The sequence below is a fragment of the Paracoccus litorisediminis genome (genome assembly GCF_009711205.1).
Lineage (GTDB): Bacteria > Pseudomonadota > Alphaproteobacteria > Rhodobacterales > Rhodobacteraceae > Paracoccus > Paracoccus litorisediminis.
On record NZ_WMIG01000003.1, the window covers coordinates 230,687 to 288,357 of the forward strand.

Below are 57,671 nucleotides of genomic sequence, written 5' to 3' on the forward strand. Positions count from 1 at the left end.
GGATGAAGTTCCGCGTCATGCAGTCGGATGTCTTTGTCGACATGATGGCCGCCTTTGGCGCGAATGCGACGCCGATGCCTTACGGCGAGGTCTATTCCGCCATCCAGACCGGCGTCATCGACGGGGCGGAAAACAACCCGGCCAGCTACGACACCTCGGGCCATTTCGAGGTGGCGAAATACTACACGCTGGACGAACACCTGATCATGCCGGAAGTGCTGGCGATCTCGAAGGTGACATGGGAAAAGCTGGCCCCCGAGGATCAGGCCCTGCTGAAGACGGCGGGCAAGGAATCCGTCGGCGTGATGCGTGACCTGTGGGCCAAGAAGATCGCGGAATCCGAACAGGCCGTCGAAAAGGCCGGGTCCGAGATCATCCGCGGCATCGACAAGACCCCCTTCATCGCCGCGATGGAGCCGGTCTATGCGAAATACGTGACGACACCCGAGGCAAAGACCATGGTCGACACCATCCGCTCGACCGAGTGACGCTACGTCGGCGGCGTCCGCAGGGGCGCCGCCACATCTCTGTCACGCAAGATTTCACAAACCATCACAGACCCGTTACATCCGTGACGTAGCTGCCCCAGTCATAGTTTGAGACTTGGGGAAAATCATTGAAACTTAAGACTTTGCTGGGCGTGACCGTTGCGGTCTGCGCCTTGTTTACCGCTGCCGGTTCGCAGGCGCAGAACGTCACCGAAATCGGCGCGACCAATCTTTTGCAGGATTTCAGCCTGCTGATGAACACGCCCGAAGGGCGGCAGGTGCTGGCCCAGAACCTTGCCACCGCCATCGCCACCAACAACAACGCCACCGGGGCCGAGCGCGCGCAGGCGCTTTATGACAACACCATTGCGGCACTGATCGGCTCGACCCAGAACGGCATGCTGGTGACGGATGCGCTGGGATCGAAGCTGAAGACGGCCTTCGAGGCGACGAATACGCTGTCGCCCGATTACCGCTCGACCACGTTTTCGCCCGCCTTCCAGTCGATGATGTCGCAGGCGACCGGGCTGTCGATGGCGGCCGCCGACGTGTCCAAGGATTTCTACGCCCGTGGCGCGGCGCATGGCCATCCGGTCAGCGGGATCGCCCTGCCCTCGGGCGGGCAATACAGCATCTATGATCTGGCCTATCAGCCCGATCCGGCCCATGCGAATGCTTCGGGCAATTCGCGCCCGGTGCAGGTCGCGCCCGACCAGATGCAGAACTTTGCCGGGCAGGATTATTTCGGCAACCAGACCGACGCGGCGTCGGCTGCCTGGTCGACGATCAGCACCAGCCCGGCATTCCCCAGCGGCCACAGCGCCTTTGGCTTTTCCTCCACGCTGCTGCTGGCGACCATGCTGCCCGAACGCTATCAGCAACTGATGGCGCGCGGCTCGGAATATGGCAACAGCCGGGTGGTGCTGGGCGTGCATTACCCTCTGGACGTGATCGGCGCGCGCATCCAGTCGACCTATACGCTGGCGCAGATGTTGAACAACAACCCCGATTATACCGGGCTTGCCACCACCAGCCTGTTCGGCCAGCCGATGACCACCGCGGATGATTTCCAGACGCTGTGGGCGACGGCCCGCGACGATCTGCGCACGATGCTGGAACAGGAATGCGGCGCCTCCATCGCCACCTGCATCGCGGAAAGTGAGACAGACCGCTTCAGCGACAGCGATGCCAATGACGCGGCCTATCAGTATCGGCTGACCTACGGCATGGACACGGTCGGCGACACCACCTTGGCCGCGGTCGTGCCCGAAGGGGCCGAGGTGCTGATCGCCAGCCGCTTCCCCTATATGACCACCGCCCAGCTGCGCGAGGTTCTGGCCTCGACCGAGCTGCAATCGGGCCATGTTCTGGATGACGGCTCGGGCTGGGCGCGGCTGGACCTGTACACCGCCGCCGGGGGTTTCGGCGCGTTCGATCAGGACGTGGACGTGACGCTGACCCGGATGGATGGCGGCTTTTCGGCCTCGGACGAATGGAGCAATGACATCACCGGCAGCGGCGGGCTGACCCTGCGCGGCAATGGCACCTTGGAACTGTCGGGCGACAACAGCTATTCCGGCGCGACCCATGTGGCGGGCGGGACGCTGAATGTTTCGGGCAGCGTGACCAGCGCGACCACGGTGCAGGACGGCGCGCGCATCGGCGGCACGGGCCAGACGGGCGATCTGACCGTGGCCTCGGGCGGCACGCTGGCACCGGGCAACAGCATCGGCACCTTGAGTGTCGATGGCGACCTGACGCTTGCGGAAGGCGCGATCTATCAGGTCGAGGCTGATGCTGCGGGCAACAGCGACCGCGTCGATGTCACCGGCACGGCCAGCCTGAATGGCGGCGTTTTCGCGCTGGCCTCGGACGGTGATTACGCCATCGCGACCGATTACCGCATCCTGACGGCGGCGGGCGGGATCAGCGGGGCATTCGCCAGTTCCGACGTGGATTCGGCCTTCCTCGATACCAGCCTGACCTATGGCGCCCATGACGTGACACTGCGGTTTGACCGCAATGACACCGCCTTCCGGCAGGCCGCGACAAGCCGCAACGGTCGCGCCACCGCCGACGCCATCGAGGCGCTTGGCGCGGGGCATGAGGTCTTTGACGCGCTGGTCTTTTCGGATGCGCGGACGGCGGGCGAATCCTTCGACCAGCTTTCGGGCGAGATCCACGCCTCGGTCGCCGGTGCGATGACCGAAATGGCCGCGAATATCGACAGCGCGGTTCGCGACCGCATCGGTGAGGCGACCGGCGATCAGCAGGCCGCCGCGACCCATGCCGCCCAGATGGGCGCGGGGCAGATCTGGTGGCAGGCCTATGGCAACTGGGCCGAAACCGATGGTGGCGAGGTCTCGGACCGGTCGCGTTCGAGCGGCGGCACGCTGGTCGGCTATGATGCCGAGGCCGAAAACGGCTGGCGCGGCGGCTTCTTTGCCGGGTTCGGCAGCGGCTCGGTGTCGCTGGACGATCAGCATGCGCGGGCCGAGATCGACAGCTATCACCTTGGCGTCTATGGCGGCACCCGTCAGGGCGCGCTGGGGCTGCGCTTCGGGGCCAGCCATACGCTGAACAAGCTGGAAACCCAGCGCCGCGCGACATGGGCCGACCGGACCGAGACGCTGACCGCCGATTACGACGCGCAGACCACGCGCCTGTTCGGCGAGGCCAATTGGCAGATGCAGACCTCGCAGGGGCAATTCACCCCCTTCGCCGCGTTTGAGCATGTCAGCCTGAATTCGGACAGCTTCACCGAGAAGGGCGGCGACGCCGCGCTGCATAGCGACGGGCTGGACATGAACACCACCTTCACCACCTTGGGCCTGCGGGCTGAACGCGCGGTGAAACCGGGCAGCATTCTGCGCGGCGAACTGGGCTGGCAGCATGCCTTTGGCGATATCGACCCGATGGCGGCGGTGGCCTTCGGCGGAGGCGAGGCCTTTGACGTAGCAGGTGCGCCGATTGCCAAGGATGCGGCGATCCTGCGCGGGGCGCTGGACATGGCGCTGACCGATGACGCCCGCGTCTCGGTCGGTTATGCGGGCCAGTTCGGGGACGGGGCCAGCGACCAGTCGCTGACCGCCGATCTGCGGGTGCGCTTCTGAACGGATGGGCAGGGCGATGACCGCCCTGCCCGTTCCTGCCCCCAGTTCTGGCCCGTGCGGCGAAATCCTCGCGGGCCATTCAATATTGTGGCAGCCCCGGCGGGTTGACCTGCGAGGTCTCCAGCGCTTCTTCGGCGACATGCCAGCGCGTCAGGGTGCGGCCATAGCTGCCATCCGCGACCAGCCCGTTGATCGCCTCGGTCAGCGCCTGCGCCAGACCGGAATCCTTGCGCGTGGTCACCGCCACGTCGGAGCGGTCGGGCCAACCCGCGCTCAGCGTCCCCGCCTGCCGGATGTCGCCATCCCGCGCCGCGATGAACACCAACTGCGCGTTCGGCTGGACGATCACATCGGCGCGGCCGGCGCGCAAAGCCAGCAGCTTGGTCGCCTCATCGTCGTAATAGACCAGCGTGCTTTCCGGCAAACCGGCCTGAACGTTCAGGCGGCCCCATTCGTTCAGGATGCGTTCCTGATTGGTGCCGATGCCGACGATGATGGTCAGCCCGGCAATGTCCTTGGGCTGGGTGATCGTGTCGACCTTGCTGTCTTTGGCCACGAAAAAGCCGTGCAGGCCCTGCCGATAGGTCGAGAAATCGTATTTCAGCTTGCGTTCCTCGGTCACGCCGACATTGGAAATCACCGCATCGACCTTGCCCGATTGCAGCGCCAGCGGCCAATCCGCCCATGCGGTCGGGACCAGCTTCAGTTGCAGCCCAAGGCTTTCGGCCAGAAGCGAGGCGATATCGGGATCGGCCCCGACGATGGTTTCGGTATCGGTGGCATAGGTCGACAGCGGCGGCCCACCGGGATTGGTGGCGATGGTCAGCACGCCCGGCTCGGCAAAGGCGAAATCCTTGGGGATCGCGGCCACGGCCTTGGGGTTCAGGACGGTATGCTGCCGCGCCGCCTGTTCCGGCGTCAGGTCAAAGGGCAGATCGGCGGCATAAGCGGGAATACTCAGCGCCAGCAGGATCGGGGCGGCAATGCGCGAAAGGGTGGTCATGTCATCGGGCCTTTCTGGGAATAGCCCCCGCCCGCGATGGACGGGGGCGCATGGGTCACTTCTTGGCCAGTCCCGGCGGGTTGGTGCGCGATTCCGACAGCGATTCCGCGTCCAGACCCCAGCGGCCCAGCGACTTGCCATAATTGCCGTTCTGGATCTGGGCGTTCAGCGCGGCGGTAATGGCGGGGGCAAGGCCTGCATCCTTGCGCGTCGCCACGGCGATTTCGGCGGTATCAGGGAAACCGCCCGACAGCGTGCCGACATTCTTGATCTTGCCGTCCTTGGCCGCCTTGAAGCCCGAGGTCGCGTTCGGCCCCAGATAGAATTCGATCCGCCCCGATTCCAGCGCCAGATCCTGCAGGACCGGATCGTCGAAATAGCTCAGTTCGGTATCGGCCAGACCCTCGGCCTTGTTCTCCTCGATCCAGCGCAGCAGGATTTCTTCCTGATTGGTCCCCGAGGACACCGAGCCATGCAGCCCGGCCACGTCCTGCCGCTTGGTGATCGCGGTGATCTTGCTGTCATGGGGCACATAGAAGCCCAGCAGGTCGTTGCGATAGGTCGAGAAGTCGAACTTTTCCTTGCGCTCCTCGGTCACGGTGATGTTGTGGATCGCCGCGTCGAACTTGCCCGAGGTCACGCCCAGCGGCCAGTCGGCCCAGGCGATCGGGATCAGCTCCAGCTCCAGCCCAAGGCTGTCGGCAACCAGCTGCGCCACGTCGGGTTCGCTGCCGATCGGGGTCTTGGTGTCGCTGGCATAGACCGCGAACGGCAGGTTGCCGGGGACCGAGGCCACGGTCAGCTTGCCCGGATTGACGAATTTGTAATCCTTGGGCAGCAGGTCGATGGCGGCCTGCACCTTGTCGGCGCGGACGCGCTCGGGCTGCTCGGGGCTAAGGTCCACGCGGATCTGTTCGGCGGCCAGCGCCGGGCCGGACAGGGTCAGGGCAGCGGCGGCGGCCAGAAGCCAGCGGCGGGTCGGATTGGTGGTCATGGTCTTGATCCTTTCGGGGTGTGAGGGGTCCGGCTGCCCGGATCGGTCCGGGCAGGTCGAGATTTCGGTTGAAGGGTTGGGGGCTTACAGAACCTTGGCCAGGAAAGCCGCGGTCCGGGGATGTTTCGGGCGGGTCAGGATCTGGTCCGGCGCGCCGGCCTCAATCACGCGGCCCTGCTCCATGAAGACGATGCTGTCGGCGACTTCGCGGGCAAAGCCGATCTCATGGGTGACGATGACCAGCGTGATGCCGGAACGCGCCAGCTCCTTGATCACGTCCAGCACCTCGCCCACCAATTCCGGATCAAGGGCGCTGGTCGGTTCGTCGAACAGCAGGACCTTGGGCCGCAGGGCCAGCGTCCGGGCAATGGCCACGCGCTGCTGCTGGCCGCCGGAAAGCTGGCGCGGATAGGCGTCGGCCTTATCCTCAAGCCCCACGCGGGCCAGCAATTCACGGGCCTGCGCCTCGGCCTCGGGTCGGCTCAGGCCGCGCACGGTGACCGGGGCCTCGGTGATGTTTTCCAGCACGGTCAGATGCGGGAACAGGTTGAAGTTCTGGAACACCATGCCGATTTCGGTGCGCCGGGCCAGAATGTCCTTTTCGCGCAGTTCGTGCAGGGCGTCGCCGTCGCGGCGGTAGCCGATCAGCTCTCCATCGACGGCGATCAGGCCACGGTCCACGCGCTCCAGATGGTTGATGGTGCGCAGCAGCGTCGATTTGCCCGAGCCCGACGGCCCGATGATCGCGGTGACGCTGCCCGCCGGAAAGGTCAGGGCGATATCGTCCAGCACCTTCAGATCGCCAAAGCTTTTCGACACGCCGTGGATTTCGACCTCGGCCCCTTTCGGCAGCGCGGCCAGCGCCTGCTGCGGGATCGCGGTGGCCGGACGCCATGTCGGCGGCAGTGGCGCGATTTCCAACGCGCGTGTCGGCGGGGTCAAGGGCACCAGACCAAGGCGGGCAAAGAACACCCGGAAGGCATTGGGCGGCAGGGTCCGCACCGCACCACGGGCATAGTGGCGTTCGATGTGATACTGGATCACCGACAGCACCGACAGGATGATCAGGTACCAGACCGTCGCCACCATCAGCAGCGGAATGACCTCGAGGTTGCGGCGATAGATGATCTGCACGGTATAGAACAGCTCCGGCAGCGCCAGCACATAGACCATCGACGTGCCCTTGGCCAAGCCGATGATTTCATTGAAGGCGGTCGGCACGATGGCGCGCATCGCCTGCGGCAGAACGATCCGGCGCGCCTGATGCCCACGCGGCAGGCCAAGGGCGGCCGCGGCCTCGTGCTGGCCCTGATCGACGGACAGGATGCCGCCACGGATCACCTCGGCCGAGAAGGCGCCAAGGTTCAGGGTCAGCCCCAGAACGGCGGCCAGAAACGGCGTCATCAGTTGCGTCGTCGACCAGCTGGCGAAGGTGATGTCGGTAAAGGGCACGCCCAGCGACACCGTCTGATACAGATAGCCAAGGTTGTTCAGGATCAGCAGCAGCACGATCAGCGGGATCGAGCGGAACAGCCAGATGAAGCCCCAGGACAGCGCCACCATCAGCGGCGCGCTGGACACCCGCGCAAGCGCCAGCAACGTCCCCAGCGCGAAACCCAGGACCGCGCCAACCGCGGTCAGCAGCAGGGTGCGGCCCAGCCCGACCAGAACCGGTTCGGACAGGAACCATTCGGCAAAGACGCCCCAGCCCCAGCGCGGATTGCCAAGGACCGATTGCAGGATCAGCAACAGGATGATGCTGGCCGCGATCGTGGCCAATGTGCGGGCGCGGTGACGGACCGGGATCACCCGCAAATCCGAGAGCTCGGCCGCCGAGGCGCGCGGCAAACGCGGCCCGCCGTCGATATCGATGACGCTCATGGGGTGGGTCCTCCCGGATGGGGGGCCGCCTTGCGGGCGGCGACGGCAGCGATGGCTTCCTCGGCCGAGGCCGCAGGTTGGCGCAAGGGCGTGGTGCCCTGCCGACCGGCCAGCGCGCCGATATGCTTTTCAAAGGGCAAGGTGCCGTAAAGCTCGGGCGGCAGGTCGGGATCGAATAGCGGACGATAGCCAAGACCCAGATACAGCCGCTGCGCCTCGGGCTGGCGGAACCCGGTGGTCAGGTAAAGCCGGGTATAGCCCAGTTCCACCGCGCGATATTCCAGCGCATTGACCACGCGCCGGGCCAGTCCCTGACGGCGCTCATCCTTATGGGTCCAGATGCGCTTGAGTTCGGCGGTATCCTCGTCGTAGCGCATGAAGGCGCCGCCGCCGATGGTCTTTTCGTCGCGCAAAAGCAGCATGAAGGCGCCATGCGGGGGGGCGAATGCCTCGGGCGGGTAGCGGTAAAGTTCCTCCCGCGCGCCGCCGGCGCTGAACAGGGTGCCGTAGCGGCGGTCATATTCGCGGATCAGATCCTCGACCAGCGGCCGGGCCTGCGGGTCGTTGGGGTTGGAATGGATGATGATGTCACGCATCTGCTCCTCCTGTCAGAAAGCGTTCGGCGAGCGCGACCCAAAGGGCGGCTGCGGGGCCGATAATGTCGTCGTTGAAGCGGTATTCGGGGCTGTGCAGGGCCGGGCCATCGCCATTGCCGACAAAGACAAAGCTGCCGGGGCGGTGGTGCAGGTAAAAGGCAAAGTCCTCGGACGCGGTGCGCGGGGCGAAACCCTCCAGCACCGCCGCCGCGCCGAAACGCTCGACCGCGACGCGGCGGATCAGGCGGGTTTCCTCGACGCTGTTCACGACGCTGGGAAAGCCGGGGGTCAGGACCACATCCGCCGCCGCCCCAAGGCTCGCGCTGACGCCGTCGATGATCGCGGGCACGCGGTCGCGCAGCCGGTCGCGGACGGCATCCGAGAAGCTGCGCAGGGTCAGCGCCAGTTCCACCCGATCCGGGATCACGTTCGAGGCAGCACCTCCATGGATCGAGGCAACCGTGACCACCGCCGTCTCGCGCGGGTCGGTATTGCGCGCGACCACGGTTTGCAGCGCGGTCACCGCATGGGCGGCGGCAACGACCGGGTCGATGGCCAGATGCGGTTCCGCCCCATGACCACCACGACCACGGATCACGGCCTCGACCTTGTCGACGGCGGCCATGGCCGGGCCTTCGACAAAGCCGAAATGGCCCGCCGCCACCCCCGGCCAGTTATGCAGGCCAAAGATCGCGTCAACCGGCTGGTCGCGGAACAACCCGGCCTCGATCAGTGCCTTGGCCCCCGCGCCGATTTCCTCGGCGGGCTGAAAGATCAGCCGCAGCGTGCCGCGAAAGCGCCGGGTCAGCGACAGGTGATGCGCGGCAGCCAGCAGGATCGCCATATGCCCATCATGGCCGCAGGCATGCATCACGCCCGCATTGGTGCTGGCAAAGGGCAGGCCGGTCGTCTCGGTAATCGGCAGCGCGTCGATGTCGGCGCGAATGGCAAGGGCCGGGCCATCGCCGTTTTCCAGCGTGGCGACGATGCCGGTCCGGGCCAGCCGCCGCACCTGATAGCCCCAGCGGGTCAGCAGTTCGGCAATGCGGGCGCTGGTCTGGACCTCGTGAAAGGCCAGTTCCGGGGCGGCGTGGAATTCATGGCGCAGGGCCACGAAATCCTCGATCCTTCCCGCGATCCATGCGGGCGTGCGGGGTCCTTCGGCCCCCAGCGGAGCCGTCACCTTGGCGGCAATGGTCATGGTCTTTCTCCTTCAGGCGATGCTGGCGCGTCGCGGCGGGGGAACCTGCGCATAGCGGCTGGCCTTGCGGGGCAGGCCCAGATTGTCGCGCAGGGTTTCGCCGTGCAGCACGGTGTCATAGCGACCGCGCGCCACCAGTTCGGGGATCACAAGGCGGGTGAAATCGTCCAGGCCCTCGGCCGAGATCGAGAAGCCAAGGATGAAACCGTCGCTGGCACCGGCGTCGATCCAGCGGATGATCTCCTCGGCGACCTCGGCCCCGGTGCCCAGGAAATTCGGGCGCGGGGTCGCGGCGGCCAAGGCCACTTCGCGCAGGGTCAGCCCGTGGTCGCGGGCATCGGCCTTGATCCGGTCGGTGGTCGAGCGGAAGCTGTTGCGGCCAATATCGCCCAGATCCGGGAAGGGCGCGTCCAGATCATACTGGCTGAAATCGTGGTGGTCGAAGAAGCGGCCCAGATAGGCCAGCGCGTCTTCGATCGACAGCAGGTTCTGGATGATGTGGTATTTCTCCTCGGCCTCCTCGCGGGTGTCGCCGACGATGGGGGAAATGCCGGGATAGATCTTCACATCGTCGCGCGACCGGCCATGCGCCACGGCGGCATCCTTGACGCGGGTGGTAAAGGCGCGGGTTTCCTCAAGCGAGGGCGAATGTGTAAAGACCGCATCGGCATATTTCCCGGCCAGCGCGATCCCGGCATCGGATGACCCCGCCTGAAAGATCACCGGCTGCCCCTGCTTGGAACGCGGCGCATTCAGCGGCCCGGCCACGTTGAAGAAGCGGCCCTTGTGGTTCAGCGTGTGCAACCCGTCGGGATCAAAGAAACGCCCGGTCTCGCGGTCGCGGATCACCGCGTCCTCGTCCCAGCTGTCCCACAGGCCTTGCGTCACCGACAGGTATTCATCGGCAATCTCATAGCGCAGGGCGTGGTCGGGATGGGCGCGGGAATAGTTCAGCCCGCTGCCCTCCAAGGGCGTCGTCACCACGTTCCACCCGGCCCGCCCGCCCGAGATCAGGTCCAGCGAGGCCAGTTGCCGCGCCGTGGTATAGGGGTCGGAATACGAGGTCGAGATCGTCCCCGCCAGCCCGATCCGGTCGGTGGCCACGGCCAGCGCCGACAGGATGGTCAGCGGCTCGAACCGGTTCAGGAAATGCGGGATCGACTTTTCGTTGATGTAAAGCCCGTCGGCCACAAAGACAAAGGCGATGCCCGCGGCCTCGGCCTTTTGCGTCTGGCGGATATAGAAATCCGCGTTGACGCTGGCATCCGCCGGGCCGGACGGGTGTTTCCATGAATTCATATGCCCGCCCGCACCATGCAGCATCAGGCCAAAAGAGATCGGTTTGCCGGTCATGTCAGGTTCCTTTCGTCAAGCCGCGGCACGCGCCGCATGTTGGGCAATCAGCTCAATCGAGCGCAGGCGCGCGTCGCGCTCGGCCACGGGCTGGTCGATGATGAATTCGCCGACGCCCAGATCCAGATGCAGAGCCTGCAACTGGGACAGCACGTCCTCGGCGGTTCCGGCGATCACGGTGGGCTGCTTTTCCTCGATCCCCCATTCGGTCGCGCCATATTGGCGGGCATAGTCCAGCGCCGCTTCCTCGGAGCCGAGGTTCACCGCATGGCCGTCGGGCAGATGCAGCCGCACGACTTTCAGACCCGCCACGCGGTCCTCGGCCTCGGCCCGGCTGGGCGCGGCAAAGGCCTGCACGGCGATGGCCGGGCGGAAACCGGCGATGGATTCGAAGCGCGCCAGCGTTTCCAGCGTATTGCCGCGGTCGCCGTCCTGATGCCCGGCATGGACGAAGTTCCAGCCCAGCTTCGCGGCGCGTTCGGCGCTGGCCGGGCTGCCGCCCAGCAAAAAGGCTTCGGGTGCAATGGCGGGCCGGGGCTGGATCACCACATCGTCGCGCCCGCCCGCCAGCCATTCGGCCAGTTCCGACAGCTTGCGGTCAAGCTGGCGGGCGCTGTCGGGGTTCAGTTCCCGTTGCAGGGCGCGCGTCGCCAAGGGCAGCCCGCCCGGAGACTTGCCGATGCCCAGATCGATCCGCCCCGGCGCAAGCGCCGCCAGAACCGAGAACAGTTCCGCCACCTTGAAGGCGCTGTAATGCTGCAGCAGCACGCCACCGCTGCCGACGCGGATGCGCCGGGTCAGCGCCGCGATCTGGGCGATCAGGATTTCCGGTGCGGCGCTGGCAAGGCTGGGAAGCGCGTGGTGTTCGGCCAGCCAGAAACGGTGATAGCCCAGCCGGTCGGCCAGCCGCGCATAATCCAGCGTCAGGTGAAGCGCCTCGGCCCCGGTCGATCCCGGCGCGATGGGCGATTTGTCCAGTAGGCTCAGGCGATAGGTCATCTGCGGCTCCGTTCATTGCTGTAAAGACGATAGGCTTGATCGTCTTTTCTGGCAATGAACGGCACCGGTCGATTTTCGCGCGGAAAGCGAATGAAGCCGCTTTCCGCCCCGCAGCCAAGAGAAGAATTCCCCCCTGCCCGGCCGCGGGAATCGGGTCAGCTCTTCAGCAGCGGCATTTCGCGTGCGGCATGCGACAGGCCCGGCAGCAGTGGCAGCAGATCGGCCTGAATGGCGTGATAAATGTCGGGTTTTCCGGCGAATTGCAGGGCGTCGGGGCGGTTCTGGTCGTCGATCTCGGGGAACCAGCCGCCCTTCACATGGTCGATGAACAGCCGCGATCCGTCCTGCCAGAACCTGCGGTATTCCTGTTCGCGCGCGGCATTACCCCCGGCCTTCAGCAGCGCCGCCCCGGCGCCGATCGCCTCGGTCACCGGCCACCAGTAGCGGTTGGTGCGCAAAGGCTGGCCCGCCAGATCGACGGTATAGATGATGCCGCCGCGCGCCTTGTCCCAACCATCGGCCAAAGCGCGGCTGTAAAGCTGCCCGGCCCATTCCGGCAGCTTCGTGTCCAGGCGTCCACCCAGATCCCATGCCTGCAACAGCAGCCGCGCTAGCTCAAAGGAATGGCCCGGCGTCGTGCCCTTGGGCCGGAACATCGGGTTGCCCTCATAGCCCGCGTCGATCTGCCAATCCTCGGTGTAATGCTCGGGCAGACGCCAGCCATGCGCTGCGCCGACCTGACCGATGAAGAAATCGAAGATGCCCAAGGCGCGGTGCAGGAAGACATCCTCGCCGGTGGCCTCATAGGCGGCCAGCAGCGCCTCGGACATGTGCATGTTGGCGTTCATGCCGCGATAGGTGGAAATCTGCTGCCAGTCGCGGGCATATTCCTCGGACATGCGGCCACGGGCATGGTCCCAGAAGCGGGCCTCGATCACCTCGCGGATATCGGCCAGCAGGCGGTCGGCATCGGGATGGCCCGCCTGTTTGGCGCTGGCGACGGCCAGCAGCACGAAGGCATGGCCGTAAGCCAACTTCGTCCCATCGGCGACCCCGCCGCCCGGCGCGAAGGACCACAGGTAGCCGCCGTGATCCGGGTCGCGATGCAGGTTCCAGATCGCCTTCATGCCGTGATCGACCATGTCATCGGCGCCCTTCACCCCCATCAGGTGACCAAGGGCAAAGGAATGGACCATGCGCGTCGTCGCATGCAATTCGCGCGGCGCGTCGGGGATCGGGCGTCCGGCGTAATCCTGCGCGTGAAAACCGCCCGAGGGGTCCAGCGACCGGCCAAAGAACTCGAACTGCCGCGCCGCATCGGTCAGCAGGAAGCGGCGATGGGCGTCGGTCCCCCACCATGGGGCGTCAGCGGGGATCGCGTCATTCGGCAGGGTCATGCGGGGGTCTCCGTTCCGGTGTTGGGGCTTGCGGCGATGGGCGGGGCGGGTTGCAGGACCTGCAACGCCGTGGGCGGATCGCCGGCGATGGCGCGCAGCAGGTTGCGGCCCATCGCCTCGCCCGCCTCGGCCAGATCCTCGAAGATGCTGTCGAAATGCGGGCGGATGATCCCGGCCATGCCCGAGGTGTGCTTCATCACGATGCGCGTCTGCCGCCCGGCATCGCTGCAGGCGGCATGGACCGCCATGGCGCTGATTTCACCGGGACAGACAAAGCCGTCGGGCAGCCTGTCTTCGGCAATCAGGTCGGTGACGCGGGACCGGATCGCGTCCGGGGTGGCGTCCAGCGTGACGCCCGACAGGATCTCGCCCTGAATCCCGGCCTCGCCGCAGGCACGCAGAAAGCCCATGCGCAGATGCTGGGCGAATGTCATGCCCTCGGGCGCGGGGATCAGGCAGGGGCGGCGCGCGCCCCGCGCGATCAGCCGGGCCGCGGCGGCATAGGCGAAGCCGAAATTGTCGTAATCGACGTAAGGGTGCGGTGTCGCCAGCTCGGTCCGGCCATGGCAGACAAAGGGAAAGCCATGCTCCATCAGCAACCGCACCCGCAGATCGTCGGGCGTGGTGCGCGAGAAGATGATCCCGTCGGCCAGCCGGTTGCGCAGGATATTCTCGACCGGCTCGATCACCGGGCGGTCGGCAAAGACCGGCATGACCACCAGATGATATTGCGTGCCGCGCAAGGCCTCGGTCAGGCCACGGATCATCGACTGGCCGTAGCCCAGAATCTCCTCATGCGGGTTCAGCAGGAAGGCCACGACATTGGTGCGCCCGGTCCGCAGGCGCTGCGCCGCGCGGTCGGGCGAATAGCCCAGCTGCGCCGCGATCTGCCGGACCCGCGCGCGAGTGTCCGGCGCGATCTGCGGATCATCCGCCAAGGCCCGCGACACGGTGGCCACGGCCAGTTCCGCCTGCGCCGCGATGGTGCGCAATGTCGGTCTGGTCATCTTCCCCCCTTGGCTCGCCGTGATTCGCGTCCCTGAAAACGATTTAAATACACGCAGGCGTTTAGAAAACACCCGTCCTGCACATTTCTGCAGGTAAATCGGCAATCTGGCGCCCATCATCACCGTTGACAGGTCGCTTGTTTGAAACGTTATAAATGATCTGCCGGAAGGGAGCCGGCTTTGGGAGGGATAAATGCGAAGAATCCTGCTGGCCGGAACGGCCATTTCCATCATGGCCTTTGGCGCGGCCCGTGCCGAAGAAAGCGTCGAGGTCCTGCATTGGTGGACCTCGGGCGGCGAGGCTGCGGCGCTGGGGGTGCTGAAAGACGATCTGGCCAAGAAGGGCGTGGCCTGGAAGGACATGCCGGTCGCCGGTGGGTCCGGCGTGCAGGCGATGACCGCGCTGCGGGCGCGCGTCACCGCGGGCGATCCGCCGACCGCCGTGCAGATGCTGGGCTTTGACATCAAGGACTGGGCCGAGATGGGCGTCCTTGGCAATCTGGACGATCTGGCGGCGGAACAGGGCTGGGACAAGGTGGTCCCGGCGGCGCTGCAGGACTTCTCGAAATTCGACGGCCATTGGATCGCCGCCCCGGTCAACGTCCATTCGACCAACTGGCTGTGGATCAACAAGGCCGCGCTGGACAAGGCGGGCGGCAAGGCCCCGGAAAACATGACCGAGCTGTTCGCGCTGCTCGACAATTTCAAGGCGCAGGGCATCACCCCCTTGGCCCATGGCGGCCAGCCCTGGCAGGACGGCACGATGTGGGAATCCGTGGTGCTGTCGGAAGGCGGCATGGATTTCTACAAGAAGGCGGTGATCGAATCCGACCCGGCGGCGCTTGGCGGCGACACCATGCGCAAGGTCTTTGACGACATGACCAAGCTGCGGACCTATTTCGACGACAGCTTCTCGGGGCGGGACTGGAACCTGTCCTCGGCCATGGTGATCGAGGGCAAGGCCGGCGCCCAGCAGATGGGCGACTGGGCCAAGGGTGAATTCCTGCGCGCCAAGCAGGTGCCCGGCACCGATTTCGTCTGCATCCGCTTCCCCGGAACGCAGGGCAATGTGCTGTTCAACTCGGACCAGTTCGTGATGTTCGATCTGGGCGATGACGAAAAGCGCAGCGCCCAGCTGAAGATGGCCTCAGCGGTTGAGGACCCGGCCTTCCAGGTCGCCTTCAACACCGTCAAGGGCTCGGTCCCGGCGCGCACCGATGTGCCCGACACCGCCTTCGACGATTGCGGCAAGAAGGGCATGAAGGATCTGGCCGAGGCCGCAGCGGGCGGCACTTTGGCCGGATCGCTCGCCCATGGCCACGGTCAGCCCGGCGCGGTCAAGGAGGCGATCTTTGACGTGGTGACCCAGCATCTGAACGGCCAGATCACCACGGATGAGGCGCTCAAGCGCCTGCCCGAGGCCGTCGCCGCGGCGAAGTAAGGTCCAGCGGCAGGCCCCGCGCGGGCCTGCCCTTTCCCTTGAAAGCAAACCGATGTCCCACCCCGCCCCCGGGCTCAAGCGCGGCCTGCAGGACTGGCTGCCGAAACTGGTGCTGGCGCCGTCCTTCGCGCTGGTGCTGGTCTTTGTCTATGGCTTCATCGTCTGGACGGCGGTGCTGTCCATGTCCAAGTCGCGCATCCTGCCGGTCTATAAATGGGCGGGCTTCGATGCCTATGAACGCCTGTTCGCGCAGCCCAGCTGGTATATGGCGCTGAAGAATCTGGCGATCTTTGGTTCGCTTTACATCAGCATCTGCATCGCGCTGGGGCTGATGCTGGCGATCCTGCTGGACCAGCGCATCCGCATCGAAGGCGCGCTGCGGCCGATCTATCTGTATCCGATGGCGCTGTCCTTCGTGGTGACGGGGACGGCGGGGAAATGGTTCCTGAACCCCGGCATGGGTATCCAGAACACGGTGCGCGGCTGGGGCTTTGAAAGCTTCACCTTTGACTGGCTGGTCCGGCCCGACATGGCGATCTATACCGTCGCCATTGCCGGGATCTGGCAGGCATCGGGCTTTGTCATGGCGATGTTTCTGGCGGGCTTGCGCGGTATCGACAATGAGATGCTGAAGGCCGCGACCGTGGACGGGGCATCCACCTTTACCATCTATCGCCGCATCGTCATTCCGCTGCTGCGGCCCGCGTTTCTCTCGGCGGTGATCGTGTTGGCCCATATGGCGATCAAGTCCTACGACCTTGTCATCGCCCTGACCGGAGGCGGCCCCGGCAACGCGACCGAGCTGCCCTCGACCTTCATGTATTCCTATACCTTCACCCGCAGCCAGATGGCGGTGGGCTCGGCCTCGGCGATGATCATGCTGATGGGCATTGCCGCGATCATGGTCCCCTATCTGTATTCGGAACTGCGCGAGGATCGGCGATGAGCAGGAATGAGGCGGCGATCGCCACCGCCGCAGGTCCGGGCTGGCTGAACCGGGTGGTGATCTATGGCTTGCTGCTGATCTTTGCCGCCGTCTACCTGACGCCGCTATTCGTCATGCTGGCCACATCCTTCAAGTCGCTGGATGAGATCCGGGGCGGCGACATCCTTGCCCTGCCCCGCGATCCCACCATTGAGCCTTGGCTCAAGGCATGGGGCAGCGCCTGCATCGGCGTCACCTGTGAGGGGATCAAGGGCTATTTCTGGAACTCGCTGCGCATGGTGGTCCCGGCGGTTCTGATCTCGACCATGCTCGGGGCGCTGAACGGTTACGTGCTGACCAAATGGCGGTTCCGCGGCCACAAGATCGTCTTCGGGCTGATGCTGTTTGCCTGCTTCATCCCCTTCCAGTCGGTGCTGATCCCGATGGCGCGGGTGCTGGGCACGCTGGGCCTGTCCAACAGCATAACGGGGCTGGTGCTGGTCCATGTCGTCTATGGCCTTGGCTTCACCACGCTGTTCTTTCGCAACTACTATGAGGCCTTCCCGACCGAGCTGATCCATTCCGCGCAGATGGACGGGGCGGGCTTCTTCACCATCTTCCGGCGCATCCTGCTGCCCTCATCCGCGCCGATCATCGTGGTCTGCGTCATCTACCAGTTCACCAATATCTGGAACGACTTCCTGTTCGGCGTCAGCTTCGCCGCCGGGGAAAGCGCGCCGATGACGGTGGCGTTGAACAACCTCGTGTCATCCTCGACCGGGGTCAAGGAATACAATGTGGACATGGCGGCGGCGGTGATCGCGGCCCTGCCCACGCTGATCGTCTATGTCCTGGCCGGGCGCTATTTCATGCGCGGGCTGATGGCGGGCGCAGTCAAGGGATAGTCATGGCATTCATCGAAATCGATCGGCTGGAACGCAGCATCGGCGGCAACCACATCCTGAAAGGGATCGATGTCGCGCTGGAGAAGGGCGGCTTTCTGGTCCTTGTCGGCCCCTCGGGCTGCGGCAAGTCCACGCTGCTCAACGCCATCGCCGGGTTGCAACCGCCGACCGCGGGCGACATCCGCATCGACGGGCAAAGCGTGCTGGCCCTGCACCCGTCCAAGCGCGACATCGCCATGGTGTTCCAATCCTACGCGCTTTACCCCAACATGACCGTCGCCCAGAATATCGGTTTTCCGCTGGAGATGTCCGGCACGCCCAAGGCGCAGCGCGAGGATGAAATCCGCGCCGTCGGCAAGACCCTGCAGATCGAACACCTGCTGGACCGCCGCCCCGGCCAGCTTTCGGGCGGCCAGCGTCAGCGCGTCGCAATGGCCCGCGCCCTGGTCCGCAAGCCCCGCCTGTTCCTGTTCGATGAGCCGCTGTCGAACCTTGACGCGAAACTGCGGGTCGAGGTCCGGGCCGAGATCAAGCGCCTGCATCAGCAGACCGGCGCCACCATCATCTATGTCACCCATGACCAGATCGAGGCGATGACGCTGGCGACGCAAATCGTGGTGATGAAGGACGGGGTGATCCAGCAATCGGGCACGCCCGCCGAGATTTACAACCGCCCCGCCAATATGTTTGTAGCCGACTTCATGGGCTCTCCCGCGATGAACATGCTGCCGGGTCAGGTCGCGGGCGATGGCCGCCACATGGCCCCCGATGCCGCCCCGGATCGCCTGCTGCCCCTGCCCTTTGCGCTGCGCGTCGGGCGTCGGATCGTCTTTGGCATCCGGTCTGAGAACATCTCGGCCGAGGGCAATGGAGTTGAGGCCCTTGACCTGCCCGTCGAAATCGTGGAACCGACCGGCTCGGATGTTTTCGTCTGGCTAAGACTGGGATCGGCACATCTGAGTGCGCGCCTTCCCGCCACATCTGATCCGCAACTAAATGAGAATTTGCGGATCACTATGGATATCAGTCGCGCGGTGATTTTCGACGGTGAAAGCCGCGAACGGATCGACGGGGCCGGACACTGACGCCCGACCCCGCGTTTTTCAGATAGCGCTGATCACCGCCGTCGCCCGCGTGCCACCAAGCGCGGCAAAGGCGCGCTGCCGACAGGTCAGGACGATGATCTGCTGATCCTTGGCGACCCGGTGCAAGGCGGTGAACATCGCCTCGATCCGGTCGTCGTCGCTATGGACCAGCGCATCGTCAAGGATCACCGGAACCGACTGCCCGGCATGGGCATAAAGCCGGGCAAAGGCCAGACGGGTCAGGATGGCGATCTGTTCGCGCGTCCCGCCCGACAGGATATCCAGCGACTCCTGCTGACCGTTGCGGGTCAGCGCCACCGGCAGCAGGCTTTGGTCGTCGATCTGCATGGCAGCGCCCGGATGCAGCACCGAGAGCAGCGGTTCCAGTTCCCGCAAGACCGGCGCGAAATAGGCGTCGCGGGCCTTGCGGCGGGCATCTTCCAGCGCACTGCGCAGACGGGAAAGGGCCTGCACCTCGGCCGCGTAGCGCGCCGCGCGGGCCTCGGCTGCGGTCAGCTTGCCGCGCACCTCGTCCAGCCGCTCCTCGATCCCCTGCTCGGCCAACGCCCCGATCGAGCCGTTCAGCGTCGCATATTCGCCGCGCAGCCTTTCGCGGCCTTGCTGGGCCTGCGTCACGACGGATTCCGCACGCGCCAGCCGGGCCTGAACCGTTTCCAGATCCGGCGCGGCGGCCTCAAGCGTCTGACACAGCGCGACCGCCTCGGTTTGCAGCCCGGTCTGCAAGACCAGATCGGCGCGCAACCCATGCAGGCGCCTGGCCAGCTGCCCCAGATCGCCCGCGTCGATCCGCGCCGCCTCGGCTGCTGCCTGCGCGACCTGAGCAGTCGAGCGGGCGACCGCCCTGCCCTCGCTCGCCGTCACCGCACGGGCATGGACCGCGCCAGACTGCGCGCGCGCCTCGGCCTCGGCGGCCAATGCCGCAGCCAAGGCAGCCTCCAGTCCAGCCGGGTCTTCGACCGGTTCCTCGGCGCGCCCTGCCCCGGCCTCGGCCCGCGCCAGTTCCTGCCGCAGCGTATCAAGGCCCTGCGGCGCCAGCTCGGCCAGCAGCGCGGCGCTGGCCTGCATCGCCTGATCCAGCCGCTGGGTTTCCGCCAGCCGTTGCCGGGCTTCGGCCACGGTCGCAGCCCCGCATTCGGCCAGCCGCGCGGTCAGTTCGGCATTGGCCCGCGTGAGGGCTTCGGCCAGACCTTCGGCGGCACCCGCCCCCGGATCGACCCGCATCGTCCCGATCCCCGGCAAAAGGAAGCTGCGCGCCGATGACAAACGCAGGCTGCCTTCGGGAATATCCTCGCCATCGGCGCTGATCCGCAGCGCGCCGTCATAGCGAATGGCGACGCTGACCGACTGCGCCTCAAGCTGCGCGGCGATGCGGTCGCGGGTCTCTCGCGCGGATTCCGCCCGCGTAACGCTGGCCGAGTTGACAGCTGTCAACTCGCGCTGCGCCCGGTCCTGATCCCGCTTGCGCTGCAGTTCCTCGGCCCGTTCCAGCGTCTTGCGCAGCTGCGTCGCCCGTTCGCGTGCGGCACGGCCAAGCAGCGCCCGCTGCGCGGCATCGAGCCGCGCGCGGATCGCCTGGGCCTGCCCCGAGGCCGCGCCCAAGGCATCGGCCGCAAGACGGTCCGCAGCCGCAGCTTCCTCGGCCCCGGTTTCAGCCTTCGCCAGCCTGTCGCGGGCCTGCGACAGCTCTGCCTCGGCCCGGCCCAACCGGTCCGAAAGCTGCTCCAACTGACCGATCCCGGTCTGCGTGGCCTGAACCGTCAGCTCGGCCAGCCGCAGTTTCTGCCGGGCCTCGGCCAGCTTCTCGGCATGTGCCAAGGCGGCGCGCTGTGCCTCGCGCGCCTGGGTCAAGGCGTCATTGCGAAGCCGCTCGGTCTCGGGATCGTCCAGTTGTTTCAGCTGCCGCAGCACCTCGGTCCGACGCGCCAGATCGCCCGACAGGCCCGCGGCCTTGCCGGCCAGATCGGCTTCCTGATCGCGCAACGTGGCGGCCTCATCGACGGCACGCGCCCATTCCGCACCGGCCTTGGGCTTCAGCGTCGTCGTGGCCAGCCGGCCCAGCTCCTCGGCCACGCGGGCCAGAACTGCATCCAGCCGCCTGCCGCCGGTCATCAACTCGATCTCGCCAGCGACCGAGGACAGCAGATCGCGCCGCGCCCCCAAGCCCCGCTCGCGCTCATTCTTGTCGTTGGCATTGGTGCCTTCGGGTTCGAGACCAAGCAGCCCTTGCCGCACCCAGAGCAGCCCCGAGGGACCGGCCAGTCCGTCGCCGAGCAGCCGGTCGATCCAAGCCTCAGCCTCGTCATCCTGCGCGACAATCCGGCCATTGCCGTCCAGCACCCGCGCGGTCGGACGAGACAGCCAGCGCTTTTCGATGCGGTAGCTGCCCTGCGGCAGGTCGATCTCGATCGCGGCTTCCGGCGCGCCACCGGCATGGGGTTGCAGCGCCTTGACGGTCTGGCGCGTACCGCGGTGGCGTTCAAAGAACAATGCATGCAGCGCGTCGAAGAAGGTCGATTTGCCGAATTCATTCGGCTCGGACAGCACGGTGATGCCGTCGCCGATTCCTTCGATCCGGGCGCTGCGGCCAGCGAAACGGCGAATGTTGGTCAGCTCAATGGCGCGGATCTTCATTTGCCGTTCTCCTGCGCAAAGGCGTAAAGCCGTGCCAATGCGGCGGATGAAATTTCACGCTCGGCCGAGGTGCGGCTGTCATCGCCAGCCTCAGAAAGCAGCGCCTCGGCGGCCTGTCGCAAGGCTCCGGCGCGGTCGATCAGGTCCAGATCGTCGGGCCGGGTTTCGGTGGCAAGGCCATGCAGGTCATGATCGAACCAGCCGAAATCCGGCCCGATCAGCGCCGCATGGGCATCCAGCGCGGCGCGCTGCTGCAAGGGCAGGCGACCGGTTGCCACCAGTCGCAACAGCCGGTCGCGGCGAAGCGTCGGATCGGGCAGGGCCTGCGACAGCTGCTGCACCGGATCATCGCCGGGCAGCACGTCCAGCGCGAGCGTCTGCCAGATGAATTGCCCGGTCTCGACCACCTGCACCGCAGCGCCCGGTGACACCAAAAGCGCCCCGGCGGTCATCGCATGCTTGAAGCCGTCGGCCTCGGGCGCGCCCGAATACCATGTCGCGGGGCCGACCTGCAGCCGCCCATGCCAGTCGCCAAGCGCCAGATAGTCCAGCCCCGAAATCGCCGCTCGATCCGGGGGGATGATGCCCGCCGTGCCTTCCTCGGCCGAGAAATCGGTGACGGCACCGTGGCCCAGCCCGATCCGCCGCATGCCCGCAGGGGTCGGCGCATCCATGGCCTCGGTCAGGTCACGGCCGGGACGGCGCTGGGTGCAGGGCGCGGGCAGCAGCATGGCACCGGGCAGAAATTCGATGGGCTCGGGCGTGGTGACGGCGCGCAGATTGGCCGGGCCATCCGCCGCGATCCGCCGCCACAGTTCCGAGGCGGCAAGGCTGTCATGATTGCCCGGCAGCATGTGCCAGGTGATGTCATGTTCGGCGGCCATGGCGCGAAGCGCGTGGCGCAGCGTGTCGGGGGCAGGGGTCTCGGCATCGAAAGTGTCACCGGCCAGCAGCACCGTGGTCGCGCCGCCTTGCCTTGCGGCCTGTGCCAGCCGGGCAATGCTGCCATGCCGGGCCTCGCGCAGTCGGTTCCGGATCGCCTCGGGATAGGCGCCGAAGGACTTGCCCAGATGCAGGTCCGATGAATGAATGAAACGCAGTGTCACAAAGCGTCCTTTTGAATGCCGTGCAGGATATGTCTTGGTTTTGACTGCATTTGTATGCCTGTGCCAGCGGATAATCCGAGTTGACAGCTGTCAACGATCACGCGGCCCTTGGTTCCCGCAGCAATGCCATCACCATTGCCGAGGCCGAGAACCCGCCCGACTCGGCCCGCTTGGACAAGGATCGCAGATAGGCGCCAGGATTGCGGATAACGGACGCGCGTTCCAGCATGCAGGCCAAGGCGATGGCCGCGCTGTCCTCACCCATTTTGCGATGGGATTCGGTCCAGACGTCGGGTTGGATGCCAAGCATCGGACGCACAAAGCCCGCGACCCGTCGTAAATCGCGCCAGTCGCGAATGGGGGATGGTGTGTAGTTCGCGATTTCAGGTGCCGCCTTCAGCACCAGTTCCAGCGGCAGCGCATGGGTTCTTTCGCTGTTCTGAGCAGATTCAGATTCTTTTTTAGATGAGTCTGAATCCTGTATGTGCCGCTCATTTTGGCTGTCATTGCCGCTTGGATTCGTTGTTTCGCGGGGCAGGGCAGTGCTTAGATCGTCGATGATCCGACGGGTTTCGCGGCGCATTTCCTCAAGCTGCTCCAGACCCAACTTGCGCCGCAGATGGCGCTGCAGGGTAGCCAAGGCGGCTCCGAGGTCCGTTACGCGGGGCAGGGCATTGTCCACGGCCCAAAGCAGCATCTTGGACGCATCCCGCAGGTGCAGGACGACGATCTGACGCAATTCGCGCAAGCGGCGCGATGCGTCGCGGTTGGTCTGAGCGGCAGTGGCAATCTGTTCGGCGCGGATCAGCAAGGGACGCAGATCGAAGCCAAAGGCCTGACCGCCTTGCAGCGCATAGCGTTTGCCGTTCGGGCTGTCATGGCGCAGGATCACCCCGGCCTTGACCAGAGCCGCCAGATGGCGACGCAGCGTGCTTTCGGGCATGCCATGCAGTCGGGCCGACAAGGTCTGGTTTGAGGGGAAGACGATCAGCCCCGGCCCATCCTCAAGGATTTTGCCCTGATGAAAGCTGGCCAGTGCAGATAACACCGCAACATCGCGGTCGGACAGGCCGAAATCGGCGCGGGCCTCGGCCAGATCGCGCAAAACCGCCCATTTGTCGACATGCGGGACCGGGGCAGGGGCCTCGGACAGGCTCTGATGCAACAGATGCCCAGCCGTCAACAGCCGCCGCCCGAAAGGCGTCGTGGAAATATGCCTCATTTGATTGTCACGGGGCAACAGTTTGCCGTCCGTCGGATCAGACGCCAGTTGACAGCTGTCAACTTTTGCCGTTATCTACGAGTGCTTAGATCGAGAAAACGGCCCTTCGGGATGTCCAGTCCTGGGGGGCTTTTCTTATGCCGGGTCGTGCCTCCTTGTTGGTTGCTGCTCAATTCTCCTTGGTGCCGGCTTGTCCAGTCAGCCAGTCACGGTGAAGGTCTGCAAGATTCTGGATCAGCCATTCGCCAAAGGCACTGCCTTCGCCGGTCAGTTCGATCACAGCTTTGTTTTTACTTGATTTTGCCTGCCCCAACGCAATACCGGTCGCGCTGCGCAGAAGTTGCGGGGTCGATTTGCCCCGCGGCGTCGAAAGCGAGGCCAGAACGGCGGCAAAGCGGCTGTCGGAATCCGGTCCAACTGCAGCCGCAACCAGTGCCGCCAGTGGGCGTTCCTTGCTTTTCTGGGCAAGGTTCAGCCAGCGGTCGCGTCCGGCGGACGGCGCGGCCCCAATGGCCTGAATCAGCCGCTCGGGGACGGCATCGGTGACGCTGAGCATGCGCGAGATCACCGTCTTGTCGATCGACAGCGCGTCGCCGATGATCTTGCGCTCAAAGCCCGCCTTGACCATCTGCGCGGCGAAATTCGCCTTTTCGATGAAACTCAGGTCCTTGCGGGCGGTGTTTTCCTGACCCTGCGCGACGACCAGTTCGCGGTCGTTCAGGGTGCGCACCATGGCGCGGACCGGCATCTGCAGCGCGCTCAGCGCCAGAACCCGGCGGCGGCCAAAGACGATGTCGTAGCGCCCCTCGTGATTGGGGGAATGGCGCAGCAGGACCGGAACCTGCTGACCATATTCGCGGATCGATTCCTTCAGCGCGGCGATTCCGGCCGGGTCGTCATCCAGACGGTCGGCGATCCCGGCATGGTCGATCAGTTCCGGCGCAACTTCGATAATGGCGCGGCTGCGCAACTCATTGATCGATTTGGAAACTGCGCCAATCGCACCGCGATCCGAACGCGGCACGCTGCGCTGGTCGTCCTGCACGGACGGGCCGCTCATCAGTTCTTTCAACAGATCCTTGCGCGCCATCACATCCCCTTGCCGCGGCCCCAGGCCGCCTGGATCAGGCCCTCGATCTCGCCATTGACGGCGTTCAGGCTTTCCATTGCGCGCTCATAGGTGGCGCGGGTGAATTGGGTGCGCTCGACCTCGTAAAGGGTCTGCTTGGTGATGCCGGCATCGGAAATCGCGGTCGATTTCAGCACCGGATGGTTCAGCACATGTTCCCCGAACATCGAGCGCATGAAGCTGACCATCTGGTTCTGCGGCCCGTCGCCCGGCTCGTAGCGGGTGATGACATAGCGCATCCAGTCGTAATCCATGCTGCCCCCGGCCTCGGCCACGACGCCCAGCAGGTTCGAGGTCATCAGCAGGAACTGGCACATGGACATCACGTCCAGCATCTGCGGATGCACGGTCACAAGGATCGCGGTCGCGGCGGACAAGGCGGACATGGTCAGGAAGCCAAGCTGAGGAGGGCAGTCGATGACGACGATGTCGTAATCGTCCTCGACCTCGGCCAAAGCGTCGCCAATCCTGGTAAAGAAAAAGCTACCCTGCCGTTCGCGCAACGCCATCGGTGTTGCGTGTTCGAACTCCATCAGGTCCAGATTGCCCGGAATCAGGTCCAGATTGGTGAAATAGGTCTTCTGGATGACGTCGCGCAGCGGCAGCGGGTCGTCATAGCGGATCGTGTCATAGATGGTGCCGCCATCGGGCAGGTCGAATTCCGGCTGCACCCCATGCAGCGCCGAAAAACTGGCCTGCGGGTCAAGGTCGATCCCCAGCACCCGATAGCCGTCCAGCGCCAGCTTCTGCGCCAGATGCGCGGCGGTGGTGGTCTTGCCCGAGCCGCCCTTGAAGTTGATGACGGTGATCACCTGCAAATGATCGCCCGGCCGCCGTCCCGGCAGGTAGGTTCCCGGCGTTTTCGCGCCTTTTTCCAGCATTTCGCGCAATGCGAGGATGTCGGCGGGGCTGTAATAGCGCCGCCCGCCGGCGCGGGTTTCCGGCGAGGGACCCTTGCCGTCCAGATCCAGCTTGCGCAGATAGGCGTCCTTGACGCCCAGCAGGTCCGCCACCTCACCCGAGGTGAACTTGCGCAGCTCGCGTTTCGCGTCTGGCGGGAACAATTGTTCCCGATGAGTCTGCAAACGCTCGGAAAGGGCGGCCGCATGACCACCCACAAGCTTGTCGATTCGCGTGCCTGGCCGCATGATATTCACTGTGCCTGCCCTCAGATTCCGGCCATTCTCACTGCTCGAGAGAATTGCTTGTTACGCTTTTGGCCGTCTTATTCTGTTTCTTGCGTAAATGAATGCGCGGAAACTTCGATTCTGGCAAGCAATTTTCCAAGGGCCGCCAGCATATTGCGGCAGGTAGCTGATCCACACGGGCGGGTGGCCTTGTCGCAGGTAAGGAAAAAGCCTAAATTGTAAGGCGAAATACAGGAACGGATTGCCACCATGTCGGAATCGACCATCACCATCAAGGGTCAGACCACCTTGCCCAAGGCGGTCCGGCAGGCGCTGGATCTGGGACCGGGCGACCGGCTGCGCTATGTGATTCTGGATGACGGGCAGGTGCGGCTGATGCGGACGCGGCCGGTTGCCGATCTGGCGGGCCTGCTGCGGCGCGAAGGCCAGCGCATCCGCAGCCTTGACGATATCGACGCCGCCATTGCCGCAGGTGCGGCGCGGGAAGGTGCCGCAGGTGCGGCGGGGGAATGATCGGCCTCGATACGAATGTCCTTGTCCGCTACCTGACGCAGGACGATCCCCGGCAATCGGCGCTGGCGACGGCGGTCTTTGCCGGGCTGAAGCCGGACGCGCCGGGATACCTGTCGCGTGAGGTCATGGTTGAACTGGTCTGGGTGCTGGAACGCGCCTATGACCTGCCGCGCCATGACATCGCCGAGGCTATCGACGGGCTGCTGTCCAGCCGCGAGATCGTGGTGGAAAGCCCCGACCGCGTCGGTCTGGCGGCCGAGCGTTATCGCAAGGGCGGCGCGGGTTTTTCCGATCAGATGATCGCGCTGGCGGCGCATGATGCGGGCTGCGAACGTATCCTGACCTTTGACCGCAAGGCCATCGCCCTTGCCGGGATGTCGGCGGTTCCAGGCGCCTGAGTTCCCGCGCGAATAATCCTTGACCTGACCGTTCACAGGGGCATCATCGCTAAGTCGCCCAGCGTATGAGGCCAGGCATGACCAGTTTCCGCGTGAATGGTCGGGACCATGATCTCGACATAGACCCGGACACCCCGCTGCTGTGGGTGCTTCGGGATGAACTTCATCTGACCGGTACCAAGTTCGGCTGCGGCATCGCGCAATGCGGGGCCTGTACGGTGATGCTGGACGGCATGCCGCGCCGCGCCTGCGTCACCCCGATCTCGATGGTCGAGGGGCGCGAGGTTACCACCATCGAAGGCATGGAGGGCCCCGAGACCGAGGCCGTTCGCGCCGCATGGACCGCCATCGACGTGCCGCAATGCGGCTGGTGCCAGTCGGGGCAGATCATGTCGGCAGTGGCGCTTCTGCAGGCGGTCTCGGCGCCATCGGACGAAGATATCGACAATGCCATGGCCGGGAATGTCTGCCGCTGCGCGACCTATATCCGCATCCGGCAGGCGATCCATGACGCCGCCAAAGTGCTGGAGGGCTGAGCCATGGGCTTTGAGACCACACGCAGGGGACTTCTGGCCGGGGGCGCGGGGCTGATGCTGGCGCTGACCCTGCCGATCGGGCGGGGCAGGGCGCAGGTGACAGTGGCGGGGCCGTTTGCGCCCAATGCCTTCATCCGCATCGGCACCGACGATCTGGTCACGGTGATGAGCAAGCATCTGGAGATGGGGCAGGGGCCCTATACCGGCCTTGCCACGCTGGTCGCCGAGGAGTTGGACGCCGATTGGGCGCAGATGCGGGCCGAGGGTGCGCCCGCCGATGACAAGCTTTATGCCAATCTGGCCTTTGGCGCGCAGGGCACCGGCGGCTCGACCGCCATCGCCAACAGCTTCATGCAGATGCGCAAGGCCGGTGCTGCGGCCCGCGCCATGCTGGTCGCGGCGGCGGCGCAGGAATGGGGCGTGCCTGCGGCTGAAATCACCGTCAAGGCCGGGGTGGTCGCGCATCCCGGCAGCGGCAAGACATCGGGCTTTGGCGCGCTGTCGGCGGCGGCGGCCAGTCAGCCCGTGCCCGAGGACCCTCCGGTCAAGGCACCTGCGGATTTCGTGCTGATCGGCAAGGACCGACCCAAGCTGGACACCAAGGCCAAGACCGATGGCAGCGCGCAATTCGCGCTGGACGTCTATCGCGACGGCATGCTGACCGTCGTCGTCGCCCATCCGCCGAAATTCGGCGCGACCGTGGCCAGCTTTGACGACAAGGACGCGCTGGCGGTCAAGGGCGTGCAGATGGTGCGCCAGATCCCCTCGGGCGTCGCGGTCTATGCCACGAATACCTATGCGGCGCTGAAGGGCCGCGATGCGCTGCAGGTCAACTGGGACGAATCCAAGGCCGAGACTCGCGGCTCGGCCGAGCTGTTCGAAGCCTTCACCAAGGCGGCTCAGGCGGGCGGCACCACGGTCGAGGAACAGGGCGATCTTGCTGCCTTTACCGGGGCGGCCAAGACCCTTGAGGCCGAATACCACTTTCCCTATCTGGCCCATGCCCCGATGGAGCCGCTGGATGCGGTGATCGAGGTCAAGGGCGGCAAGGCCGAGCTATGGTATGGCTGCCAGTTCCCGGCCTTTGACCGCCCGACCGTTGCCGCCACCCTTGGCGTTCCGGTCGAGGATGTGCAGATCAACGTGCTGTTGGCGGGCGGTTCCTTTGGGCGGCGGGCGCAGGGCTCGGCCCATCTGGCGGCCGAGGCGGCTGCGGTCGCCAAGGCGGCGGGTGCCGACGGCACCTTCAAGCTGCTCTGGACGCGCGAGGATGACATTCGCGGCGGCTATTACCGCCCGCTGACCGTCCACCGTTTCCGCGCCGGGCTGGACGATGCGGGCAAGATCATCGCCTGGGAAAACATCGTCGCGAACCAGTCGATCATGATGGGCACGCCGATGGAGCCGATGTTGCAGGGCGGGCCGGACAGCACCTCGTTCGAGGGCTCGACCGGGCTGCCCTATATTCTGGGGGCAAAACGCATCGGCTGGGCGCGGATGGAAAGCCCGGTCTCGGTGCTGTGGTGGCGTTCTGTCGGGCATACCCATACGGCCTATGCGGTCGAGACATTTCTGGATCAGGTGCTTGAGGCCGCCGGCAAGGACCCGGTCGCGGGTCGGCTGGAACTGCTGCCGCCCGAGGCCACCCGCGAACGCGGCGTCATCGAAAAGGTGGCCGAAATCTCGGGCTGGACGGGTCGGACCCGCGACGGCAAGGGCTATGGCGTCGCCTATACGAAAAGCTTCGGCACCTATGTCGCGCAGGTGGCCGAGGTGCAGGACATGGGCGGCGTCCCCCGCGTCACCAAGGTCTGGTGCGCGGTCGATTGCGGGATTGCCGTGAACCCCAATGTCATCCGCGCCCAGATCGAGGGCGGCATCGGCTATGCCCTTGGCACCGCGCTGCACAACCACATCTCGCTGGCACCGGGCGGAGAGGTCGAGCAGTCGAATTTCCACGACTACCCGATGCTGCGCATTTCGGAAATGCCAGCGGTCGAGGTCGCGATCATCGCCAGCGAGGCCGACCCGACCGGGATCGGAGAGCCGGGCGTCCCGCCCCTTGGCCCGGCCATGGCCAATGCCTGGCGCGCTCTGACCGGGCGCGCGCAGAATGTGCTTCCCTTTGGCGGGGCAACATCATGAGGGCGCCGTTCGCGGCGGTCCTCGCCCTTGTCGCCATGCCCGCCGTCGCGCAGGACGGGCTGTCCGGTCCCGACGCCTTTGCCGGGGTCAGCGATCAAAGCCAGCGTTCGGTCGCGCTGTTTGAGGAAATGGGCAAGGTCCTGACCCATCCGCGCTGCCTGAACTGCCACCCTGTCAAGGGCGGCCCGACGCAGGGCGACGACATGCATCCCCACAGTCCGCCGGTGGTGCGGGGTGATGCCGATTTTGGCGCGGCCGGGATGACGTGCAACACCTGCCACGGCGACAAGAACATCCGCCTGACCGGGCATGGCAGCATTCCGGGGCATGAGCCTTGGATGCTGGCCCCCGTCAGCATGGGCTGGGCCGGGGTCGGGCTGGCCGAGATCTGCGCCCAGATCAAGGACCCCGAACGAAATGGCGGCAAGTCGCTGGAAGACCTGTTCGAACACAACGCCCATGACGGTCTGGTCGGCTGGGGCTGGGACCCCGGCGAAGGCCGCACCCCCGCCCCCGGCAGTCAGGAACTGTTCGGCGCGCTGACTCGCGCTTGGATCGATACCGGCGCGGTCTGTCCGGGGTAAGGATGTGGCGTGATCACCGGCCAGCGGTGACCACGATCACTTCCCGGCGGTCTTGCCTTTGACCCATTCCCGCAGCCCCTGAAACGTCACGTAAAGCGCCGGGATCAGGAAAATACCGATCAGGGCCGCGGCCAGCATGCCGCCTGCGACCCCGGTGCCGACGGCGCGGCGGCTGAGCATGGCGGCACCCGTCGCGGTGACCAACGGAATGAGCCCCGCGACGAACGCAAAGCTGGTCATCAGGATCGCGCGGAAACGGTCGCGGGCACCGGCCATGGCGGCGTCGTGGATTTCCATCCCGGCCTCGCGACGGGCCTTGGCGAATTCCACGATCAGGATGGCGTTCTTGGCGGCCAGCGCGATCAGCACGATCAACCCGATCTGCGCATAGATGCCGAAATCCAGCCCCGCCAGCTTCAGCGCCGCCAGCGCCCCCGCCACCCCGACCACCACGGACAGCAGCACCGGGACCGGGATCGTCCAGCTTTCGTAAAGCGCGACAAGGAACAGATAGGCAAACAGCAGCGCCAGCGCGAGGATGGTCGAGGTCTGACCCGCAGCCTCTTTTTCCTGCAGCGCGGTTCCGGTCCATTCATAGCTGTAGCCGAGGGGCAGGGCCTTGGCGCTGATCTCCTCCATCGCCTGCAGCGCCGTCCCCGAGGCCACGCCCGGCGCGGGCGAGCCGTTCAGCGTGGCCGAGCGGTAGTTGTTGTAGCGCACGATGGATTGCGGGCCGACCGTATATTCGGCATGGGCGACGGCGCTGACCGGGACCATCTGCCCGGTATTGCTGCGGACATAAAGCGCGTTGATATTGTCGACGCTGGCGCGGTCGCTTTCGCGCGCCTGCACGTTCACCTGCCAGGTCCGGCCATACAGGTTGAAGTCGTTGACATAGATCTGGCCCAGTGTGCCCTGCAGCGTGGTGAACAGGTCGCTGACCGAAACGCCCAGCGTCTGCAACCTTTCGCGGTCCAGTTCCAGATAAAGCTGCGGCGAACCCGACGAGAAGGTGGTGAAGGTCGGGCCCAGCCGAGGGTCCTGACTGGCCGCGACCATCAGCCCGCCCGCCACCGCCGACAGATCGGCAGGCGCGCGCCCCTCAAGATCTAGTAGCTGGTATTCAAAGCCCGATCCCGTGCCCAGACCGATGATCGGCGGCAGGTTGAAGGCAAAGACCTGCGCCGACCGGATCGTCGCGCCCTTCTGCATGGCGGTGGTAATCGCGGCAAAGACGCTGCTTTTCGGATCGGCGCGTTCCTCAAAGGGCTTCATCGCGACGATGGCAAAGCCGCTGCTGGATTTCGCCAGCCCGTCAAGGAAGCTGTAGCCGGTCACCGACATCACGCCGCTGACGCCCTCGATCCCGGACAGCATGGTCTCGACCTCGCGCATGGCGACATCGGTGCGGTTGACGGATGAGCCTTCGGGCAGGCGGACCTCGACAAAGAAGGCGCCCTGATCCTCGGAGGGCAGGAAGCCGGAAGGAACCATGCGGAACAGGCCAAGCACCGCGGCCACGCCCAAGCCCAGCAGCACCAGCCCCAGCACCACCCGCCGCGCGATGAAGCCCGCGCCGCGCACATAGCCGTCCCGCGCATTGTCGATCCGGCGCGAAATCCAGCCCAGCGGCCCGCGTTTCGGCCCGTGATGCGGCTTCAGCAGGATGCCGCACAAGGCCGGGCTGAGCGTCAGCGCGTTGATCGCGGAAATCACCATCGAGACGGACACCGCCACCGCGAATTGCTGGAACAGTTGCCCCGAAAGGCCGGGAATGAAAGCCACCGGCACAAAGACCGACAGCAGCACCAACGTGATCGCGACGATGGCGCCGGTGATCTCGCCCATGGCTTCGCGGGCGGCCTCGGCGGCGGACAGGCCGGGGTTTTCCTCCATCACGCGCTCGACATTCTCGACCACGACAATGGCGTCGTCGACCACGATGCCGATGGCCAGCACCAGCGCCAGCAGCGACACGGTGTTCAGCGAAAAGCCAAAGGCCAGCATGACCGCGAAGGTGCCGATCAGCGCGACCGGCACGGCAATCAGCGGGATCAGCGTCGCCCGCACGCTGCCAAGGAACAGGAACACGACGATGATCACCAGAATAAAGGCCTCGATCAGCGTGTGTTCGACCTCGGATATCGAGGCCTTCACGAAGGCGGTGGTGTCATAGACGATGTCATAGCGCATGCCCTGCGGGAAATTCGCCGACAGGCGCTGCATCGCTGCCTCAATCCCTGCGCCCGCGGCAAGGGCATTGCCGCCCGGCAATTGGTAGATGCCGATCATCGCGGTCGGGCGGCCATTGTAGCGCGCATGGGTGTCGGAAATCTTGGCGCCCAGATCGACCTGGGCCACGTCGCGGATGCGCAGGAACGAGCCGTCGGGATTGGCCCGCAGCACGACATTGCCGAATTCCGCCGGATCGGTCAGCCGCCCCTGCGTGACAAGGTTCAGCTGGAACTGCGGATCGTCGGTCATCGGCTGCGCGCCGATCCGGCCGATGGCCGCCTGCACGTTCTGCGCCTTGAGTGCCGCGACGATATCGCCCGGCGTGATCTCAAGACTGGTCATCCGGTCCACGTCCAGCACGACCCGCATCGAATAATCCAGCGCCCCGAACAGCGCCGCGTCCCCCACGCCCGGCACGCGTTTCAGCGTATCCAGCACGTTGATGGTGGCATAGTTCGACAAGAACAGCGCGTCATGCGCCGGATCGTCCGAGCTGATCGAGATGGTCTGCAGCATCGCCGAGGATTGCTTCTTGACGCTGACGCCGGTGGCGCTGACTTCGGCCGGCAAGCCCGGCGTGGCCAGCGCCACCCGGTTCTGCACGTTGACGGTGGCAATGTCGGGATCGGTGCCGACGGCAAAGCTGACGGTCAGCTTGTAGGACCCGTCCGCGCCGCTGGTCGATTTCATGTACAGCATGTCATCGACGCCGATGACGCGGGATTCGATCGGCTGGGCGACGGTCGTTTCTACGACATCGGCCCCCGCACCGGGATAATTGGCCGAGACCGTGACCTGCGGCGGCACGATATCGGGATATTGCGCGATGGGCAGCGCGGTCAGCGCGATCAGCCCGGCCAGCGTCATCACGATCGAGATGACGGCGGCCAGACGCGGGCGGTCGATGAAAACCTCTGAGATCATGCTGATCAGCCCGCCGCGGGTGCGGTTGCCGCGTCCACGGCAATGCCGGGACGCACCTTGTTGATGCCCTCGGTGATGACCCGGTCGCCGGCCACCAGCCCGTCGGTCACGACGATCCGGCCCAGATGCGTGCTGCCGGTCTTGATCAGGCGGCGCTCGACCTTGGATTCGGCATTGACCAGCAGCACGAACGAGCCTTCCTGATCGCGCTGCACCGCCTGTTGCGGGATGGTCAGCGCCTGTTCGCCCTTGCGCTGTTCAAGCATGACCCTGACCAGCGCCCCGTCCAGAAGCGTGCCGTCGGGATTGTCGAACCTGGCCCGCACCAGCACGGTATCGGTGCCCTGCGCGACATTGGCGCTGATATAGTCCACATCGCCGGCGATCGGATATTCGGCGCCATTGGCCAGCGTCAGAAGCGCCACGGCCTCCTTGCTGACCTCGCCCCGCGCGATCCGCTCCTGATAGGTCAGGACCAGCGAGGTGGCGACCGGAAAGGTGACCTCGATCGGGTCCAGCAGGGTCAGGGTGGTCAGCGCCCCGCTATCGGGCCCGACCAGCGCGCCGACATCCACGGTGGTCAGCCCGGTAATGCCGTGAAAGGGCGCGGTGATCTGGGTATAGGACAATTGCAGCTTCTGGCGTTCCAGCGAGCCGCGCAGGCGTTGCAGCTCACCCTCGGCCTGACCTAGTTGGGCCTGTGCGATGTCCAGTTCATTTTGGGCGACGGCCTTGCGCCTGACCAGCTCTGCCTTGCGGTCGCGCTCCAGCGCGGCAAGGGTGCGCTGCGCATCGGCGGCGGCGATCTGGCCCTCGATCTCGGTCATGGCGGCGCGGTAATCGTCGTCCTGAATGCGGTAAAGCAGGCTGCCCGCCTCGACCCGCGTGCCTTCCTTGAAGGCGACTTCCTCAAGAAACCCCGAGACGCGGGCGCGCACGTCGATCTTTTGCGTGGCCTCGACCCGACCGGCAAAGCTGGCATTCTGGCGCACTTCGGTCATCTCGGCGGGGGCGACGATGACGGCAGGAGTGGCCTGCGCCATGGCCGATACTGGCAACAAGGCCAGCATCATCACCCGCAACCCCAGAAACGTCCGCCTCATGCATTCGCCCTCCGCCAGTTCTGGTTAAATCCTCTCATGCCCATCACATTCGCACAAGAAATCGCTGCAAAGGCGCATTCGCGGATTGTCTGGAACCGTCACCAAAATGCCCGATTGTTCAGCCATGCTGCGTCCCGCCCCGGTTTCGCTGGGCCTGCCGTGGCGCGGGACTCGCCTGCTGCGGGGCTTACGGTGCAGGCTGGGGCGGGGGTGTGGAAAGGTGGGACCATGGGGCTGATCGGAATTCTGCTGGCGCTGGGGGTGCTGATCGCGCTGGCCTATCGCGGATGGAGCGTGCTGCTGCTGGCCCCGATCGCCGCGCTGATCGCGGCGGCGCTGTCAGGGCAACCGATGCTGGCGCATTGGACCCAGACCTTCATGCCGGCGGCGGCGGATTTCGTCGGCCAGTTCTTTCCGCTGTTCCTGCTGGGTGCGGTCTTTGGCAAGGTGATGGAGGATAGCGGCTCGGTCCGGGCGATTGCCGATGAGCTGACGCGGCGGCTGGGGGCGCAGCGTGCCATCCTTGCGGTGGTGCTGGCGGGTGCGGCGCTGACCTATGGCGGCGTCAGCCTGTTCGTGGCGCTGTTCGTCCTTGCGCCCATGGCCGAGGCGCTGTTTCGCCGCGCCGACATCCCGCGTCGCCTGATGCCGCCTGCCATCGCGCTTGGCACCTTTACCTTCACGATGATGGCGATGCCCGGCACGCCCGCGATCCAGAACGCCATCCCGATGCCGTTTTTCGGCACGACCACCTTTGCCGCGCCGGGGCTGGGGCTGATCGCGTCGGCGATCATGCTGGGATTCGGCATGTGGTGGCTACGCCGCGCCGAGGCGCGCGCCCGCGCCCAAGGCGAAGGCTTCACCGAGATCCGCGCCCCCGAAATCGATCAGGCCGTCTTGCGCGAAAGGGCGGTGACGGCGCGCGAATTCGACCCGGCCGAGGCCACGCGCGGGCATCAAAGCCCCGATCTGCCCTCGGGGCTGGTTGCGGCCCTGCCGCTGCTGGTGGTGATCGCGGTGAACCTGACCATGTCGCTTCTGGTGTTGCCGGCGCTGGACCTGTCATGGCTGGCCCAGCCGATCTGGGGCGAGACCAGCTTTGGCGCGGTCAGCGGCGTCTGGTCGGTGGCGGTGGCGCTGACGGCGGCAATCGTCGTGGCGATCGGGCTGAACTACCGCCGCCTGCCGCGCCTGCGCGCGACGCTGGATGCGGGCGCCAATGCCTCGGTCCTGCCGATTTTTGCGGTGGCGAGCCTTGTGGGTTTCGGCGCGGTGGTCGCAGCGCTTCCGGCCTTTGCGCTGGTCCGCGAATGGGTCCTGTCGATCGAGGGCGGGCCGCTGGTGTCATTGGCGGTGGCGACCAATATCCTTGCGGCGCTGACCGGTTCGGCCTCGGGCGGGTTGACCATCGCGCTGGATGCGCTTGGCGAGACCTATCTGCAACTGGCGCAGGAAACCGGCATCGACCCGCAGCTTCTGCACCGCGTCGCGGTCATGAGCGCGGGCACGCTGGACAGCCTGCCCCATAGCGGTGCGGTGGTCACGCTGCTGTCGGTCTGCGGCGTAACCCCGCGCGCGGGCTATTTCAACATCGCCATGGTGGCGATTGTCGGCGCGCTGCTGGCGCTGGTGGCGGTGATCGTGCTGGGCACATTCGTCGGCAGCTTCTGATCCGGTCAGGCCCCGCTGATCGCCCGGTCCGCCAGCACCGCCGCCGAGGTGCGGTTGTCGACGCCCATCTTTTCGAACACCTGTTCCAGATGCTTGCTGACGGTGCGCCCGCTCAGGCCAAGGATGCTGCCGATATCGGTGTTGCTTTTGCCTTGGCTTAGCCAGAACAGCACCTCGGCCTCGCGGTCGGTCAGGCCGAAGCGGCCCGAAAGCAGCGCCTCGCGCGGGGTGTCGCTGCGGTCATGCAGCGCGATCAGCAGGTCGCGCCCCGCGCCCTGACCGATATAGGTCAGCTCCAGCCGGGCCGAGATCAGCTTTTGCGCCTGCGACAGCGGCACCCGCCGCAGCTGCGCCAGCCAGGCCAGCAGCTCACCCGAGGCAGCAGCCTGCGCCGGATCGATCCAGCCGGGAGGGGCATTTTCGATCAGCCGATGCCCGCGCGGTGTGGCCCATGCCAGCCCGCCCGTCTGGGTAAAGGCCGCGACCGCGCGGCCATTGGCATCCAGCGCATGGCGCGCGCTGGCCAGCTTCTGCGCATTCAGCAGATGCACGCTGAGCCGGGCGATCAGCTCATCAAGGTTCAGGGGCTTGGTGACGTAATCGACCCCGCCCGCGCGCAGCCCTTCAAGGATATGTTCCGGCGCGCCCAGCCCGGTCATGAAGATCACCGGTGCCGCCTGCGCCAGAGGATGCGCCTTCAGCATCCGGCAGGTCTGGAACCCGTCCATCCCCGGCATCACCGCATCCAGCAGCACGACATCGGGGACGACCCTCCCGGCCAGCCGCAAGGCGGCCTCGCCATCGCGGGCGGCCATGGCGGTGATCCCGGCCTGCTCGACCGCCTCGGCCACCATCATCAACGAGGCCGGGTCGTCATCGACGACCAGCGCGATGCTGCGGTTTTCTTCGTCAATCGGCATGGTGCGGGGCCGTGCGGGCATAGTCGTCAAGGACATCGACGATCCTTTCGAAATCAACTTCCATCAGCGCGTCGCCAAGACGCTGCGACAGGGCAGGGGGCAGGGGCAGGCTGGCGATGCGGTCGCGCAGGTCGCGGATGCGGCCAAGCTCGGCCAGTTCGCGCAGCATCCCGATCTGGCGGGCCGAGATGGGCGCTGCGGGTTCCTCGGCCACCGGACGCGCGCCGACGGGACGCCGCTCGATCTTGAGCAACCCGTCGATACGGGCGCGCAGGTCGTCTAGGATGCAGGGCTTGGCGATGAAGGCGTCATGCAGCGGGATTTCGGGCGCGCCGGATTCGGCCTCGCGCGCGTGGCCGGACAGGACCACCACCGGGCTTGCGGCATGGCCATTGCCGCGCAGCCATTGCAGGAATTCCCAGCCATTCATCCCCGGCATGTCCACATCGATCAGGAACAGGTCGGGGGTCACGTCCTCCAGCGCCTGCATCGCGGCCTCGGCGGTGCCGACAAGGACGGTGTTGAAGCCCTGCGGGTGCAGGTAGCTTTCCATCAACGCCAGATGGGTCGGATCGTCATCGACGATCATCAGCAGCCGCAGCCGCCCGTCATAGGGCTCGAGCACGGCGGCATGGGCCGGGACGGGCAGGGCGGGCACGTCGCGGGTCTGGGCCAGATACATCTTGAGCCGGAACAGGCTGCCCTTGCCGGGGCTGCTGCTGACCGAGACCTCGCCACCAAGGATATCGACCAGCAGCTTGGTGATGGTCAGGCCCAGCCCCGAGCCGTGGCGGGACATGTTCGTGCCGCGCTCGAAGGGTTTCCAGATCCGACCCATATCCGCGGGCGCGATGCCGATGCCGGTATCCTCGACCTCGATCGTCGCCACCTGATTGCGCCAGCCGATGCGCAGGGTGACGCGGCCATGATCGGTATAGCGAAAGGCGTTGGCCAGCAGGTTGATGACGATCTGGCGCAGGCGCTTTTCATCGACCACCACCCAGTCGGGCAGGGCGGTCATCCGTTCGATGACGAATTCCAGCCGCTTTTCGCGCGCCGTTTCCTGAAAGATGTCGGTGATCTGGCGCAGCAGATCGGGCAGCTGCACCGGGCTGCGGTTCAGTTCCAGCCGCCCGGCCTCGATCTTGGAAATATCCAGCAGCCCCTCGATCAAGCCGGCCAGATGTTCGCTGGAGCGGCGGATGGCGCGCACGGCCTCGCGCCGGCCGGTCGGGATGGCGGGGTCGGCATCCAGCAATTGCGCATAGCCGTAGATCGCGTTCAGCGGCGTGCGCAATTCGTGGCTGATCCCGGCCATGTAGCGGGATTTGGCAAGGTTCGCGGCCTCGGCCTTTTCCTTGGCTTCTTGCAGGGCGCGGTCGGTGCGTTCATGGGCGCGGATTTCGCGCAGCAGGCGTTCGGTCTGGCGTTCGGTGTCGCGTTGGGCGGCCAGACGGGCTTCGCGGGTCAGCAGGAACAGCCAGACCGCCATGCCGGATGCCACCATGGTCGAGGCAAGGATCACCGCCAGCAGCGGGTCCAGCCGGGGCTCATTGGCGGTGCTGCGGATCATCCATAGCAGCGCCGCGACGCCGCCGGTCACGATGCTGGTCCCGGCCAGAAATTGCGTCAGGCGGCCGCGCAGGATCATGTCCACCCGCTCGGGCAGGATCGCCTGCGCCCGCCTGCGGGTCATCTGGCCCAGCTTGGCATGCGGCTTGCAGATATCGTTGCAGCTGGCATTGAGCGAACAGCACAGCGAACAGATCGGCGCGGCATAAAAGGGGCAGTCGGTCATGTCCTCGCGGTCGAAGCGATAGTCGCACAGGCAGCACGAAATCAGCCCCTGCGGCATGTCCGGGGCGGGACGGGCAAGGTAATAGCGCCCCCCGGTTGCCCATGCGATCAGCGGCGCGATCAGGATCGCCCCCAGCAGCGCCACAAAAGGCGACAGCGCCCCCGTGGTCGCCCCGAACACCCCGGCATGGGCCAGCAGCGCCGCCAACGTGCCACCCGCCACCGCGCCCAAGCCCACCGGGTTGATGTCGTAAAGATGGGCGCGGCGGAACTCGACCCCCTTGGGCGACAGGCCCAGCGGCTTGTTGATGGTCAGGTCGGCAAACAGCGCCCCGATCCATGCCAGCGCGACATGGGCATAGACCGACAGCGTGGCTTCAAGCGCGGCAAAGACCCCCAACTCCATTAGCAGCAGCGCGATGGCCACGTTGAAGAACAGCCAGACCACCCGGCCCGGATGGGCATGGGTGATGCGGGAAAAGAAATTCGACCATGCGATCGAACCGGCATAGGCATTGGTCACGTTGATTTTCAGCTGCGACAGGATCACGAAAACTCCGGTCAGCAGCAGCGCCAGCCCCGGCCATGGGATCACCTGTGAATAGGCGTTGTGATACAGCGCCGTCGGGTCGATGGCATGGCTGAAATCCAGCCCCTCGCGCTGTGCCAGCGTCACCAGCCATGACCCGGCCAGCATCTTGATCGTGCCCAGCACCACCCAGCCCGGCCCCGCCGCGACGAGCGCGATCCACCAGCGGCGACGCTCGCGTGCGGTCTTTGGCTCGGGCAGGAAGCGCAGGTAATCGACCTGCTCGCCGATCTGGGCGATCAGCGCCAGCACCACGCCCGAGGCCGCGCCGAACGCCATCAGCGGCGTCACCTGCGGCCCGGTCACATTGGCCAGCGCCCGGCCCTCATAGGTGGTCCAGCCCGACAGGTCGTAACCGGCAAAGGCCAGCAGCAGAAAGGGCAGCACATGCAGCGCGATCCACAAAGGCTGGGTCAGCGCCTGAAAGGCCGAGATCTTGGAAAACCCGTTCACCACCAGCGGAATCACCGCCACCGCCGCGATCAGGTAACCGATCGACAGCGGTATCCCGAACAGCAGGTTCAGCGCCATGCCAAGGATCGCGGCCTCAAGCGCGAAGAAGATGAATGTGAAGCTGGCATAGATCAGCGAGGTAATGGTCGAGCCGAAATAGCCAAACCCCGCCCCCCGCGTCAGCAGGTCGATATCGACCCCGTAGCGCGCGGCGTAATAGGAAATCGGCAGGCCGGTGACGAACAGGATCAGCCCGCCCCACAGGATCGCCATCAGCGCGATGTCAAAGCCCCAGTTCAGCGTGATCGCCGCCCCGATCGCCTCCAGCGCCAGAAACGAGATCGACCCCAGCGCCGCATTGGCGACGCGCCCCGCCGTCCAGCGCCGGGCGCGGCGCGCGGTGAAGCGCAGCGCGAAATCCTCGATGGTCTCATTCGCGACCCAACGGCTGTAAAGCCGTCGCTCGCGCGTCGCCTGAAAGGCCGTGATCATTCTGTCTTCCCTGTCCAGCCGGACTTTGCCGACCTGCGCCGCCCACGGTTATTCCGCGGTGCGGCAATTCTGTCCTGTGCCTAGCTTAGGGGGAAAAATGCGCAACTGAATACGTCAGATGACGTATGTTGCACTGCAGCATTCGGCCCCAGTCTTGGCGCAGACGGCGAACACCACGCCCTAGCCCTCGCCCCCAGACAGGAGCCCTTCATGACCAAGAAGTCCCCTCAATCCCCGCTTGGCGCGCCGTCGCGCCGCGCCTTTCTGGCCGCATCGGCGGCGCTTTCGGCATCGCTGTTCCTGCCCAAGGGGCTGAAGGCGCAGGACTTCCCGACCGCCGCCGTCAATACGACCGGGCTGGCCGTGACCGATACCGATGTCACCGTCGGCATCCTGCATTCGGTGACCGGCACCATGGCGATTTCGGAAACCGGCTCGGTTCAGGCGGAAAAGCTGGCGATCGACCAGATCAACAAGATGGGCGGCGTGCTGGGCCGCCAGATCAAGTTCGTGCAGGAGGATGGCGCATCCGACTGGCCGACCTTCGCCGAAAAGGCCCGCAAGCTGCTGGTCGACGACAAGGTCGCCTCGGTCATGGGCTGCTGGACCTCGGCCAGCCGCAAGGCGGTGCTGCCGGTCTTTGAGCAGTATAACGGGATGCTGTATTACCCGACCTTCTATGAGGGTCTCGAGCAGTCGCCGAACGTCATTTATACCGGGCAGGAAGCCACCCAGCAGATCATCTCGGGGATCGACTGGGTGACGCAGAACAAGGGGGCCAAGACCTTCTACCTGCTGGGCTCGGATTACATCTGGCCGCGCACCTCGAACAAGATCGCCCGCAAGCATATCGAGAAGCTGGGGCTGGAAGTGGTCGGCGAGGAATATTACCCGCTGGGCCACACGACGTTCAACTCGGTCATCAACAAGATCAAGCTCAAGAAGCCCGACGTGATCTATGCCATCGTCGTCGGCGGCTCGAACGTGGCCTTCTACAAGCAGCTGAAAGCCGCGGGCATCGACATGACCAAGGAAAAGCCGCTGCTGCTGACCATTTCGGTGACCGAGGACGAGATCCGCGGCATTGGCGGCGAAAACATCGACGGCGCCTATGCCTGCATGAAGTATTTCCAGTCGCTGGACAATCCGAACAACCTCGATTTCGTCAAATCCTTCAAGGACATGTACGGGCAGGACATGGTCATCGGCGACGTGACGCAGGCCGCCTATCTGGGCCCGTGGCTGTGGAAGGCCGCCGTGGAAAAGGCCGGCAGCTTCGACATCGACAAGATCAAGGCCGCAAGCCCCGGCATCGAGCTGGCGACCGCCCCCGAGGGTTACGTCAAGGTCCATGAGAACCACCACCTGTGGTCCAAGACGCGGGTGGGCCATGCCCAGCCGGACGGGCAATACAAGGTTGTCTTCGAGACCGCCGACCTGGTCGAGCCGAACCCCTTCCCCGAGGGCTACCAGTAAGGGCATCCCGGCCGCGCGGGCGCGAGCCGCGCGGCAGACTGCGCCGGGCCGTATCGGTCCGGCGACCTCTTTCCCGCAATCCGCCCGGAGGTATCCGATGTTCGCCGATTACAGCTGGGGCGAGCTCCTGTCGATCTTTGCCATGCAGGGCTTTGCCGGTCTTATCCTATTCTCGGTTTTCGTGCTGATGGCGCTGGGGCTGGCGATCATCTTTGGCCAGATGGGCGTCATCAACATGGCGCATGGCGAATTCATGATCCTGGGCGCCTATGTGACCTATCTGGTCTCGCGCCTGTTCGAGACCTACCTGCCGTCCCTGTTCGGCATCTATTTCTTCGTCGCCATGGCGCTGGCCTTTGTCGTCGCCGGCGCGCTGGGGATGTTGGTCGAATGGGCGCTGATCCGCAGGCTTTACAAGCGCCCGCTGGACACGCTGCTGGCGACATGGGGCCTGTCCCTGATCCTGCAACAGATTTTCCGCAGCGTTTTCGGCGCGCGCGAGGTCGGCGTCACCATCCCGCAATGGATGATGGGCTCGCTGCCTTTGACCGACATGATCGAGGTCCCGATCAACGGGCTGTTCGTCATGGCGCTGGCCATGGGGATTTCGTTGGCGATCTATCTGCTGATGTTCCGGTCGCGCTGGGGGCTGCAGGTGCGCGCCGTGGTCGCGAACCGGGTGATGGCGGATGCGGTGGGCATCAATACCGGACGCACCGACCGGCTGACTTTCGGCATCGGCTGCGGGGTCGCGGGTGTCGCCGGGGCGGCATTCACCATGATCGGCTCGACCGGGCCGACCTCGGGGCAGCTTTACATCGTGGACACGTTCCTTGTCGTCGTCTTTGGCGGCGCGGGCAGCCTGATCGGCACCATCGCCTCGGCCTTCTCGATCAGCCAGGCGCAAAGCTTCCTTGAATTCTTCCTGTCCGGCTCGATGGCCAAGGTCCTGACCCTGCTGGGCGTGGTCGGCATCCTGATGGTCCGGCCGCAAGGCCTGTTCGCCCTGAAACTGCGCAAATGAAAGGCCAGCCATGAGTGATTTTCCTGCAATGGCACCCGGCCGCGAGACCGGCTTCCTGAACCGGACCGAGATGCTGGGCGCGGCCGCGCTGGCGCTTGTGATCTTTGTCCTGCTGCCCTTGGCGCTGGACCCGTTCCGGCTGAACCTGTTCGGCAAATACCTGACCTATGCCTTTGTCGCGGTCGGCCTTGTGCTGTGCTGGGGCGCGGGCGGCATCCTGAGCCTGGGGCAGGGGGTGTTCTTTGGCCTTGGCGGCTATGCACTGGCCATGTTCCTGAAGCTGGAGGCATCCACCCCCGAGGCCACCGCGATCCAGTCCACCCCCGGCATCCCGGATTTCATGGACTGGAACCAGATCACCGCGCTGCCCGGCTGGTGGCAGCCCTTCCATTCGCTGGGCTTCACCATCTTCGCGGTGGTGGCGGTGCCGGTGATCTTTGCCTTCATCATCGGCACGGCGATGTTCCGGCGCCGGGTGGGCGGGGTCTATTTCTCGATCATCACCCAGGCCATCGCGGCGATCCTGACCATCCTGATCATCGGCCAGCAGGGTTATACCGGCGGCGTCAACGGCATCACCGACCTGCGCACGCTCAAGGGCTGGGACATCCGCACGGATGAGGCCAAGACCGCGCTGTACTTCTTTAACGGCGCGCTGCTTTTCGCCTGCCTCGCGCTGGCACAATTCGTCCGCCGGTCCAAGCTGGGCCGCATCCTGATCGCCATGCGCGACCGCGAGGATCGGGTGCGCTTTTCGGGCTACGATGTCGCCTCGTTCAAGATCTTCGTCTTCTGCCTTGGCGCGGCTTTCGCGGCCATTGGCGGGGCGATGTTCACGCTGCAGGTGGGCTTCATGTCGCCCAGCTTCGTCGGCATCGTCCCCTCGATCGAGATGGTGATCTTTTGTGCGGTCGGCGGGCGCAATTCGATCCTTGGCGCGGTCTGGGGCACGCTGCTGGTCAACTGGGCCAAGACCACCTTTTCCGAAGGCTTCCCCGAGCTTTGGCAATTCGGCATGGGCGCGCTGTTCATCGCCGTGGTGCTGGTCTTTCCCGACGGGTTGGCCGGGCTGTGGAAGAGCCATGTCGAGCCACTGTTCGGGCGGCTGAAACCCCGCACCTCTGCCCCGCAACCCGCTGAATGAGGCCGGACATGACGGAAACCAAGGACAGTTTCATCCTGACGGTCGAGGACCTGACCGTATCCTTCGACGGGTTCAAGGCGGTGAACGGCCTGAACCTGTATGTCGAACCCAACGAATGCCGGGTGATCATCGGCCCGAATGGCGCGGGCAAGACCACGGTGCTGGACCTGATCTGCGGGCGCACCCGCGCCACCGGCGGCTCGGTCCGGTTCAAGGGTCACGAGCTGCTGAAAATGCGCGAGGACCAGATCGTCCATGCCGGGGTCGGGCGCAAGTTCCAGAACCCTTCGGTCTATGAAGACCTGACCGTGTTCGAGAATTTGGAAATCTCGTATCCGCGCGGCTATTCGGTCTTTGGCGCGCTGGCCTTCCGCCGCGATCAGGCGGTGCGCGACCGCATCAACGAAATCGCCGAGACCATCTTCCTGAAAGACCACTTGCAGGAAAAGGCCGCCTATCTGAGCCACGGCCAGAAGCAGTGGCTGGAAATCGGGATGCTGCTGATTCAGGACCCGGAACTGCTGATGCTGGACGAACCCGTCGCCGGCATGTCGGTGGCGGAACGGGTCAAGACGGCCGAGTTGCTGAACCGGATCATCGCCGACCGCTCGGTCATCGTGATCGAACACGACATGAAATTCGTCGAGGACATCGCGACCCGCGTCACCGTGCTGCATCAGGGCAAGCTGCTGGCCGAGGGCTCGATGGCCCATGTCCAGGCCGATCCCAAGGTCATCGAAGTCTATCTGGGCCATTAAGGGGGCATGAATGCTTGATATTGCGGAACTCCGTTCGGCTTACGGCGAAAGCGAGATCCTGCATGGCATGTCCATGCAGATTCCCAAGGGCCAGATCGTCGCCATCATGGGCCGCAACGGCATGGGCAAGACCACGCTGATGAAGACCCTGATGGGCATCGTGCCCACCAGGGCGGGCAGCGTCCGCGTGGATGACAAGGATGTCACGGCGTTGAAGCCGCATGAGCGCGTCGCCTCGGGCATCGCCTATGTGCCGCAGGGGCGGATGATCTTTTCCGCGATGACGGTGCAGGAAAACGTCGAAACCGGCCTGACCGTCACGGGCGAAAAATCCGTCCCGCCCGACATCTATGAGCTGTTCCCGGTGCTGCTTGAGATGAAGAACCGCCGTGGCGGCAACCTGTCCGGCGGGCAGCAGCAGCAATTGGCAATCGCACGGGCCTTGGCGTCGAAGCCCAAGGCCCTGCTGCTGGATGAGCCGACCGAGGGCATCCAGCCCTCGATCATCCGCGAAATGGCCCGCACCCTGCGCCGCATCCGCGATGAGCGGGGCCTGACCATCATCGTGTCCGAACAGGTGCTGAGCTTTGCCCTGGATGTCGCCGACCGCGTGATGGTCATCGAGAACGGCGAGATCGTCCATGACGCGCCCCGCGATGGCATCGACGAGGCCCGCATCGCCCGCTTCCTTTCAGTCTGACAGCCAAGAGGAGATTTGAATTGGCCGATACCCTGATTTCCGTGGACCTTTCGGAAAGCCCGCTGACGAACGAGAAAATCCACAACCGCTGGCATCCCGACATCCCGATCGCCGTCTGGGTCGAACCCGGCGATGAGTTCAAGATCGAGTGCTATGACTGGACCGGCGGCCAGATCAAGAACAACGACGACGCATCCGACGTGCGCGATGTGGAACTGGAGCAGGTCCATTACCTGTCCGGTCCCATCGGCATCAAGGGTGCCGAGCCGGGCGACCTGCTGGTGGTCGAGATCCTCGACATCGGCGCCAAGGAAGAGATGCAATGGGGCTTCAACGGCTTCTTCTCCAAGCAGAATGGCGGCGGTTTCCTGACCGAGCATTTCCCCGAGGCGCAGAAGTCGATCTGGGATTTCCACGGCATGTTCACCAAGTCGCGCCATGTGCCGGGCGTGAAATATGCCGGTCTGATCCATCCCGGCCTGATCGGCTGCCTGCCCGACCGCAAGATGCTGGACATGTGGAACTCGCGCGAAAAGGACCTGTTCGACACCGATCCGACCCGTGTGCCGGGGCTGGCGAACCTGCCCACCACCAAGGCCGCCCATATGGGCGCGATGAAGGGCGAGGCCCGCGAAAAAGCCGCCGCCGAGGGCGCGCGCACCGTTCCCCCGCGCGAACATGGCGGGAATTGCGACATCAAGGACCTGTCGCGGGGCTCGACCATCTATTTCCCGGTCTATGTCCCCGGCGCGGGGCTTTCGATGGGCGACCTGCATTTCAGCCAGGGCGATGGCGAGATCACCTTCTGCGGCGCGATCGAGATGGCCGGCTGGCTGCATCTGAAGGTCAGCCTGATCAAGGACGGCATGCAGAAATACGCCATCAAGAACCCGATCTTCAAACCCTCGCCCATTGTTCCGAAATATGACGACTACCTGATCTTCGAGGGGATTTCCGTCGATGAGGGAGGCAAGCAGCATTATCTGGACGTGCAGATCGCCTATCGTCAGGCTTGCCTTAACGCGATCGAATATCTGAAGAAATTCGGCTATTCCGGGGCGCAGGGCTACGCGATCCTGGGGACGGCGCCGGTGCAGGGGCATATCTCGGGCGTGGTCGACGTGCCCAATGCCTGCGCGACGCTGTGGCTGCCGACCGACATCTTCGATTTCGATCTGAAGCCGAATGTGAACGGACCGGTCAAGATGCTGGACGGCTCGGTCGATATTCCGCTGGCCCCCGATCTGTAAGCCAGATGGCCGGGGGACGCCCCCGGCCCCACCACCGTTGGAGGCTGGATATGCCCACCTATGACTATATCTGCAGCGATTGCGGGTCGTTTCAGGCCCATGCCGCAATGGCCGATTTTGAGAAGCCGCATTCCTGCCCGTGGTGCAGCGCGCCTGCCCGCCGCGCCATGCTCAGCGCACCGCTGCTGGCCAATATGGATGCCGGACGCCGCCATGCGCATGTTACGAATGAGCGCAGCGCCGACAGCCCCCGCCGCTCGCACGGGGCGGGCTGTTCCTGCTGTTCGGGCGCGGCCAAGAAGAAGCCCACCGGCACGCTGCACCGGCCCGACGGCTCAAAAAGCTTCCCGGCGAAACGGCCGTGGATGATTTCGCATTAGTCGCGATCTGGCGAGGGGTGATCCCCTTGCCAGCGTCCATCCTGCGGAGACTAATTCAACCATAGCGGGAGCTACGCGTTATATTCGGCGTCTCGTCCCGCTTTTGCCACAGCCAATCCGTTTCGTGACATCGAAGCGGATTTTTCTTTCATTATGCTTGACTTGTCGTATCTTTCGCCTCGCTCACGGATAGATTCTTTTGATTGAGGCTAGTTTTGCGCAACTTTTCCGGCGCCGCATTCGCGGCCCTTGCATTTCTGGGATGCAGCTTATCCGCGAGTGCCGATGACTGGTCAGGCTGTCATGCCGGGGTCAATCTGGGCGCGGCGCGGGCCAAGTCCACGGTGACGGATATGCTCTATGACGAGGGTCCCTATGCCGGGGCTGCGGCGTGGAACGGGGTTGGGGAAAGCGTAACGGCGGATGGTACCGATGCTTCGGTCGGGATGTCGCTGGGCTGTGACCGGCAGGTCGTGCCGATGGGCGAAGGGGCCTTGGTCATCGGTGGCGTTCTGGACATTGCCGCGCTGAATACCGGGGGCAGCGCCGCTTTTGGCGGGGCAGGGCACGACACTGTCGCGGCGTTTGAGGTGAACTCGGCTGCCAGCCTGCGGTTTCGGGCGGGCTACGCGCAGCAGGATCGGTTTTACTACCTGACCGGCGGCGTCACGCGCGGCGATATTGATGTCTCGGCGCGCGACCACGGGGGTCCGGCGTTGATGCAGGTCTCGGGTGGGGGCGGCAAGTCGGGCTGGGTGATCGGCGCGGGCGTCGAATGGCGCGTGGCCGAAAACCGCACGCTGGATGCCAGCCTGCTGCATTACGATTTCGGCACCCTGACCGCGACCGGAGAGGCGCGCGACCCCGCCGGGGCATTCCCGCGCTTTGAACATGACGTCACCGTCGACATGCTGCGCATCGGCCTGAACTGGCGGTTCTGACATTCATGTCCGACAGCAGCGCGGCATTGGCCGACAGCAATACCGGTGATCGGCAAGGCCCGCTGATCACCTTTTCCGCGGGCTTTGCCGATTGGCTGGACGCGCATCGGGCGGCGCTGGCGCTGACCACCTATCAGGCCGGGCGGTTGTTCTTTGTCGGACGCAAGCCCGATGGTGGCATTCGCGCACATGAACGGCTGATCGAGAATTGTCAGGGCCTGTGGACCGACGGGCAGACGCTGTGGACCAGCAGCGCCTTTATGCTGTGGCGGTTCCAGAATGCGCTGGCCGAAGGTGAGGTCACTCCATCCGGGGCAGATCGAAAATTCGTCCCGGCCGAGGGGCGGGTGACCGGCGCGATCGACTGCCATGACATCGCCATGGGCGAAGTCGATGGCGCCCCGCGCCCGATTTTCGTCAATACGCTGTGCAACTGCCTTGCGACGTTCAGCGACACCCACAGCTTTCGCCCGCTGTGGATGCCGCGTTTCATCAGCGCGCTGGTCGCCGAGGATCGCTGCCATCTGAACGGCCTGGCGATGGAGGGCACGCGTCCGGCCTGGGTCACGGCGGCAGGGCGCGCGGACATGACGGACGGCTGGCGCGATCAGCGCCAATCGGGCGGGGTGCTGATCGACGTCGCCAGCGGAGAGATCGCCGCCTCGGGGCTATCGATGCCGCATTCGCCGCGGCTGCATGACGGCCAGCTTTGGCTTCTGAATTCGGGCAGCGGCGAATTCGGCCATGTCGATCCCAAGGACGGGACATTCACGCCGCTGTGCTTCTGTCCGGGATTTGCGCGCGGGCTGTCCTTTGTCGGCCAATACGCGGTGATCGGCCTGTCCCTGCCGCGCTACGGAGGCAGCTTTTCTGGGCTGGCACTGGACCAGATGCTGGCCGGGAAATCCACGGTGCCACGCTGCGGTCTGCTGATCGTCAACCTGCGCACCGGCGCGGCGGAACATTGGCTGCGCTTCACCCATACCATCACCGAGCTTTACGACGTCGCCGTCTTGCCCCGGACCCGCGCTGCCGAGGCGGTCGGCTTCCGCAATGACGAGATCTGTCGCGAGATCCGCTGTCAGCCGCATGACATTCCCCTGACCGGCCACACCCCCATTCGAACCGAGGACATCCGATGAGCATTTTCAAACAAGGCCTGGTGCTGGCGACGGCGGGTAATCCAATGGGTGTCGCGATTGCCGATGTGGATGGCGACGGCCATCTGGATGTGCTGACGGCCGGTTTCAGCGGTGTGAACGTCTGGCTGGGCAGCGGGGACGGCAGCATGACCCCTGCTCCGTTGGTGCCGACACCGGTAAGCTACAGGATCGTGACCGGGGATCTGGACGGGGACGGGGATATCGACTTCCTGACCACAAATGGAAGCAATGACGGCGTCACCGTTGGCCTGAACTCAGGCGACGGAACCTTCACCACCAGCCGTGTCGGGGTGGGCAGCGAGCCGCGCGGGCTTGGTCTTGCGGATCTGGACGAGGACGGAGATCTGGATTTCGTCTCGGCCAACTTTTATGGCGGCAGCCTGTCGGTGATGCTGGGGAATGGGGATGGCACCTTTAGCCCAGCTGCAGGCGGGGATATCTCGGACGGTCCGGACCGGCCTGTCGAGACGACGATCGCCGATTTCAACGGCGATGGCCATATGGATCTGGCAGTAACCGACCAGAGTGCGCGCAACGTGGTGATCCTTTTCGGTCATGGCGACGCAAGCTTCGATGCCCCTGTCCCAGTCGGCACGAGCACACTCTCGAACGCGATCACATCGGGCGATATCGACGGCGACGGCGATATTGACCTGATCGTCGGGCAATATGGCACAGTGATGGTTTCGGTGCTCAGAAATGACGGCACAGGTCAGTTCAGCACGGATCTCACCATCGCCGGGTCGGTAAACAATTCCTATGACGCCGCGCTTGGCGATCTGGATGGCGACGGCGATCTGGACATGGTGGTGACGGATGCCGGCTCCAGCTTTATAAACGTCCTGTTCAACGATGGCGCGGGCAACTTTGCCCTGGAGACCGGATCGACCATTGCCGTCGGCACCTCGCCCACCGGAGTATCGCTGGGGGATTTCGACGAGGACGGCGACCTGGACATCGCGACCGCGAATCTAAATTCGAACAGCTCGCACGTCCTGATCAACACCATGGCGACCTATTCCGTCGGCGCGACCTCGGACCTTGAGGAACAGGCTGGTGGCGCGGGGGGTGAACTGGTCTTCACCATCACCCGCACCGCCACATCCGAATCCGAGGTGGTGAGTTTCGCCTTGGGCGGCACCGCGACTGCGGGTTCGGATTACACTGCCCCCGGCAGCCTGACTGCCAGCTTTGCCGCCGGTGAGGCCACGGTCGTCATCCGCATTCCGATTTCGCCGGACACCCGGATCGAGAATGACGAAACCGTCACCCTGACCCTGACAGGCACCAGCGGCGAGGGAAGGATCTCGACTGGCGCGGGTGCCGCGACCGCGCTGATCATCACCAATGAGCTGCCGAACGTCGCCCCCTCGGGCACCGATCGGACGATCACCGTGATCGAGGATGGCAGCCGCACCATTGGCGCGGCCGATTTCGGTTTCTCGGATAGCGAAGGTCACAACCTGTCCGCGGTCAGGATCTCGACCGTGCCCGCTACCGGGCAACTGCTGCTGAATGGCGTCGCGGTGAGTGCGGGGCAGATGGTTTCTGCCAGCGACATCGCGTCGGGGGGGCTCGTCTATCATCCCGCCGCGAATGGCGACGGCAACGGCTATGCGTCCTTTACCTTTCAGGTGCGCGACGATGGTGGGACGCAGATCGGTGGCACCGATATGGACCAGACACCGAACAGCCTGACGATCAACGTGACGCCAGTGAACGACGCGCCGGTGCTGACCGGCGATCTGCGTGCCACCGTGGCCGAGGGCGGGCGCTATGTCCTGACCGGCGCGGATATCGGCTTCAGCGATCCCGATGATAGCGCATCGGGCGTGGTGTTCCGGGTCTCGGGGGAAAGCAATGGCGTGCTGCGCGTGGGTGGCGCGGTGGCCAGCAGCTTTACCGCCGCCGATATCACGGCGGGCCGGGTCAGCTTCACCCATAACGGGTCCGAGACCGGCGCGGTCTCGTTCCGGGTGTTGGTCGAGGATGGCAATGAGGACGGATCAGCCCCGACCCAGCAGATCTTCACCCTTGCGGTAACGCCGGTGAACGACGCGCCGGTGCTGACCGGGGACCTGCGGGCCACCATGGCCGAAGGCGGGCACTATGTCCTGACCGGCGCGGATATCGGCTTCAGCGATCCCGATGATAGCGCATCGAGCGTGGTGTTCCGCGTTTCGGGGGAAAGCAATGGCGTTCTGCGCGTGGGTGGCGCGGTGGCCAGCAGCTTTACCGCCGCCGATATCACGGCGGGCCGGGTCAGCTTCACCCATAACGGGTCCGAGACTAGCGCGGCCCAATTCCGGGTGCTGGTCGAGGATGGGAATGAGGACGGCTCAGCCCCGACGGCCCGCACCTTCAACCTGGGCGTGACCCCGGTGAATGATGCGCCCAGCCTTGCGGTAACGCCGCTGGTTTCGACATTGGCCGAGAATGCGCCGACCACGACGGCGATCCGGGTGGCGAACCTGACGATCTCGGACATTGATGGCGGGACGAACCACCTGACGCTGACCGGGGCGGATGCGGGTCTGTTCGAGATCAGGTCGGGCGCGGTCTGGCTTAGGGCCGGGGCGGTTCTGGACTTTGAGTCCAACCCGACGCTGGACGTGACCCTGCGGCTTGACGATCCGACCATCGGCAGCGGGGCCGAGGATAGCGAAAACCTGCGGATCAACCTGAGCGATGTCGTCGAGGACCTTATCGGCACGCCCGGACGTGACCACCTGATCGGGACCTCGGTGGCCGACATCCTGTCCGGTCTCGGCGGCAATGACACCCTGTCGGGCGGTGCGGGTCAGGACACGCTGATCGGCGGGGCGGGTGTCGATCTGCTGCGCGGTGGGGCCGGGGCGGATACCTTCGTCTTTGCCCTGCGGGATTCGGCCTCGGGCTATTCCGGCTATATCAGCAACAGCACACTGAACCCGCTGTCAGGGGCGGGGCGGCGCGACATTATCCTTGATTTCACCCATGGTCAGGACCGGATCGACCTGTCCGGCATCGACACCGACCCGAGCCGGGCGGGGGATCAGGCGTTCGTCTGGGGGGGCAGCGGGAATTTCTCGGACAGCCGGGCCTCGGTGGTCTATCGCCAGTTCGATATGGCCGCGTCGGCGAATGACCGGACCATCATCTATGGCGATACCGACCATGACGGCCGCGCCGATTTCCAGATCGAGCTTGCCGGGCTGGTCACGGTGACGCGGGATGATTTCGACCTTTAGCGCGGCGGGGGCTGCGCGCCCCCGCAAGGCTGCCGGGCCTAGTCCGCGACTTTGACCCAGCCGCCGCTGCGCTCACTTTCCGTGATCGCATCCAGCACCCGCATCGAGCGGATCGCATCCTCGACACCCCAAGGCAGCCCGCCCTGACCCAGCGCGGCCAGCGCAAAGGCTTCGGCCATGTCGGTATACTGGTCCGAGCGCGGCAGGATCTCGCGCCGGGCCAGCGCGCCGTCGAAGCTTTCGCCCTTGTCGATCAGGATGGCGGTCGGGGCGTTTGCGGGCGCGTTGAAGGGGATCACGATCTCGACCCGGCCCTTGGTGCCCACGATCTCCAGCGACTGGCCGGGGACAAGCTGGGTGGAGACCGTAAAGACCAGCTGCCGCCCCGCCCCGAAATCGGCAATGACGCTGGCCAGACGGTCGGTGCCGAAGGTCTGGTCGCGCTCGACCAGTGACACCACCCGCTGCGGCTCGGCACCAAAGAAATAGCGCCCGGCGGTGACCGGGTAGCAGCCGATATCCAGAATGCCGCCGCCGCCGATCCCGGCCTGATTGCGGACATTGGCCGGGTCGTCGTTGAAATAGGTGAACAGCGCGCGGACGACGCGCACCTCTCCCAACTCTCCGGAAGCGACGATTTCCAGGGCGCGCTGCCATTGGCGATGGAAGCGGACCATGAAGGCCTCAAGGATCAGGCGGTCCTGACGCGCGCCGCGCAATTGGATGGCCTCATCCGCGGTGATGGCGATGGGCTTTTCGCACAGGACATGCTTGCCCGCGGCATTCGCCGCCAAGGTCATGGGCACGTGCAGGTGATTGGGCAGCGGGTTGTAGATCGCGTCCACTTCCGGGTCTGCCAGCAGTTCCTCATACGAGCCATAGGCGCGTTCGATCCCCAGCCGGTCGGCGGCGGCGCGGGCATTGGCCACACTGCGCGAGGCAATGGCCACGACCTGCGAATGGGGCGATTTCATGATCGCGGGGATCACCTTGGTCAGGCCGATATTGGCGGTGGAAAGCACGCCCCAGCGGATCTTGCGGTCGGTCATGTTCGGCCCTCATGTGCGAATGCCCCGCAGGGCGCGGATGCGGTCCAGCGCGATGATGCTTCGGCACCCAAGCCACAAAGGTAGGGCGACGCGAAGGGACATGGATTGGTAATCGCCGGACGGGCCGTCGGCAAGTCCATGTATTCGGTCGCAGAAATGCAATGCAAACCCTGTCGCAATGCCCGCCCCCAAGGTCGGGCAATGCAACAGGCAGCCGACGGGAAATGCCGCCGTGAGCGGCGCTTTCGCTGATCTTCCCGCCGGGGCCGCTTAGTTGACGCTGGCCTTGATCTTGTCCGCCGCCTCGGCCGAGACCCATTTGCCCCAGATTTCGGGATGTTTCTTCAGGAATTCCTCGGCGACCTCGCTGGAATCCTGCTTGTTTTCGGCCATCTGCGCCACGCTGGCGTTGATCATATCCAGAGGGAATTCGGCCTTGGCAAGAATATCGACCACTTCGGGTGCGGCAGCGTGGAAGTCCTTGTTGAAGGCATAGATGACCTCGACCGGGGGAAAGGCGCAGCCGGCGTCGCGTTTGCCGTCCTCTTGGGTCAGCTGGCTCCAGCAGTCCTGATTGAAGGCGGGTTCCTCCAGCTGGACCACATCGAACTTGCCCATGACGGCGGTGGGCGACCAGTAATAGAACAGGATCGGCTGGCCCTGCATGATCTTTGACGTGATCTCGGCGTCCAGCGCGGTCCCGGTGCCGGGGCGGAAGTTCACATAGCTGGCGTCCAGCTTGTAAGCCTCAAGCTTGGCGGTGCTGACGCCCTCGCAGGTCCAGCCCGACGGGCAGTTCAGGAAGCGGCCCTTGCTGGGTTCCTCGGGGTCCGCGAACAGCTTGACGATCTCGGGATCGGCCAGTTGGGCGACGGATTTCAGGTTCGGGGCCAAGGGCGCGATCCCGCGCGCCGCGTCGCCTTTCACCAGATAGGCAGGAATGAACCAGCCTTCGCCCGCGCCGGTAAAGGGATGGCCGACGGGAATGGTCTTGCCCGCTTCCATGGCCTTGGCCAGAACCTCGCTGCGGCCGATCCAGTCTTCGGCAAAGATCTGGACCTCGCCATTCGCGGTCGCCATTTCCAGCGTGATCGTGTTTCCGGGGATGGAATCGGTCTTGCAGTCATAGCCATCGGCCAGAATGCGCGAGACGACATCCTTGATGAATGCGCCGCTTTCCCAGTCGACCCCGGCAAAGGTGATGGTCTTGCCATCCTTGCACCATGCGATGTCCGAGGCCTGTGCTGGCGCGCCCAGCAGCAGACCAAGCGTCGCCATTGCGGCGGTCAACGTCAGCTTGTCATTGGTCATGTCTTTAGCTCCCTGTTATGGATCTTGTTTCCAGTTCCTGTCGCCAGCATCCGCCCGCGTTGCATCGCGGGTCATCTGGATCATGCGCTGGCAGGACAGGTTCGTGCAGGTGGCGCAGGCACCGCTGGCCCGCCGATGAACGGCGGGCTGGATCGGCGGGCCGCCGACAGGTTCATGCGGCGCGGGCTGCAAGGTCATGCGGCGACGCTGCGGCCGTAAAAGCCGATCTGCTCCTTCGCGGTCATATTGACGCCGGGGCGGTCGAAGAAGGAGAAAATCGCAACCATGCGCTCGGTCGGGCCTTTGACCTGCGAGACGCGGTGCAGCGTGTCCACGCCGCGAAACACGTTCAGCGCGCCGGGGACCAGCTTGATCTTGCGCACCTCGGGGTCTTCGCCGCGCAGCACTGCCGCAACGCCCGCGTAGTTCGGATTGTCGGCGCTGCGCAGATCCTTGCGGTATTCCAGCTCACCGCCGGTTTCCGAGGCTTGCAGCAGGATGGTGGTGGTGAATTCGGAACGGTCGAAATGCCAGTTCAGCGCCTCGCCGTCGCGGCTGGCCTGAATGTTCACGCGGGCCATCGGGTCCTGCATGCAATACAGCGCGTCCTTGCCCATGGTGGCGGCCAGAAACGCGGCGAAGGGCGCCCAGTCGTAAAGGTCCAGCACCGGGTTGCCTGCGATCTGGTCGGCGCAAAGCGTGTGGTTGACGGTCTCGACCTTGCTCAGGACCGGATCGTCGTCGGAAAGCCCATCGACGCTGTCGCGGAAATAGACGTTATGCGATCGCGCATGGCGGTGGCTTTCGCTGGCCATCGCCGGAGCGGCTGCGGTTGCGGCGTCGACCGTCGCCTTGGGGCGCAGGAAGCCGGGCAGATCGAACATGCCGTCGGCAGCAAGGCGGGCCTTGCAGCGCGCGACCAGAGCCGCATAGGCGGCGGTGTCCGGTTTGTCCAAGGGATAGGTGTCGAGGTCAAGAAGGTGGTGCATCATCGGTCTCCACTTTGGCTGACCTCAGATAAGCGCAGTGGGGGTCCTTCCGGCAACGCGGCAAAATATTGGCCTGACCTAGAAAAACTTAATGCGTGGGGTGCAGGTTCACGGCCGTGCACCGCGCCTTTCCCGCGTGCTTGGCCAAGGTTGCGCAGGGTGTCCCAAGCCTAGCTGACCGCGCGTCCGCGCAGCCATTCGATCAGCGGCAGAAGATGTCTTTTTTGCTGTTTTACACGGGGATAGGCCAGACAATAGGACCGGCCCAGCGGAATGGTCAGGTCGGATATGCGGACCAGTCTTCCGGCCTCGACATCGTCATGAATCATCAGGCGCTGACCCAGTGCGACGCCCAGCCCTTCGCGCGCAAGGTCAAGCAGAACCGCCGAGCTGTGCACAAGAAAACCTTTGGTCAGGACGGGTTGAGGCAGGTTTGCGTGCGAATGCCATTTTTGCCAGCTTGGCTGGGTTCCAAAGCTGGGCCCCCAGCTGGTATGCAGCAGGTCCGCATCCGGAACGGCGGCCATGCCATGGGTTCCGATTTCGGGATGGCGCGCCAGATAATCGGGGCTGCAGACCGGGACCAGCACGTCCTGCGGCAGGTTCACCAGCTCAAGTTCCGGGTAATGCGTGCCGTCATAGGCCAGCCGCAGGTCGATGTTATGGCGGGCAAAGTCGACCGGATCGGGTTCGACCCGCAGGTCGAAGCGGAAATCGGGATGGGCATGGCAATATTCCGCGATCCTGCGGGTCAGCCATTTTTCGGTCACGGATTCGATCGCGCTGATCACCAGTCGCGCCCGTGACCGCTTCAGCAGATGCTCCTCGGTCGTGTCCGAAATGATCTGCAGCCCCGAGGCCGCGCTTTCAAAGAAGGAATGCCCGGCATCGGTCAGGGTGACGCGGTTGTTCTGGCGGGTGAACACCGTCTTGCCCAGATAGTCTTCCAGCTTCTTGACATGCTGGCTGATCGCGGCAGCCGAGACGCCGATTTCCTCGGCCGCCGCAGTGAAGCTGCCGGTGCGGGCGGCGGCCTCGAATGCCCTGAGCGAGTTCAGCGGCGGAAGGGTCAGCGGCATGTTCGGTCACCTGCATCTGGAAGGCGCGGAGAGACCCGCGCCTTGCCATGTTCTTTACCTTCGCACCTTTCACAAGGGCGCGGCAGGGTTACGCCGGAACCGGCTCGGGCTGCAGCGCCGGTTGGCGCAGCATTTCCGCCACCGCCTGAATCAGCGTGTTCAGCGGGCGGTCATCGGCATAGACCGGGGCAATCCGGCGGACATGGCGATAGGTCCGCGCGATTGCCGGGCTGGCGGGCGCTCCGGTGGTCAGGTCGATCGCCTGCGCCGCGCAGATCAGCTCGATCGCGAACAGCAGCTCCAGATTGTCCAGCAGCCGGTGCAGCTTTTCGGCGGCCGAGGTGGGATGGGGCAGGATGTCCTCTTGCAGGGCCGAGGTGATGCCGCCGTCAAGGCTGGCGGGCGCGGCCAGCCTGCGGTTTTCGGCAACAAGCCCCGCGGCGGTGTATTGCGCGATCATCATGCCCGATTGCAGCCCGCTGTCGCGCGCCAGAAACGCGGGCAGGCCGCTGACCAGCGGGTTCACCAGCCGGTCGGTGCGCCGCTCCGAGATCATGCCCAGTTGCGCCGCGGCAATGGCCATCTGGTCCAGTGCGATAGCCAGAGAATTGCCCATGGCATGGGCGGTCGAATAGACCTTGGGCGCGTCCGGCGTGCCGCCGACGGTGGGATTGTCGCTGGCGCTGTGCAATTCGCGGGTGATGATCTCGGCCGCCTGCCGCATCGCCGCGCGCACCGCGCCATGGACATGGGGGACGGCGCGCAGGCTCATCGGGTCCTGGGTTCGGTCGGGCAGGATCGCGGGGCGATGATTGCCAAGCGCATCGCGCATATTGCCTGCGACCTGCCACATTTCCGGGGCTTGCCGCAGATGCATGGCGGTGTCGTCAAAGGGCGCGGCCTGCTGGCCAAGGACCGAATAGGTCATGGCGGCACTGGCATCCGCCCAGTCGCAAAGCGAGGCCAGCCGGTCCAGCGCCAGACAGGCGAGCCCCGTCGAGCAGGGCGTGCCATTGACCAGCGACAGCCCCTCTTTCGCTGCCAGCGTCAGGGGCTGCAGCCCGGCACGGGCCAGCGCGTCGCGTGCGGACATCGTCTTGCCGTCGCAGAGCGCCATGCCCTCTCCGATCAGCAACAGGCCGATCTGCGCGCCATAGGTCAGATAGCCGACC

46 protein-coding genes (2 of these 46 running past the window's edge) are annotated in these 57,671 nt (G+C 65.2%); 22 read left to right on the plus strand and 24 right to left on the minus strand.

Annotated elements, in window-relative coordinates; all coding sequences use genetic code 11:
* Both GL300_RS09725 and GL300_RS09730 read left to right on the plus strand, forming a co-directional pair.
* A protein-coding gene (locus tag GL300_RS09725; RefSeq protein WP_246195131.1) for a TRAP transporter substrate-binding protein crosses the window boundary here: on the plus strand, positions 1-488 show its end. The gene continues 499 nt to the left of window position 1, outside the view; the window shows 488 of its 987 coding nt (coding positions 500-987); the start codon falls outside the window, past its left edge; it ends in the stop codon at positions 486-488.
* A gap of 128 nt (positions 489-616) precedes the next feature.
* Positions 617-3,601, plus strand: coding sequence for an autotransporter outer membrane beta-barrel domain-containing protein (locus GL300_RS09730; protein ID WP_155039430.1), 2,985 nt, complete (start codon positions 617-619; stop codon positions 3,599-3,601).
* A 79-nt stretch (positions 3,602-3,680) separates the two neighbouring features.
* Here the strand turns inward: GL300_RS09730 and GL300_RS09735 are convergent, their stop codons facing one another.
* The 9 genes from GL300_RS09735 to GL300_RS09775 all read right to left on the minus strand — a co-directional run bounded on the left by GL300_RS09735 (position 3,681) and on the right by GL300_RS09775 (position 14,032).
* Complete coding sequence (locus tag GL300_RS09735) at positions 3,681-4,604, minus strand: ABC transporter substrate-binding protein (protein ID WP_155039431.1); 924 nt, start codon at positions 4,602-4,604, stop codon at positions 3,681-3,683.
* 55 nt (positions 4,605-4,659) lie between these two features.
* Complete coding sequence (locus GL300_RS09740) at positions 4,660-5,598, minus strand: ABC transporter substrate-binding protein (RefSeq protein WP_155039432.1); 939 nt, start codon at positions 5,596-5,598, stop codon at positions 4,660-4,662.
* Between the two features lie 84 nt (positions 5,599-5,682).
* Positions 5,683-7,479 (minus strand): amino acid ABC transporter permease/ATP-binding protein, encoded by a 1,797-nt coding sequence (locus GL300_RS27405; RefSeq protein WP_155039433.1) that lies wholly within the window; start codon positions 7,477-7,479, stop codon positions 5,683-5,685.
* Entirely contained in the window at positions 7,476-8,075 is a 600-nt protein-coding gene (locus GL300_RS09750; RefSeq protein ID WP_155039434.1) for a GNAT family N-acetyltransferase, read from the minus strand. Before GL300_RS09750 ends, GL300_RS27405 begins: the two co-directional genes overlap by 4 nt.
* Positions 8,068-9,276, minus strand: coding sequence for an amidohydrolase (locus GL300_RS09755; protein ID WP_155039435.1), 1,209 nt, complete (start codon positions 9,274-9,276; stop codon positions 8,068-8,070). Before GL300_RS09755 ends, GL300_RS09750 begins: the two co-directional genes overlap by 8 nt.
* Before the next feature lie 12 nt (positions 9,277-9,288).
* Positions 9,289-10,629, minus strand: coding sequence for an LLM class flavin-dependent oxidoreductase (locus GL300_RS09760; RefSeq protein ID WP_155039436.1), 1,341 nt, complete (start codon positions 10,627-10,629; stop codon positions 9,289-9,291).
* A gap of 15 nt (positions 10,630-10,644) precedes the next feature.
* Complete coding sequence (locus GL300_RS09765; protein ID WP_155039437.1) at positions 10,645-11,628, minus strand: MsnO8 family LLM class oxidoreductase; 984 nt, start codon at positions 11,626-11,628, stop codon at positions 10,645-10,647.
* A gap of 155 nt (positions 11,629-11,783) precedes the next feature.
* Entirely contained in the window at positions 11,784-13,025 is a 1,242-nt protein-coding gene (locus tag GL300_RS09770) for an AGE family epimerase/isomerase (protein ID WP_155039438.1), read from the minus strand.
* Positions 13,022-14,032: a LacI family DNA-binding transcriptional regulator gene (locus GL300_RS09775; RefSeq protein ID WP_155039439.1), complete on the minus strand. Its 1,011-nt coding sequence runs from the start codon at positions 14,030-14,032 to the stop codon at positions 13,022-13,024. The genes GL300_RS09770 and GL300_RS09775 overlap by 4 nt, the downstream gene beginning before the upstream one ends.
* A 193-nt stretch (positions 14,033-14,225) precedes the next feature.
* On the opposite strand from GL300_RS09775, the gene GL300_RS09780 reads away from it, so the two are divergent.
* Genes GL300_RS09780 through GL300_RS09795 form a run of 4 tightly spaced genes read left to right on the plus strand, consistent with a single transcriptional unit; the run spans position 14,226 to position 18,388 of the window.
* Positions 14,226-15,473 carry an ABC transporter substrate-binding protein gene (locus GL300_RS09780; RefSeq protein ID WP_155039440.1) on the plus strand — a complete coding sequence of 416 codons (1,248 nt, stop codon included), beginning with the start codon at positions 14,226-14,228 and terminating at the stop codon, positions 15,471-15,473.
* A gap of 52 nt (positions 15,474-15,525) precedes the next feature.
* Complete coding sequence (locus tag GL300_RS09785; RefSeq protein ID WP_155039441.1) at positions 15,526-16,419, plus strand: carbohydrate ABC transporter permease; 894 nt, start codon at positions 15,526-15,528, stop codon at positions 16,417-16,419.
* Positions 16,416-17,303, plus strand: a complete 888-nt coding sequence (locus GL300_RS09790) for a carbohydrate ABC transporter permease (protein WP_155039442.1) — start codon at positions 16,416-16,418, stop codon at positions 17,301-17,303. Before GL300_RS09785 ends, GL300_RS09790 begins: the two co-directional genes overlap by 4 nt.
* Positions 17,304-17,305: 2 nt before the next feature.
* Positions 17,306-18,388 (plus strand): ABC transporter ATP-binding protein, encoded by a 1,083-nt coding sequence (locus tag GL300_RS09795; protein WP_155039443.1) that lies wholly within the window; start codon positions 17,306-17,308, stop codon positions 18,386-18,388.
* An 18-nt stretch (positions 18,389-18,406) separates the two neighbouring features.
* Here the strand turns inward: GL300_RS09795 and GL300_RS09800 are convergent, their stop codons facing one another.
* From GL300_RS09800 to repA, 5 genes are all read right to left on the minus strand, one after another.
* Entirely contained in the window at positions 18,407-21,040 is a 2,634-nt protein-coding gene (locus GL300_RS09800) for an AAA family ATPase (protein WP_155039444.1), read from the minus strand.
* Positions 21,037-22,146, minus strand: a complete 1,110-nt coding sequence (locus GL300_RS09805) for a metallophosphoesterase family protein (RefSeq protein ID WP_343042968.1) — start codon at positions 22,144-22,146, stop codon at positions 21,037-21,039. Before GL300_RS09805 ends, GL300_RS09800 begins: the two co-directional genes overlap by 4 nt.
* Before the next feature lie 97 nt (positions 22,147-22,243).
* Positions 22,244-23,368: a plasmid replication protein RepC gene (repC, locus tag GL300_RS09810; RefSeq protein WP_155039445.1), complete on the minus strand. Its 1,125-nt coding sequence runs from the start codon at positions 23,366-23,368 to the stop codon at positions 22,244-22,246.
* Between the two features lie 169 nt (positions 23,369-23,537).
* Complete coding sequence (repB, locus tag GL300_RS09815) at positions 23,538-24,458, minus strand: plasmid partitioning protein RepB (RefSeq protein ID WP_155039446.1); 921 nt, start codon at positions 24,456-24,458, stop codon at positions 23,538-23,540.
* Positions 24,458-25,645: a plasmid partitioning protein RepA gene (gene repA, locus GL300_RS09820; protein ID WP_155039447.1), complete on the minus strand. Its 1,188-nt coding sequence runs from the start codon at positions 25,643-25,645 to the stop codon at positions 24,458-24,460. The genes repB and repA overlap by 1 nt, the downstream gene beginning before the upstream one ends.
* 249 nt (positions 25,646-25,894) lie before the next feature.
* Between repA and GL300_RS09825 the strand changes: the two genes are divergently transcribed.
* The 5 genes from GL300_RS09825 to GL300_RS09845 all read left to right on the plus strand — a co-directional run bounded on the left by GL300_RS09825 (position 25,895) and on the right by GL300_RS09845 (position 29,821).
* On the plus strand, positions 25,895-26,158 hold the full coding sequence (locus tag GL300_RS09825; RefSeq protein ID WP_155039448.1) for a type II toxin-antitoxin system PrlF family antitoxin: 264 nt from the start codon (positions 25,895-25,897) through the stop codon (positions 26,156-26,158).
* The gene (locus GL300_RS09830; protein WP_155039449.1) at positions 26,155-26,556 is read left to right on the plus strand and encodes a type II toxin-antitoxin system VapC family toxin; all 402 of its coding nucleotides are present in this window, start codon (positions 26,155-26,157) and stop codon (positions 26,554-26,556) included. Before GL300_RS09825 ends, GL300_RS09830 begins: the two co-directional genes overlap by 4 nt.
* A gap of 77 nt (positions 26,557-26,633) precedes the next feature.
* The gene (locus tag GL300_RS09835; protein ID WP_155039450.1) at positions 26,634-27,092 is read left to right on the plus strand and encodes a (2Fe-2S)-binding protein; all 459 of its coding nucleotides are present in this window, start codon (positions 26,634-26,636) and stop codon (positions 27,090-27,092) included.
* 3 nt (positions 27,093-27,095) lie between these two features.
* Complete coding sequence (locus GL300_RS09840) at positions 27,096-29,237, plus strand: xanthine dehydrogenase family protein molybdopterin-binding subunit (protein WP_155039451.1); 2,142 nt, start codon at positions 27,096-27,098, stop codon at positions 29,235-29,237.
* Positions 29,234-29,821: an Isoquinoline 1-oxidoreductase subunit gene (locus tag GL300_RS09845; RefSeq protein WP_155039452.1), complete on the plus strand. Its 588-nt coding sequence runs from the start codon at positions 29,234-29,236 to the stop codon at positions 29,819-29,821. The genes GL300_RS09840 and GL300_RS09845 overlap by 4 nt, the downstream gene beginning before the upstream one ends.
* Before the next feature lie 36 nt (positions 29,822-29,857).
* On the opposite strand, the gene GL300_RS09850 is transcribed toward GL300_RS09845, so the two are convergent.
* Both GL300_RS09850 and GL300_RS09855 read right to left on the minus strand, forming a co-directional pair.
* The gene (locus GL300_RS09850) at positions 29,858-32,980 is read right to left on the minus strand and encodes an efflux RND transporter permease subunit (RefSeq protein ID WP_155039453.1); all 3,123 of its coding nucleotides are present in this window, start codon (positions 32,978-32,980) and stop codon (positions 29,858-29,860) included.
* 5 nt (positions 32,981-32,985) lie between these two features.
* Entirely contained in the window at positions 32,986-34,083 is a 1,098-nt protein-coding gene (locus tag GL300_RS09855) for an efflux RND transporter periplasmic adaptor subunit (protein ID WP_155039454.1), read from the minus strand.
* A gap of 228 nt (positions 34,084-34,311) precedes the next feature.
* Between GL300_RS09855 and GL300_RS09860 the strand changes: the two genes are divergently transcribed.
* A complete protein-coding gene (locus GL300_RS09860; protein ID WP_155039455.1) occupies positions 34,312-35,754 on the plus strand; it encodes a GntP family permease in 1,443 nt (480 codons plus the stop codon).
* 5 nt (positions 35,755-35,759) lie between these two features.
* Here the strand turns inward: GL300_RS09860 and GL300_RS09865 are convergent, their stop codons facing one another.
* Both GL300_RS09865 and GL300_RS09870 read right to left on the minus strand, forming a co-directional pair.
* On the minus strand, positions 35,760-36,710 hold the full coding sequence (locus GL300_RS09865; protein WP_246195132.1) for a response regulator transcription factor: 951 nt from the start codon (positions 36,708-36,710) through the stop codon (positions 35,760-35,762).
* A complete protein-coding gene (locus GL300_RS09870) occupies positions 36,664-40,005 on the minus strand; it encodes a hybrid sensor histidine kinase/response regulator (RefSeq protein ID WP_155039456.1) in 3,342 nt (1,113 codons plus the stop codon). The genes GL300_RS09865 and GL300_RS09870 overlap by 47 nt, the downstream gene beginning before the upstream one ends.
* A 210-nt stretch (positions 40,006-40,215) precedes the next feature.
* Here GL300_RS09870 and urtA point away from each other — a divergent pair, with 210 nt between their 5' ends.
* The 10 genes from urtA to GL300_RS09920 all read left to right on the plus strand — a co-directional run bounded on the left by urtA (position 40,216) and on the right by GL300_RS09920 (position 52,071).
* Complete coding sequence (gene urtA / locus GL300_RS09875; protein WP_155039457.1) at positions 40,216-41,481, plus strand: urea ABC transporter substrate-binding protein; 1,266 nt, start codon at positions 40,216-40,218, stop codon at positions 41,479-41,481.
* A 97-nt stretch (positions 41,482-41,578) separates the two neighbouring features.
* On the plus strand, positions 41,579-42,505 hold the full coding sequence (gene urtB / locus GL300_RS09880) for an urea ABC transporter permease subunit UrtB (RefSeq protein WP_155039458.1): 927 nt from the start codon (positions 41,579-41,581) through the stop codon (positions 42,503-42,505).
* 10 nt (positions 42,506-42,515) lie between these two features.
* Positions 42,516-43,649 (plus strand): urea ABC transporter permease subunit UrtC, encoded by a 1,134-nt coding sequence (gene urtC, locus GL300_RS09885; RefSeq protein ID WP_246195133.1) that lies wholly within the window; start codon positions 42,516-42,518, stop codon positions 43,647-43,649.
* Between the two features lie 8 nt (positions 43,650-43,657).
* Entirely contained in the window at positions 43,658-44,407 is a 750-nt protein-coding gene (gene urtD, locus GL300_RS09890; protein ID WP_155039459.1) for an urea ABC transporter ATP-binding protein UrtD, read from the plus strand.
* A gap of 10 nt (positions 44,408-44,417) precedes the next feature.
* Positions 44,418-45,107: an urea ABC transporter ATP-binding subunit UrtE gene (urtE, locus tag GL300_RS09895; protein WP_155039460.1), complete on the plus strand. Its 690-nt coding sequence runs from the start codon at positions 44,418-44,420 to the stop codon at positions 45,105-45,107.
* A gap of 20 nt (positions 45,108-45,127) precedes the next feature.
* On the plus strand, positions 45,128-46,357 hold the full coding sequence (gene fmdA / locus GL300_RS09900; protein ID WP_155039461.1) for a formamidase: 1,230 nt from the start codon (positions 45,128-45,130) through the stop codon (positions 46,355-46,357).
* Positions 46,358-46,407: 50 nt separating this feature from the next.
* Positions 46,408-46,737, plus strand: coding sequence for an FmdB family zinc ribbon protein (locus GL300_RS09905; RefSeq protein ID WP_155039462.1), 330 nt, complete (start codon positions 46,408-46,410; stop codon positions 46,735-46,737).
* A gap of 215 nt (positions 46,738-46,952) precedes the next feature.
* Positions 46,953-47,678: an outer membrane protein gene (locus GL300_RS09910; RefSeq protein WP_170297649.1), complete on the plus strand. Its 726-nt coding sequence runs from the start codon at positions 46,953-46,955 to the stop codon at positions 47,676-47,678.
* A 5-nt stretch (positions 47,679-47,683) separates the two neighbouring features.
* Positions 47,684-48,820, plus strand: a complete 1,137-nt coding sequence (locus GL300_RS09915; protein WP_155039464.1) for a TIGR03032 family protein — start codon at positions 47,684-47,686, stop codon at positions 48,818-48,820.
* The gene (locus GL300_RS09920; protein WP_155039465.1) at positions 48,817-52,071 is read left to right on the plus strand and encodes an FG-GAP-like repeat-containing protein; all 3,255 of its coding nucleotides are present in this window, start codon (positions 48,817-48,819) and stop codon (positions 52,069-52,071) included. Before GL300_RS09915 ends, GL300_RS09920 begins: the two co-directional genes overlap by 4 nt.
* Positions 52,072-52,109: 38 nt before the next feature.
* Here GL300_RS09920 and GL300_RS09925 read toward each other — a convergent pair whose 3' ends face one another.
* The 6 genes from GL300_RS09925 to GL300_RS09945 form a co-directional block, all read right to left on the minus strand.
* Positions 52,110-53,120 carry a Gfo/Idh/MocA family protein gene (locus GL300_RS09925; RefSeq protein ID WP_155039466.1) on the minus strand — a complete coding sequence of 337 codons (1,011 nt, stop codon included), beginning with the start codon at positions 53,118-53,120 and terminating at the stop codon, positions 52,110-52,112.
* A 270-nt stretch (positions 53,121-53,390) separates the two neighbouring features.
* A complete protein-coding gene (locus GL300_RS09930) occupies positions 53,391-54,431 on the minus strand; it encodes an ABC transporter substrate-binding protein (RefSeq protein WP_155039467.1) in 1,041 nt (346 codons plus the stop codon).
* 15 nt (positions 54,432-54,446) lie between these two features.
* Positions 54,447-54,629, minus strand: a complete 183-nt coding sequence (locus GL300_RS26165; RefSeq protein ID WP_170297650.1) for a hypothetical protein — start codon at positions 54,627-54,629, stop codon at positions 54,447-54,449.
* The gene (locus tag GL300_RS09935) at positions 54,626-55,420 is read right to left on the minus strand and encodes a HalD/BesD family halogenase (protein ID WP_155039468.1); all 795 of its coding nucleotides are present in this window, start codon (positions 55,418-55,420) and stop codon (positions 54,626-54,628) included. Before GL300_RS09935 ends, GL300_RS26165 begins: the two co-directional genes overlap by 4 nt.
* Before the next feature lie 170 nt (positions 55,421-55,590).
* A complete protein-coding gene (locus GL300_RS09940; protein ID WP_155039469.1) occupies positions 55,591-56,499 on the minus strand; it encodes a LysR substrate-binding domain-containing protein in 909 nt (302 codons plus the stop codon).
* 88 nt (positions 56,500-56,587) lie between these two features.
* Positions 56,588-57,671 carry the 3' portion of an HAL/PAL/TAL family ammonia-lyase gene (locus GL300_RS09945; RefSeq protein WP_155039470.1) on the minus strand. It continues 416 nt past the right edge of the window, so 1,084 of the gene's 1,500 nt are visible here — the last part of the coding sequence; the start codon falls outside the window, past its right edge; its stop codon occupies positions 56,588-56,590.

Excerpts from the sequence above, each read along its gene's own strand:
- GL300_RS09735 (WP_155039431.1), bottom strand. The coding sequence starts at position 4,604 with ATGACCACCCTTTCGCGCATTGCCGCCCCGATCCTGCTGGCGCTGAGT.
- GL300_RS09740 (WP_155039432.1), bottom strand. The coding sequence starts at position 5,598 with ATGACCACCAATCCGACCCGCCGCTGGCTTCTGGCCGCCGCCGCTGCC.
- GL300_RS27405 (WP_155039433.1), bottom strand. The coding sequence starts at position 7,479 with ATGAGCGTCATCGATATCGACGGCGGGCCGCGTTTGCCGCGCGCCTCG.
- GL300_RS09750 (WP_155039434.1), bottom strand. The coding sequence starts at position 8,075 with ATGCGTGACATCATCATCCATTCCAACCCCAACGACCCGCAGGCCCGG.
- GL300_RS09755 (WP_155039435.1), bottom strand. The coding sequence starts at position 9,276 with ATGACCATTGCCGCCAAGGTGACGGCTCCGCTGGGGGCCGAAGGACCC.
- GL300_RS09760 (WP_155039436.1), bottom strand. The coding sequence starts at position 10,629 with ATGACCGGCAAACCGATCTCTTTTGGCCTGATGCTGCATGGTGCGGGC.
- GL300_RS09765 (WP_155039437.1), bottom strand. The coding sequence starts at position 11,628 with ATGACCTATCGCCTGAGCCTACTGGACAAATCGCCCATCGCGCCGGGA.
- GL300_RS09770 (WP_155039438.1), bottom strand. The coding sequence starts at position 13,025 with ATGACCCTGCCGAATGACGCGATCCCCGCTGACGCCCCATGGTGGGGG.
- GL300_RS09775 (WP_155039439.1), bottom strand. The coding sequence starts at position 14,032 with ATGACCAGACCGACATTGCGCACCATCGCGGCGCAGGCGGAACTGGCC.
- GL300_RS09780 (WP_155039440.1), top strand. The coding sequence starts at position 14,226 with ATGCGAAGAATCCTGCTGGCCGGAACGGCCATTTCCATCATGGCCTTT.
- GL300_RS09785 (WP_155039441.1), top strand. The coding sequence starts at position 15,526 with ATGTCCCACCCCGCCCCCGGGCTCAAGCGCGGCCTGCAGGACTGGCTG.
- GL300_RS09790 (WP_155039442.1), top strand. The coding sequence starts at position 16,416 with ATGAGCAGGAATGAGGCGGCGATCGCCACCGCCGCAGGTCCGGGCTGG.
- GL300_RS09795 (WP_155039443.1), top strand. The coding sequence starts at position 17,306 with ATGGCATTCATCGAAATCGATCGGCTGGAACGCAGCATCGGCGGCAAC.
- GL300_RS09800 (WP_155039444.1), bottom strand. The coding sequence starts at position 21,040 with ATGAAGATCCGCGCCATTGAGCTGACCAACATTCGCCGTTTCGCTGGC.
- repC (WP_155039445.1), bottom strand. The coding sequence starts at position 23,368 with ATGAGGCATATTTCCACGACGCCTTTCGGGCGGCGGCTGTTGACGGCT.
- repB (WP_155039446.1), bottom strand. The coding sequence starts at position 24,458 with ATGGCGCGCAAGGATCTGTTGAAAGAACTGATGAGCGGCCCGTCCGTG.
- repA (WP_155039447.1), bottom strand. The coding sequence starts at position 25,645 with ATGCGGCCAGGCACGCGAATCGACAAGCTTGTGGGTGGTCATGCGGCC.
- GL300_RS09825 (WP_155039448.1), top strand. The coding sequence starts at position 25,895 with ATGTCGGAATCGACCATCACCATCAAGGGTCAGACCACCTTGCCCAAG.
- GL300_RS09830 (WP_155039449.1), top strand. The coding sequence starts at position 26,155 with ATGATCGGCCTCGATACGAATGTCCTTGTCCGCTACCTGACGCAGGAC.
- GL300_RS09835 (WP_155039450.1), top strand. The coding sequence starts at position 26,634 with ATGACCAGTTTCCGCGTGAATGGTCGGGACCATGATCTCGACATAGAC.
- GL300_RS09840 (WP_155039451.1), top strand. The coding sequence starts at position 27,096 with ATGGGCTTTGAGACCACACGCAGGGGACTTCTGGCCGGGGGCGCGGGG.
- GL300_RS09845 (WP_155039452.1), top strand. The coding sequence starts at position 29,234 with ATGAGGGCGCCGTTCGCGGCGGTCCTCGCCCTTGTCGCCATGCCCGCC.
- GL300_RS09850 (WP_155039453.1), bottom strand. The coding sequence starts at position 32,980 with ATGATCTCAGAGGTTTTCATCGACCGCCCGCGTCTGGCCGCCGTCATC.
- GL300_RS09855 (WP_155039454.1), bottom strand. The coding sequence starts at position 34,083 with ATGAGGCGGACGTTTCTGGGGTTGCGGGTGATGATGCTGGCCTTGTTG.
- GL300_RS09860 (WP_155039455.1), top strand. The coding sequence starts at position 34,312 with ATGGGGCTGATCGGAATTCTGCTGGCGCTGGGGGTGCTGATCGCGCTG.
- GL300_RS09865 (WP_246195132.1), bottom strand. The coding sequence starts at position 36,710 with ATGTCCTTGACGACTATGCCCGCACGGCCCCGCACCATGCCGATTGAC.
- GL300_RS09870 (WP_155039456.1), bottom strand. The coding sequence starts at position 40,005 with ATGATCACGGCCTTTCAGGCGACGCGCGAGCGACGGCTTTACAGCCGT.
- urtA (WP_155039457.1), top strand. The coding sequence starts at position 40,216 with ATGACCAAGAAGTCCCCTCAATCCCCGCTTGGCGCGCCGTCGCGCCGC.
- urtB (WP_155039458.1), top strand. The coding sequence starts at position 41,579 with ATGTTCGCCGATTACAGCTGGGGCGAGCTCCTGTCGATCTTTGCCATG.
- urtC (WP_246195133.1), top strand. The coding sequence starts at position 42,516 with ATGAGTGATTTTCCTGCAATGGCACCCGGCCGCGAGACCGGCTTCCTG.
- urtD (WP_155039459.1), top strand. The coding sequence starts at position 43,658 with ATGACGGAAACCAAGGACAGTTTCATCCTGACGGTCGAGGACCTGACC.
- urtE (WP_155039460.1), top strand. The coding sequence starts at position 44,418 with ATGCTTGATATTGCGGAACTCCGTTCGGCTTACGGCGAAAGCGAGATC.
- GL300_RS09905 (WP_155039462.1), top strand. The coding sequence starts at position 46,408 with ATGCCCACCTATGACTATATCTGCAGCGATTGCGGGTCGTTTCAGGCC.
- GL300_RS09915 (WP_155039464.1), top strand. The coding sequence starts at position 47,684 with ATGTCCGACAGCAGCGCGGCATTGGCCGACAGCAATACCGGTGATCGG.
- GL300_RS09920 (WP_155039465.1), top strand. The coding sequence starts at position 48,817 with ATGAGCATTTTCAAACAAGGCCTGGTGCTGGCGACGGCGGGTAATCCA.
- GL300_RS09925 (WP_155039466.1), bottom strand. The coding sequence starts at position 53,120 with ATGACCGACCGCAAGATCCGCTGGGGCGTGCTTTCCACCGCCAATATC.
- GL300_RS09930 (WP_155039467.1), bottom strand. The coding sequence starts at position 54,431 with ATGACCAATGACAAGCTGACGTTGACCGCCGCAATGGCGACGCTTGGT.
- GL300_RS26165 (WP_170297650.1), bottom strand. The coding sequence starts at position 54,629 with ATGACCTTGCAGCCCGCGCCGCATGAACCTGTCGGCGGCCCGCCGATC.
- GL300_RS09935 (WP_155039468.1), bottom strand. The coding sequence starts at position 55,420 with ATGCACCACCTTCTTGACCTCGACACCTATCCCTTGGACAAACCGGAC.
- GL300_RS09940 (WP_155039469.1), bottom strand. The coding sequence starts at position 56,499 with ATGCCGCTGACCCTTCCGCCGCTGAACTCGCTCAGGGCATTCGAGGCC.